The organism is Moheibacter sediminis, assembly GCF_900176425.1.
Lineage (GTDB): Bacteria > Bacteroidota > Bacteroidia > Flavobacteriales > Weeksellaceae > Moheibacter > Moheibacter sediminis.
In genome coordinates this window covers 288,357-338,865 of sequence record NZ_FWXS01000003.1, presented here as the reverse complement: position 1 = coordinate 338,865, position 50,509 = coordinate 288,357, and the positions used below count along the sequence as shown (strand labels likewise).

The following is a 50,509-nucleotide window of genomic DNA, read 5'->3' as shown; positions in this document are numbered from 1 at the left end:
CACGGCAGGATGCCGCTAAGCGATAGGTTGGTTCTCATAATCTTAGTTTTAACGAATTCCAAACTTAATTAATTATGTTAAGGAAAACAAAAAAAATAGCAGATTATTGTATAAAAAATTAATTGATAAAAATACCTAAATACAGGAAATTCGGCTCCTGAGGATAAATTTGCACTTAAAGTTTCTGCGTATAATAATTAAAGTCCTTCATCACGGTATCGATAAATTCCGCATCACCCCCACGCCCTTCTATTTCCATCACGCTTTCCAATTTCACCCGCAATCGTTTCAGCGTTGCATAATCCTGGTTTTTCCTTGCTATGACAAAGGTATCTTTGATGATTCGTGCATCGTTATCCGTCAATTTAATGACCTGGCTGTACATCGGAATATAGGATTCTCTTATATCTTCCAAAATTGTAATGTCCATCGAGTGTTTTTCAACCAGTTTCAAAACAGTTGTTCCCGCAACTATGTCACCGATTCGTTGTGATTTTTTTGTGCGAATGATAGAAAAAAATGCCACAAAACCACTCATAAACAACATTAAGACTCCCAAGATAGAACCCGTTTCCTGTCCAAAAATGGGAATGAAAAACAAAATCATGAACATTCCCGTCCAGAAATCAACCAAACGAAACGCCCATCTGGTAAAATATTCCGGGAATCCGGCATGGTAGCCATTCAGCTTGACCACCCGGATTTTACAAATCATTTTCCCGACTGTTTGTCCATTGAAAACCGACTCTGTCCAAAGTGAATAAAACAAAACAGGAAAAAGTAAAATGACGTAAATTATTTCCAGAAAAGTATTGAAATCGTAGTAATTATCAGGACTTTGGCTCCAAATCTCTCCACTCAAACCCAGCATAGAAAATGATGTGGAAAGTAACCAAATATAGGCTATGATGACACAGACATCTATTGCAAAAGCAAGGAAACGCCAACCAACTCCAGCATGTTGTATGGTGACATTAACATTAAGTGGTGTTTTAATCTGAATATTTTGCATATTTTTGAAATCCAAACTACCAACAAATTGCGAGAGGCAGCATTTATAAAACAAAATAAAGAAAAATGGTTGGAATTTGAAAAATCATTGTACAGTTCTGGTGAAAAAAAACCGGAACGGCTCGCTGATTTATTCATCCAAATCAACAATGACCTCGCTTACGCACAAACTTATTACCCTAAAAGCAATGTCATCAGATACCTGAATGGGCTTGCTACAACGTCTTACCATAAAATTTACGGACAGAGAAAATCTAAAAAAGGACTTGCCGGATTCTGGGCTTATGAAGTTCCGATGATCATGTTCCAGTACCGCAAATATTTTTATTTTTCATTTGCGCTCTTCTTCTTGATGATTATCATCGGTGTTTTTTCATCCATTTATGAACCGCAATTTGTGCGTTCGATTTTAGGAGACGGCTATGTAAACATGACTGAGGACAACATTCAAAATGGCGACCCATTAGCTGTTTACAACAATACTTCCACTTTTGGTGATTTCAACAGCTTTTTCCTAATCGCCATGAATAATCTCAGAGTCGGATTGATGTCATTTTTGTATGGATTGTTTGGAGGTATCGGTTCCATGTATTTTATGTTAGTCAACGGCGTGATGGTAGGTAGTTTTCAATATATGTTTTTCGAAAAAGGACATTTTTTCCTTTCACTCAGGACAATTTGGATGCATGGAGCGATGGAAATATTTGCAATGTGCATAGAAATCGGAGCCGGAATTTTGATGGGAACTAGTTATATTTTCCCTGGAATTTTAACACGCTGGCAGGCATTTTTCCAAAAAGGAAAAGCAGCTTTGAAAATCGTCATCAGTACCATTCCGTTTACTCTGGCTGCTGCGTTGATTGAAGGATATTTAACCCAATATGCAAACGAAATGCCTATTGTTTTGGCAGGATTTATAGTACTCGGAACTTTTGGATTTATTTCTTGGTATTACCTTATTTATCCGCATTTTGTTTTCCGCAAAAGTCAAAAAGACATTTCCTATCTTTTAAAAGAAGTTGCTTATGAAAAAGATTGAGCTTCTTTTTTTGTTAATGTTAGGGATTTTTTGTTTCTCGCAAGATACGATTGTAGAGACTGTAGATTCTGTCAACGAGAATTATTACGGTCAATACCATCCCGAATATGAAGTTCCTATTCAAGAAAACAGAGAGGAAACTGAATTTCACAATCGTAAATTGAACGAAAATTTCAAGGACGATTATAAAAATGAAAAATTCAATTATGACCGAATTGTAAAAGAAAAACCGCCACGACAAATCAATCCGCCTGCGTTTCAGATTCCGGGAGGAATTTTACAGTTTCTCATGTATGCTGTTTTGCTAATAATAATTTTAATTGCTATTTACTTCATATTTAAAAGTGCAGGCGGGATTTATTTTGGGAAAGAAAAAAGAAACATCAAATATGATGCTTCCGATGAAACAGGCGAAGAAGATTTAGAACAAATTCAGAATAATAATTTTGAATTTTTAATTAATAAAGCAAAATCAGAACAAGATTACAGAAAAGCCATCCGGTATTATTACCTCTGGGTTCTACAGAGATTAACAGACCGAAATCTGATAAAATGGCACAAAGACAAAACCGATTTTGAATATTTGCAGGAATTAAAAAATCATACCCTAAAAGAAGATTTCTACAACAACACATATATTTATGATCATACTTGGTATGGAAATTTCAACTTGAATTCAAAAGAGTTTGAATTGGCAGAATCCATTTTTCAACGAACTTTAAATAAAATCAATTGATAAAGAAACTTGGAAAATACCTGCTTGTATTTTTACTCTTGCTTACTGTCGGATGCAATACTGAACGCCCTGTGGACTGGACGCCAACATTTGATTCTGCACACACCATTCCTTATGGAACTTATGTTTTGCACCGTAAATTGAAAGATTTGTTTCCTGACTCTAAAATCATTGACATCAAACAAAACACTTACGAATATTTGGAAGAAATCCAGTACAATTACGAAAGCGACAGCTATATGGCGATTTACCCCAGTAGTGATTTATTTACGGATGCGGTTTGGGAAAAATTACTTGCTTACGTCAACAGCGGACGTGTTGCGTTTGTTTCTTTGGGAAACAGTAATTATACATTTGAGAAATATCTGGAAGTCAAGTACCATTCGTTCGAGCCTCCAAATTTTGGCGGAAATATAAATGTCAGCTTATCGGTTTTAAATGCTGGTAAAGAAAATTCATATAACTTTCAAAAAGGAGTCGGAACGAATTATTTTTCAGGTTTCAATCCGGAAATAACGGAAGTACTGGGTTACGTAAATTACAAAGGTAAAAAAGAACCCAATTTCATAAAGGTTCATCATGGAAACGGTTATTTTCTGCTTCACACTGAACCTTTTGCATTTACAAATTATTACATGCTTCGCGGTGACAATTACAAATATGCAGCTGATGTTTTGTCTTATATTCCCGATGAAAATATTCTTTGGGACAATCACCGCATCAACCAAAGAGAAAAATCAGGCAACAGCGATGGCGGATTTTTTAGTGCATTGTCATTCATTTTGAAACATCAATCTTTGCGATGGGCATTTTTCATTTTGCTCTCTATGGGAATTTTATTTTTAATTTTCAATTCTAAACGCAGACAGAAAGCTATCAAAATCATTCAGCCTTATCCGAATTATTCGCTGAGTTTTGCACAGACACTTTCTGAATTGTATAAAAATAATGCGGATCACACTGCAATCGTAAAGTATAAAATCAATTATTTTCTGGAACAAATCCGTACGCATTACAATATTTCAGCAAAGGACACAGAGAAAGATTTTTCGGAATTATTAAGTGCCAAATCAGGCGTAGATCTGAAATTATGTAAAAAACTCGCATTGCAAATCGACATATTCAGAAGCAAAAATTATCTGGATAAAGAAGATTTTTTTAAATTACAATCATTAATTCATTCATTTAACCAAAAATCAGGACATTATGGAAGGACTACCGGAAGAAAATAATCCACAACAAAATATGCCTCATAATCCGGCACCAAATCCACCCGAAACTGAAATTCAAAACGAATCCGGACTACAGTTCAGCAACCGTATTGATTTGTCAAAAATCAGAAATGGTGTCAATGAAATTCGTCAGCAGCTTGGAAAAGTAATAGTCGGACAGGAAGAATTTATCGAACTGCTGATTGTCAGTATTTTTGCAAACGGGCATTCTTTGATAGAAGGTGTTCCGGGCGTTGCCAAAACTGTCACTGCAAAATTGCTTGCCCGTACGATGGACATTGGTTTCAGCCGGTTACAATTTACACCGGATATGATGCCTTCGGACATTTTAGGAACTTCGGTCTTTGACATGAAAAATAATGAATTTGAATTCAAAAAAGGACCTGTTTTTTCCAATATAATCTTGATAGATGAAATCAACCGTGCTCCCGCAAAAACTCAGGCTGCTTTGTTTGAAGTGATGGCCGAAAGACAAATCACAATGGATGGTGTGATGTATCCGATGGAATTGCCGTTTTTGGTTTTTGCGACTCAAAATCCTGTCGAACAAGAAGGAACCTACCGTTTACCGGAAGCACAGTTAGACCGGTTTTTATTTAAAATTGAAGTTGGATATCCAACTTTGGAAGAAGAAATTTCAATTCTAGAAGGAAATAATTTCAGGAAAAATGAAGATCCGACAACTTTGGTTTCTTCCGTTTTTAATGCTATAGAAATTGCTGAATTTCAAAGAATCGTACAGGAAGTTTTGGTGGAGTCAAAATTAATTCGATACATCGCTTCGATTGTAAATTCAACCCGAAACAATCCGTTTTTATTTTTGGGTGCTTCTCCGCGTGCTTCTATTTCAATTTTAAATGCAGCAAAAGCAGTTGCAGCGATTCGCGGAAGAGATTTTGTAATTCCTGAAGACATCAAGTTTGTAGCTGTGCCTGCGTTGCGACACAGAATCATCGTGTCTCCCGAAAAGGAAATGGAGGGAATTACATCCGGGCAAATCATCCAGCAAATCATTGAATCCATAGAAATTCCTCGTTAATGAAATTTTTGAAAGAAATATTTCTTAATAAATTCTTTTATTATGCAATGTCCATCATCGCCTTTGGATTTTGTGTGGGATTTTTCTTTCCGATTATGTTCCAAATTTCTCAGTTGGCTTTATTTGGTTTGATTATTTTCACGTTGGTTGATTTTATTTTGCTTTTTTCTGTCAAAAAGACAATTTCGGGAGAGAGAGAGGTCAATGATAAATTGTCAAATTCAGACAAAAATATTGTCAAATTAAAAATTACAAATCATTTTCCATTCAGAATTCGGTTCAATATTTTAGATGAAATTCCTGAACAGTTTCAAATTTTTGATTTCAAAATGAAAGGATTTCTTTCTTCAAAAAAGGAAAGAATTTTGGATTATGATTTGACGCCGCATGAAAGAGGAATTTATAAATTCGGCGATACCAATGTCTTTGTTCTGTCCCCTTTACGGATTTTGCAGAGAAAAGTTATTCTCAAAACTGAAAAACAAATCAAAGTTTATCCGTCTTTTTTAAGATTAAATCAATACAGTTTGAAAAATTTCCGTGCTCATGTTGACGAATTAGGTTCTAAAAAAGTCAGACGAATCGGACACAGTATGGAATTTGAACAAATCAAAAATTATGTTCGTGGCGACGATATCAGAACGATTAATTGGAAATCTACTGCGAAACATAAAAAGCTGATGATCAACCAATATGTAGATGAAAAATCGCAGCAAATCTATTGCGCCATCGACAAAGGGCGCGTAATGAAAATGCCGTTCAATGAATTGACTTTGTTGGATTATGCGGTAAATGCAAGTTTGGTTTTGAGCAATGTTGTGTTGCAGAATCAGGACAGAGCCGGAATTTTCACTTTTTCGGGACAATTGGAAAATCTCGTAAAGGCCGAAAGAAGAACGAATCAATTACAGAAAATATTGGAAAGTTTGTATGGCATTCAAACGAATTTCATGGAAAGTGATTTTGGCAAATTGTATAAAACCATAAAACATAAAATTACCCAACGCGGACTGATAGTGCTTTTTACCAATTTTGAAAGTATGGATGCGCTGCACCGACAATTGCCCTATTTATTGGGAATTAATAAAAATCATTTGCTTTTGGTCGTATTTTTCAGGAATACTGAACTGGAAGATTATCTGGACAAACCGACTGAGAAAGAGAATCCGTACGAAACTTCGATTATTGAAAAATTCATTTACGAGAAAGAACAAATTGTACGTGAGTTGAATAAATATGGAATTCAGACGATCTTGACACGACCGGAAGATTTGAATGTAAACACCATCAATAAATATCTCGAAATCAAATCTAAAGGAATGATTTAGAAATAAAAAAACCTTTGAAGTTTATCGCTTCAAAGGTTTATATTTTTGACTGAACTTTTAATTAGAATTGAACCAATTCAGAAATGTGAGTTGCTTTTTTTATTAACTTATTGTCTTTGTCTAAAAGAAACAATGTCGGTGTAGAAGTGATTCCAAACTCTTTTACGCCGCTCGTATCCCAACGCATGAGTTCAGTATAATTAATCCATTCAAAGTCTTTTGTCGCTTCGTCAAAAGCTGCTTTATCAAAGTCTAAAGAAATACTGATGATTTCACCACCTTCAGCTTTGAAATTTCTGTAATATTCTTTCACGAAAGGCATTTCGTCGTTACAAGCCGGACACCAAGAAGCCCAGAAAATAACGATTTTCTTTTCTGCTTTCACATCATACAAAGATTTAAATCCTTTTACCGGTTGTTTGAATTTCAAATCGGGAACTTTATTTCCAACAACCATATTATTATGAGCAGTTAACGAAGTTTTCAATTCATCCGTAATTTCACAAGTCAAAGCATTTGCCTTGCTGTAATATTTTTCTAATAAAGTACCGAATTGTTCTGCCGGCAAAACTAAGAAAACAGAAGATAATACATTCTGTCCGCGAGGTGTTTCTAAGTCAGTTTTTACCAATAGATCATCAATTGTCGTTTCAATTTTTGAATTGATTTCCTCTTGAGTAGTTGCTCCCATAATTGAATAGCGAAGATAATCCAAAACTAGTTTATACATCAATCCACTGCCCTCAAGGTAATTGTTGTCATTGATTAACTTGCTCAAAATTTTATTAGTATGAACTTCTGCTGCCGGTTTTGCATCGACTTGTGCATTGGCTAAATCATTGGCTTGAACATAATATTTTAGCAAAGATAGTTCGGTCGCAGGGCTTAACTTTTCAATTCGCTTTTCCTCTTTTAACACAGCTTGGTAAAATTCATCTTTTTCTGAATAAACGGTTTTAATCATTGGAAAAACATTCAATTTTAAATCATTAAAGTTCTCAAATGATTGATATTCTAAAAATCCCATTGCTGTTTTACCTTTGAAATATTTAATTTCAGAAAATTGATGATCTTTATACTGTGCTGTAAAATCTACATTTTCATTGTCTGATAAAAAATCTAAAATTGCTCCATCAGAAAGTGTTTGAACGCGTACAATTCCACTATACTTTTCTGGTACTTTTACTGTGAAACTTCCGTTTGCATCAGTTAAAACTTTATTGATTAGTAAATCTGATGGACCTTTAAAAATTCTGATGGTAAGGTTTTGATTTATATAATTATCTATTTTTCCTGTGACAGTAAATTGTGCGTGAGAAAAAAAACTGAGTAACAACACCACAATTGGCAATGTCTTTTTCATATTGTATAAAATTTGAATCAAATATAAAAAGCCCATTCTAAATTGAAAGGGCTTTTTGAAAATATTATTTGTTAATTTAAACTTAATTAAAAGCTTTTCTTTTGCTCCAAATAAAATAAACTCCAATTGTCAAAGCTATTCCCATAAGAAAAAAAACATACTGATCAACGGGTAGACTTGAAGGAGCACCTGGACCCGAATTTTCATGATAATCTGGAGGTGGTGGTACTTGGGCAAAAGATGGATAGAAAGACAATAATAATATTGTCATAGTTAATAAAAACTTTTTCATGGTTAATGAATTATAGGTTATTAAGGTTTTTTCAAAATTGATACCAGATTGGTTTATCTGAGTATCTTTTGAGTTACAGTTTCACCAGTATTAGATTGAATTTTAACAACATAAACACTTGTATTTGGTAAATCAAGAGTAAAATCTACATTGGTTTTTACTCCTTCTTTCTTGAAAATAGATCTTCCTGTCATATCATAAACAGCGATGTCTGCTGATGACCAGGTTTCATTGAAACGAATTTTATGTGTTTCACCATCTTTGTAAACTTCAGTTTTTCCAGCAATTTCATCAGAAACACTCATTCTTTCTGAACCAGCTTCTGGGCCTCCATTCCAATAAACAACATATCTTGAACTTTGTGCTTCTTCAGGTCTTTCTATGTAATAGGAAAAATCAGTTGTAATTGGTAATAATACATCTTGTATTTTATCATAAAAAAAGAAAGAATTTCCATCTACGAAGTTTATATCTTCTGGATTTAGTTTGCTAAAAATATTTTTATAAAATAAATCTGCTTTCACATAGTAAGCACTCATATCACCTTCATTTGTTTGGAAAAACAAAGGAATAGGCTTTGATACATATCGAGGATTAATTGCATTAATCTGCATAATACGATTAGGAGAATTAACTTCAGAACCGTTAGCATTTTCTTGAGAAAGGAAAAATCCTTTTTGGAAATCGTCATAATCTGACTCTAAAGGCTGTGCTATTCCTGACTGAGTTTTAGTATCAACTACGACGTACACAGTATTACCAGTTTGAATATCATCTTCAGTATATAAATTTAATCCTAATTGATAAAATGAAGACCTTGAAGAACTAGAAGATAAAACTAGAGTAGATAAATTAGCTAACCTATCCTCTGCTTCTGCTGATTGATCAGAGCTAAAAAAATCTTCATTTTGATCTAAACCTCTATTGCTAGGACCAGCTCCTCCTGGAAATGCGGGTGTATTCGCAAAAGTTTTAAGACCATCGGTAAAACTAAAAGTTCTGTCATTTCGATCTGCAGCATCATTTAATGCTATATAAAATCCTTCAAAAGGTTTTACAATGAGAGCATTTACATTTCCAGCCCAAGTTGTTCCATTCCATGTGGCTCTTACTTTACCCACTCCTGCAACATCTACACCTGTTGTCTGCCCCCAATCCATTGAGGAAATCTTAACTACACCAGCTAAATCTGTAAAGTACATACCATCACCATTCAATTCGTTTTGTCCTAAGCGAGACAAATCTATATTAGATGTATATGGATTTCCAAATTGAAAATAATATCTACCATAATTATCTTCATTTGCCACTAAATCTCTGATATGTTCTTCTATGTATGTAGAATATTTTTCCCTGTGGCTGTTTAAAGTATTTTTCCATGCTGACCAAGCCGAAGTTGGGTAAATTGACGGTCTGAACGTTACGTTGTAAGCTCCATTGGAAGGAGTTCCACTATATTCAAATAGTCTTTGTCCAAAATCCATCTCAGTCATAAGATGGCTATCATTGGTAAGGTTTAGAATCACATAATCAGTAGGTTCAATGGCAATATTTGCAAATTTATGGTCATATTCAGGACGTGTAATGTTATCCCAAACCATAAAAGATGAAACATATCTATTTGCACCACTATATGTGCCTCCGAATAGAGTTGAGTAAGCCTCACCAACATTGGCAAATCTGTAAGGAATCGCAAACTGGCCCCAAGAAAAATCATCTTGATTTATTGATTGCTTTTCCATCGTTAACCTGTTCAGGTTAGCACTGACAACTGTAGGATTTGTAGTAGCTATGATTACTTGGCCGTAGTTTTCAGTAATTTCATCGTACGTACTTACAAAGTTTTTTCCGTCAGCCACTTCGTTAACAAAAGCTCCATTGATTTTGATGTTCCCATCATTTACAATAACCCTATCATCTGAAGCTGCTGCTTTTACATTAAAGCTTCCACCGTGATAAAATAAAGTTCCTGGCTGTACCTTAACTTTAGCATTTCCAGTCACAAAGGTGTTCTGAGAAAGCAACGTGCCGGACAAAAGCCCCACACATAAAAAAGGTAAATAATACTTTTTCATAAATTTTTAATTTTAGGTTGTGGTTTCAAATTGTAGAGTTGGTATTCAACAATATGAGCGACAAAGGTATAAATTATTTGAATAAATAAACATAAAAAAATGCATTAAATTATTTATTAATCAACAAAAAAATGAACAACTATGATTTGCGTTCTTGAATTTCTTCTTTTGACAGTATATATTTTTTTGGAAGTTCATCCATTTTGTACATCAAATCAGTGAAAATTTCTTCTGTAACAGAACGCAATCCTCTAGCACCCAGCCCCAATTCATCAGCTTTTTCAACGATGTAATCCAAAGCATCTTCCTTTATTTCCAATTTAATCCCATCGATTTCAAACAATTTTTCATATTGTTTCATCAATGCATTTTTAGGCTCTGTAAGGATTCGTTTCATCGCAGTTTTATCCAAAGGAGTCAAATTAGCGATGACCGGCAGACGACCAATCAGCTCAGGAATTAAACCAAATGCTTTCAAGTCCATTGCATTCACTTCATTGAGAATGTCCTCCGAATGTTTTCTTACTTCTTCGTTTCTATAACCAATTGAATGCGTGTTCAAACGGTTTGCGATGTGTTTTTCTATTCCGGAAAATGCACCTCCAGCAATGAAAAGAATGTCTTTGGTATTGACTTCCACGAATTTCTGATCCGGATGTTTTCTACCTCCTTTTGGTGGAACATTTACCACAGTTCCTTCCAGAATTTTAAGCATTGCTTGTTGAACACCTTCTCCGGACACATCTCTTGTAATAGAAGGATTGTCACTTTTTCTGGCAATTTTATCAATTTCATCTATGAAGACGATTCCTTTTTCAGCCAAAGCAACATCATAATTGGCATCTTGCAAAAGCCTTGTCAAAATACTTTCTACATCCTCCCCAACATATCCGGCTTCTGTCAAAACCGTTGCATCAACAATTGCAAACGGAACATTTAACATTCTCGCAATCGTTTTTGCAAGCAAAGTTTTCCCGCTCCCTGTTTCTCCTACCAAAACGACATTGGATTTGTCGATTTCAACTTCATTTTCATTTAAAGTCGGATTGAGAATTCTTTTATAATGGTTATAAACCGCAACTGACATGATTTTTTTTGCATAATCTTGTCCTATAATGTAATCATCGAGAAATTTTTTGATTTCTTTTGGCGATTTTGCCGGAAGCGGATTGACTAAATTTTTAGAATTTTTGAAAGAAACTTCTTCCTGTACGATTCCATGTGCCTGCTCTATGCACTGGTCACAGATATGACCGTCAATGCCTGCAACCAATAAATTCACCTCACTTTTGCTTCTCCCGCAAAAGGAACATTTGCTTTCTTCCAATTTATTTTTCATTTAAAAACGGGTGCAAAGTTACTAAGATTTAACGAATTCTTTCTTCAGTTTTTGTGGAATGATTTTCAGCCATTCCTTATCATTTAATAAAAATCCGTACGACAATATAATGATGGTTTCAAATTTCCACAAACCAAATTGGTAAAACATAATTAAATGAACCATGATTCCTAAAAAAATGGTGACGTATCTTGTTTTCTTCCAAATAATCAATGGAATAAATGTCAATTGCTGCGCTATAATTAAGAAGGAAATTATTTTAGAAAAATTTCCATTTGAAATGATGGGATAAAAAACTGAATCTTCAAACCCCGAAAATTGTGAAAAACTATAAAATGGTGCAAATCCATTTTGCCAATCAGCATCCATCGATTTGTAAAATCCATTACTCAGATAAATCAAAAACAAATGCAGAATAACCGACCAAACTGCCAGTTTTGAAATGTAATTCCAAATGCTATTTTTATGAATTTTACTTTTTTGAACGGAATAAAATTTAAAACTATCCGAAAAAATAAAATACAACAACATGAATTTCAGTATTGTATCTCCCCAATTCAAAATATAAGGAGAAATTAAAAGCATGATAAAATGAAAAATGAAAACCAAAAAAGAGGTAATGTTTTTACCAATTCCCAAAATGAATAAAACCAAAACCAATCCGTAACTGATAAAAAACGGAACGTAATGAGTCCTTATAAATGAAATGAAATTTCCAGCTTCGGGATAGTTTGTCAATTCAGAATTGAACAAAAATTTCCCCGATGAAAATGTGAAAATCAAATCCACCAACAAAACCAATCCAATCAATATTCTGAATATCGACGGATAAATCGTTCGTGGTTCATTCCAGAATTCTTTCATCATGGATTTTGTGAATTTGGAAAAGCATAATTCGTTTTATAAAAAACCATATCACCTAAAATATAAGTATAATCACCTTTGTAATTTGGATTAAAAGGCAAAATCATCGGTTTCCGAAAAACAGAAATGAAAACGCTGTCAGCTTCTAAAGACGGATTTTCTTCTTTGTATAATTTTGAAAAAATTCGAATGTTTTGGGTAATGGATTTTAATTTTTCATCCTTATTAATTACATCCTCAAAATTTTCGTTCAAAGAACCATAGACTTTGGCGTATTGATTTTTCTGAAAAACCAAATCGAGCTGATAAATTTGTTCGAAATAATGTCTTGATTTATTGGTCGAAGTTTTATTTTGAAGTAAACCTTTTTCAAATTCTGAATCTAAATATTTCTGAAGAGAAATGGTTTTAACTGAATTGCCATTTTTGAAAAATTCATATGAAACATCAAAATTTGTTTTAGTCATTGGCGTAAACATGCTGTAACCAAATGGCATAAAACAACTTAGAGAAGTCTTTCGGAATTCATTTCGGTATTCCCCAGAAAAAAGGGCTACTCCAAACACCGTCACCCAATAAAGGATAAAAAGTGTGAAAAGTAGCCCTTTCGGTTTCATTTATAAATTATTTTACGCTCTTGGCAACAAAACTTCGTCCACCATTCCGTATTCTTTTGCTTCGCTTGAAGTCATCCAATAGTCACGTTCGGAATCCTTGTAAACTTTATCATAAGATTGCCCTGAATGACTCGAAATGATTTGATACAATTCTTCTTTTAATTTTAAAATTTCTTTTAAATTAATCTCCATATCAGTCGAAACACCTTGGAAACCGCCAGAAGGTTGGTGGATCATCACCCTTGAATGCTTCAAAGCAGAACGTTTGCCCGGAGCACCTGCACACAGCAAAACTGCGCCCATAGAAGCCGCCATTCCTGTACAGATCGTTGCTACTTCAGGTTTTACCAACTGCATTGTATCGTAAATCCCCAATCCGGCATAAACACTACCTCCTGGTGAATTGATGTAAATTTGGATATCTTTTGAAGCGTCAACACTTTCCAAAAACAACAACTGTGCTTGGATGATATTGGCAATTTCGTCATTTACACCTGTCCCCATAAAGATGATTCTGTCCATCATCAATCGAGAAAAAACGTCCATCTGAGCTACATTCAGCTTACGTTCCTCAACGATGTAGGGTGTCATGTTTTGCACATAACTATCAACATTAAGGCTGCTAATGCCTTCATGTTTTACTGCATATTTTTTAAATTCTTCTCCGTGGTTCATAAATTTGATTTAATTAATGTTCATGATCGTGGTCGTGCGAATGGTTGTGTTTTTTCGCTTTTTCTGTAACCACCTCGATGAACTCATCAAATGTAATACCTTTTTCTTTTACTGACACATTGTCCTTAAAAACGTTCAACATTTTGTCAGCAAAAACCTGATCCGCGATGCGCTGGTATTCCTGCTGATTCCCTAATGAACTTTGAACGATGTTATCCAAATCTTCGTCAGGAATGTTGCTTTGACCATACATTGCAAACTGTTCTTTGATGATCTTTTTAGTTGTATCCTGAACGTCTTCGTGTGTAACTTTCAAGTCATAAACCTGTGCGATTTTCGCTTCAATCAACTGGTAACGAAGACTTTCTTCCATCTTTTTAACTTCTTCCGCTGCTTGTTCTACGCTTTCAATTTTTTCATTTGAAAAGTCTAACCAACGCGCCAAAAAGTCATTTGGTAAATCAAACTTAGTGTCTTTGATTAATTCTTCCACTACATCATTCATCAATTGTTTATCCGTTTCGCGAACGTACATTTTTTCAGATTCTTCTTTGATTTTCTGACGGAAATCTTCTTCAGTCGTTACAATTCCTTCACCATAAACTTTATCAAAAAGCTCTTGGTTCATTTCTGCTTTTTCTGTTTTGGTAATTTCTTTAATTGTCAATAAAATCTCTCCATCAAAATCAGCCAATTCCTCAGCAGATTTTTCTAATATTTGTTCCAAGTTTGTATTGTCTTCGTACAAATCTTTAGATTTCGCTTTAATGACATCACCTACTTTTTTACCGATGAATTTTTTCTGGTTTGCCAATTCATCTGAAAAAAGGAAGGTTTCCTTTTCTACATCACCAGCTTTCAATTCAACTTTGATATTTGAACCTTCTTCTACTGTATCCAATGGTCTCAAAGTCCCAAAACGCTGTGAAAAATTGTCCACATATTTCTGAACTTCTTCTTCCGTTACATTGACTTTGTATCCTGTCGTTGCAATTTTTGACAAATCAATATCAAATTCAGGTGCCATTCCCAATTCAAATTCAAAAACCAACTGATCGGCATCCCAATCGATACTGTCTTGCTGTTTTGGAAGTGGATTTCCTAAAATTGAAATTTGTTCTTTTTGGATGTAATCGTTGATTCCGTTTTGCAACAATTGATTCACCTCTTCGAAAATCATGTTCTTTTCAAATTGTTTTCTCACGAAACTCATCGGCACCTGCCCTTTTCTGAATCCTTTTATAGTTGCAGTTTTACGATAATTCTCTAACGCCTTTTCTACTTTTTCTTTGTAGTCTTCTTTTTCTATGCTTATTGTAAGCACTGCATTTAAGTCATCAATGCTGTTGCGGGTAATGTTCATTTTTCTAAAAAATTTTGGTCTGCAAAGGTATGTATTTTTTTGAGTTTGAATAATAAGAATCTATTACTCATTTTATTATTGGATTAGATTTAGGATTTGACATCTATTTATATATTTACAGAATTAACCTTATTGTATGAAATTAGTTTCAATTTTAGCTGTTGTTTTCATCCATCAATTTACTTATTCCCAAGACAAATTAAAATGGGGAATTTTCTCTCAAGATGAATTAGGATTAAAATCTGTTTCATTTGAACCTGATGCAGAAGCTGTCATCCTAAACGAACAAGCTATTCTCACTGTAACAAATAATGGATATGAACTGGAAGAGCATTCACGTATAAAAATTCTTTCTGTTGGTGGATATGATGCAGCTCAAAAAAAATGGACTTACCCAAGTGATAATGCATATAATAAGGTGATTTTTGAAAAAGGACAAACTATTAATATTGTAGATGGTAAAGAAATAATATCAGAAATACAGAAAAAAGACATTTTCATTACAAAAGTTGATAATGAAACAGAAGAATTGTCGGTTGCATTTCCTAACGTATCTGTAGGATCTATAATTGAATATAAAATCAAAATCAAAAAACCTTACAATCTTTACAGCAGCCCATGGAGATTCCAAAATAACTATCCAACTCTATTATCAAAATTGAACCTAAAAAATACGGGCTATGCAGAATACAAAATAATTTTATCCGGAGAAAATCTCGCTAAAAAATACAAAGGTAAAAAAGGCAGGAAGGAATGGGAGTTACAAAATATCCCCAGCATAAACACCTATACAATGATTTATAATGTAGAAGACTATAGGGATAGGATTTCTCTTCAATATACGTCTGCTCGCCTAAATCATGGAACTTATTACTCTGCAAACAATTGGAAAGGATTCAAATCCTTAGTCAATAAAGATGTTCAAAAAAGCACAAAAAGTGTTGACTTTAAAGAAATTGCCGGTAATATTAAAAATGGAAAAAATGAGTTAGAAACTTTATCAAATTGTATTCAGTACATACAAGATAAGTATAAATGGAATGAATATTATTCAGTTATACCGGAAAATCTTAAAGAAAATTTATTTAGAAGTAAATCGGGCACTACAGCAGATTTAAATGTCTTACTAAATGGAATTCTTAATGCAAAAAACATTGAGAATGAACTTGTCATAAACAGCAATAGAAATAATGGAAGATTAATTACAGCCTATCCTTCCTTTTCAAAAATTCAAAATCTTATAAATGTTGTAACCCTAAATGGACAGCAATATCTTATTGATGCCGCAAATTCTGATCCTACCAATGTTAAATTTCTTGACTTAAAACATTTCAATGTTATAACTGCGAAATTAAACACAAGTGCTGATATGTTTATACAGATAAATCCTACTGTCTCAGAGTTTATATCACGTCAGATGTTTGAAATTAAACCTGAAAAAATTGAACTAAAAATTAAAAATCAATACAATGGCTATTTCAATGCCGACTTCATTGATTCCTATTTTATAAATTTAGGAAATTTAAAGTTTGAGGGTAAAATTGATACTTTAGAAGAATGGAAAATAAAAAACAAAGTTTATGAATCTGACAATAATTCAGATTTTTATACATTCGAAAATCCATTCCTAAAACTTATAAAAGAATTAAAAGCTGAAGAAAATAGAATTTATCCCATTGAAATTAATTTCCCTTTTCACAATATCATTCAACTTAAAATTAAAATCCCGGAAAATTATCAGCTTATCGCACAAGACTTTAATTATGAAATAAAAGGACTTGAAGATCAATTCATATATAATCAAAATGTGATTGTTACTGACAAAGAAGCAACGTTAACTTGGCAGTTTTTAATCAATAAAAGCTATTTCAATAAAAATGAAGTTAAAGACTATATAGATTTGTTCAGTAAAATAGATTTACACATTCATAAAACGGCAATTATTAAAAAGAATAAATAATCTATTTTTGTAATTCAAAAAAATCAAAAAATGAGCTTAGAAACGAAAATAATGGACCAAATGAAAGATGCAATGAAAAGCAAAAATACAATTGCTTTGGAAGCGCTTCGTGCCATGAAATCAGAAATACTATTATTGAAAACGTCAGGTGGAGACGGCTCTGTTTCCGAATCGCAGGAAATCGCATTATTGCAGAAGCTTATCAAACAAAGAAAAGAAGCTGCCGAACAATTCACTGCCAACAGCAGAAATGAATTGGCTGAAAAAGAATTGGCGCAAGCCGAAGTCATTCAAGGATTTTTGCCACAGCAACTTTCATCAGAAGAATTAGAAGCTAAAATCAAAGAAATCATCGCCGAAACCGGCGCAACATCTGCCAAGGATATGGGCAAAGTGATGGGCGCTGCTTCTGCTCAATTAGCAGGTAAAGCCGAAGGAAAATTAGTCGCTGAAACTGTAAAAAAATTGTTAGGTTAATATTATTTTGAACATATAGTTTACCTGAAATTTATAAAACACTAAAAACCAAACACTTTCATCCTAAAAAAATGAAGGTGTTTTTTGTTTCAAATACTAATTTTAAATTCAAGTTCTTAAAAAAATTAACATTTTCAATATTTTTAACAAAAAATTAACCGATTCTCGAAACTGTTTTTGACAAAGCGTTTCGGGGTGGTTTTCCTCTCAAAATAGCTCCTTGAATTGATAACGTGAAATTTAAATTTGATTCGACCTTACCTTTGCCTCGCAATCAAAAATAAAAAGAAGATGAAATCAGTATTAACTTTTTTATTGCTTATTGGATTTATCGGTTTAGGAGGAGCAGGTTTATATAACGGTGCAACTTGGTTATCAGGAAGCGGAAAAGCTTCTTTTTACGGCGATAAATTTCATGGTAAAAAAACAGCAAGCGGAGAAACTTATGACATGCACGACATGACTGCCGCACACAAAACACTTCCTTTCGGAACAAAAGTTAAAATAACCAACGCCAATAACGGTAAATCTGTAGTAGTTGAAGTAAATGACAGAGGACCTTTTGTAAAGTCTCGTCAATTCGACTTAAGCAAAGCCGCATTTTCTGAAATAGGAAATATCGACAAAGGGGTAATGCCCATAGATTACGAAGTGGTTAATTAATGATAAAATTATCAAGAATTGTTTAGAGCATCCTCAACGGGATGCTTTTTTTATGGAGTTAATTCACTAATTTTATGACTTTCTAAAAATCGCTTTATCGAACCCTTATTTTACTCAGTCACGGGATTATTAATCCTACTAACCTTTCTTCCACTAATCAAATCTCCAAAATGGTACATCAGAATTTGGGATTACCCAAGATTTCAGATGTTCGGACTTGTTCTATTGGCAATTGTAATTTCATTTATGTTGATTGATTTTGAGAATGTGGTCAATCTCATCTGCCTCATTTTACTTTTCGTATCCTTGATTTATATAGGCTGGATTGTTTTTCCTTACAGTATTTTTTCAAAAAAAATGGTTGAATTGGATCCTTCCAAAAGTCCTTCACACAAAATAAAACTCCTTACCATCAATGTTTACCAACACAATGATCGTTATACACAAACGCTTCAATGTATTTTCAAGTCTAATCCGGATGTAGTTTTTCTCTTAGAAACCAATCAGGATTGGAAAGATTCAGTTCAAAGTGTAAAAGAAAAATATCCTTATTTCATAGAAATTCCCAAAGAAAACACCTACGGATTGCTCTTTTATTCCAAATTTCCAATTGAAAAACAAGAAATCAATTATTTAATCGATGATGAAATCCCATCCATCATTGTAGATATAAATGCAAACGGAAAAATGGTGAGATTGTACGGAATTCATCCAACGCCGCCCGTTCCACAGGAAAATCCGGAAAGCACTGACCGAGATGCGGAAATACTCATCATGGGGAAAAAGTCAAAAGAATATGAAGGACCGTCAATCGTTTTCGGAGATTTGAACGATGTCGCCTGGAGCCATACCACACGCTTGTTTTTGAGAATCAGCGGCATGCTTGATCCTCGAATCGGACGCGGAATGTACAGCACTTTCCATGCGAAATATGCACTTTTTCGCTGGCCGCTTGATCACTTTTTTGTGAGCAGTCATTTCAGATTGTTGGATTTAAGGGTAGAGCAAGGTGTTGGTTCTGACCATTTTCCAATCAGTGTTTCGCTTTCCATAAAAGACGAGGATAAGGAAAAAGAATTAGAAGCAAGTTCTGAAGATCACGAAGAAGTGAAAGAAATCATTGAAGAAGCAAAAAACTAATAATAAAATATTCTTCACTAAGTCGTGATAAGTTCAAAAGGAAATGAAATCCCTTTGTCATTCCGAACGAAATGAGGAATTTTCAAAATTTAATGGATTGATTATTAATTTGATTTAAGCTTTTAATTCAAAAAATGAAAAATTGACATTGCCGTATTTCCTGGTTTGAATGAAATTGGGATGTCCTTCAAATTTATGGCTTTTAGAATGCTCTACAACCATCTGTCCCTCCTGTTTTAACCATTCATTTTCAATCGTTAAATCAATTAATTTCAAATAATCTTCCGTCTCAAACGAAAACGGCGGATCAGCAAAAACCACATCAAAGCTTCCTTGTGTATTTCTTTTTAAGAATTGAAAAACGTCATATTTATGAATTGAAACCCTGTCTTCGATTTTTAATTCTTTGACCGTTTCTGCCAAAAATTTGATACAACCGGTATCTTGATCCACAGAAACCACTCGTTGCGAACCACGTGAAGCAAACTCCAGTGAAATACTTCCGATGCCTGAAAACAAATCCAGTACCGAAATTTCATCTAAGTAAAATTGATTGTTCAACACATTGAACAAAGCTTCCTTTGCAAAATCTGTCGTGGGACGAACCGGTAAATTTGCCGGGGCATTTATTCTTTTTCCTCTGAAACTTCCGGAGATGATGCGCATTTTATTAAATTAAGGAGTGTATAATTTTCAAGAAATTCTTCATTTTTAATTGCCGGAGAAACATAACGGATGTACTTTTTCAAAGTTTGGTAAACAGAAGTGCCTGGCAGCAACTTCCCATAACATTTGAGTTCAATTTTATTGGCATCCAAGTCCAATTGTTCCAATGCAAAAAGAGTATAAAATAAAATATCTTCGTCAGACTGGACTTCAAATAAATTATAAAATAAAATTCCCTTTTCGTTTGTAATTACAACTTCAAGCTGATTCTGATAATGATTTAGATGAAGTTCCGATTGTTTAGAAAACAAAATTGAATTCAGAAAAACCTGGCCTGAATGATGAAAATTAATCTTTCCGTACAATTCATTCAATTTATCCAAAACCAACTGGCTAGTTCCATAAACAAATGCACTTTCATATTTTGTCTGGTTTTTTAAAATGGCATTGTTTTCAAATTCAGCTTCACTCAAATTCAACAAAACTTCACTTGAAATATTAGAATAGGAATCTGGAATCAAATTAAAAAAAGAAGAAACAAAAGCGGTTGAAACATTTTCATAATTCCTTCTCAATCTGAGGTTTATTTCTAATTCTTTGATGACTTCAATTTCCCAACGGTTACTGTGCGTCACTTTGAAATGAGAAACTTTTCCCTGATTTCCATTTTCATCATAAGCACAAAAAGAAAATCCTTCCTTGTGAAAAAGAAGCGATAAAGAATTGATGGTATTTGTAGAACTATGCAAAAGAATCTATTGATTTTGAATGTGTAAAGATAAAAGTTTCTGATTGAATATTAAACCTTAATAATTTTGGCTAAATAATTTGTATTTTATTTTACAAATAACTGAAGTTTAATGAATTATACTATTACAAATAAAATTCAAAGGTTCAACAAAACTTTCAGATTTTATTGGATGAGATTTGAATCCGAACAAATCATTAAAATATTTAGTTATGAAAAAGTCAAGAATCATTTTACCCGTTGCCTTTTTATTTATAATGTTTAGCTGTGAACAAAGAGGTGGTTATGAAGAAAGCGGTTATTCAGGAGGTGAACCAGCCGTCGAAAGTATTTCCATAGACTCAGCCGCAGGCAACTCTGAAATACCGCTCTCCTCTACAGTTGCAACATACCAAGATCCCGAACGTAAATTTATACGAACAGCAGATTTGTCGATGGAAGTTGAAAATGTTTATAAATCAACAACCACAATCGAAAAAAATCTTGCTGAAATCGGCGGTTTTGTCACTCAAAGCAATTTAACGAGTAACATTATTTCGACTGAGACCTTTGCAGTTGATACTGATAGTGCGAAAGAAGTAAAAAAATATTCTGTTCAAAATTCAATGACGGTCCGTGTTCCACAAATGCAATTGGGTAATTTTTTGAATTCATTGAGCAGCGAGATGAAGTTTCTTAATTTCAGAAATATCGCTGCGGAAGATGTCAGTCTAAGTTTCATCATGTCTGGACTGGAAAAAGGAAGACTGGATAAAACTTCAGGGAAACTAGATAAAATCACCGATGAGTCGGGTAGAATTTCTGACAAACAAAACATTGTCAATGACGTAGATGAAAAGCAGTCGCAAATTAATCATCATAAAATTTCAACTATGAAAATGAAAGATAATGTTGCTTACAGTTCGGTAACGTTATTTTTGACTGAAAAAGAAAAAATCGCTGAGACGATGATCATTAATCCTAAAAGTTACGACCAAAAATACAGAACAGGTTTTTGGTACAGAGCCGAAAATTCCATTCAGGACGGATTTTATTTCTCTCAAACACTTTTAGTAGGATTACTCTATCTGTGGCCTTTATGGATTTTCGCTTGTCTTTTATTTGTTGGAATAAAATGGTACAACAAAAAAATGCGCATGTCTTAAACTGCTTTAACTACCTATCATCCAAATCCTTGAGAGTTTTCACCTTTCGGGGATTGTTTTTTGCAGGAAATTTGTAGTTTTGAAAAACAAATGAATTGATTTGAAAACTATCGCAGTCATCCCCGCCCGCTACGCATCAACACGTTTTCCTGCAAAGCTAATGGCAATGTTGGGCGGAAAAACGGTCATACGAACCACTTATGAAAATACAGTAAAAACAAATTTGTTTGATGATGTTTTTGTGGTAACAGATTCTGAAATCATCTTTGATGAAATTTCCAAAAACGGCGGCAAAGCCATCATGAGCAAATCTACTCATGAAACCGGAAGTGACCGCATTGCAGAAGCAATTCAGGATATAGATTGCGATATCGTGATTAATGTGCAAGGTGATGAACCTTTTGTTCGAGGTGAAGCTTTGGGGAAATTAATCAATGTTTACAAAGATGATTTAAATGCAGAAATTTCGTTGGCAACACTTGCGCAGGAAATTTTTGATATTGATGAAATTAATAATCCTAACTGTGTAAAAGCCATTTGGGACAATAATCATTTTGCGCTTTATTTCTCACGAAGCCCGATTCCTTATCCGCGCGAAACTGATTTCAGCGCGCGTTATTTCCGACATATCGGCATCTATGCATTTCGCAGAGAAGCTTTATTGAATTTTTCCAAACTACCGATGCTTCAAAATGAAAAAGCAGAAAAATTGGAACAACTTCGTTATCTCGAATACGGTATGAAAATAAAAGTTTTGGAAACTGGTCCTATGGGAATCGGCATTGATACTGAGGAAGATTTGAGAAAGGCTAATCATTATCTTGATGAAATTTCAAAAAGAAATTAGTTAAAAATGAAAAAAAACCGGTAAACAATGTGATTACCGGCTTAACAATTATTAAACTAGTTTTTATTTAATCTTGAAAATAACTCTTCGCGATAATTGGTAATCTGTATTGTTATCAATCCCCAGACCTTTAGTAGTTAACCTCGATGCTGAAATCCCTTTATCTGTAATAACTTTCTTTACAGCGTCGGCCCTTTTTAGTGACAATTTTGTGTTATAATCTTTCCCACCTACCGGATCAGCATAACCTATAACCTCTATTTGAGCATTTGGATGAGCTTTCATATACTCTACTACAAAATCAATTCCTCCAATTGATGATTTATAAGGTTGAGAAATATTGTAGTCAAAATAAACATTAATAATTCCGCTGTTTACAAGCTGCTCTAAAATCTGGCTATTTGACATCACATCTGAAACTCCGTTACAATTACAATTTGCTTCTATATATCTCTCAATCGCATCTGGAACCCCATTATTATTTGAATCAATGGTAATTCCTTTGGTATCTACGATTGCACCAGGGACTGAATTCGGTTCCTGATCTAAATAATCGGCAACTCCGTCGCCATCAGAATCCATCAACATAGCTTCGATTTTCTGAAAACGGCTTTCATAATCTGGATTTAAATTTTCAGAATACCAGTCTGCGTGCTTCTCTGCACTACCCAGATAATAGGTCAATCCCAGCGACATATTGTACATGGTTCCATCAAAGCCTCTTCGGTTGCCTAAAAAAGTCTGACCATCAAATGTATTTTGCTGTTTATAATTATTGATAATTGTGAAATCTCCAGTCAAAGCAAATTTATCTGACAATCGAACCTGACCAGTCAATCCGGCAATGAAATTTGCCATCTCATCTGTATCATTTATGATGCCGCTGGCATCACCCTCGAAGTTATCGTTGCTCATAATAGAATAACCCACTCCCATGTGTGCCAGCAAACCAAAAGTATTGGTCCATGATTCAAAATTCAAGGCTCTCCCTACATTTATAATCCCCTGTAGGCTAATCTTATAAAAATCCGTTTCAAATTTTTTGCTTTCATCATCATTTTTGAAACGATCATATGCCACATCCATTTTAAGTCCGAATTTGGGGCTAAACATATAGCGTGTTCCAATATCAACATGGAAAAAGCTAAATTGAGGAGAGGAATAACCATCTGTAAATGGATCTGTAGGTTTGCTCATCCCTCCGTTTAGTTCCAAAGACCATTTATTGTAAAAAATTTGATGGGGTTTTTCATGCAGTACTTCAGTAATTTCATCCAGAACTACATCACTCTCTTGCGCAAAAGAAATTGCAGCAGCAAGAGACAAGGCGGCAAATAGCGCTTTTCTCATAAGTTTATTATTGGTTAGGTTAAAATTGATTCAGATTAACTGAACCAGACTCAAATTTATAATATTTCTTTAAAAACAAAAGTTATTTCTTCAATTTTTAGAAAGGATGATTTCTTCTGATGATACATCGAATCAATCTATTCAAAATTTAATTTGTTATTTTAGCCTTAAATTATCTTTTCAATTATTTCTTAGATGAAAAAAATATTCTTTTTATTCAGCCTTTGTATTTCAATTTCAATATCTGCTCAAACTGCTGAAAGCATCATCAATCAGCATTTGGAAAGTTCCGGCGGCATTTCAAAATGGAAAGGTTTAAATTCAATTATTTTAAAAGGTTCCGTGACTTTAGGAATTGAAGAATCTTTTTCTATGGTTATTTACCACAGGAGACCGTACGAGAAAAAAGTTGCATTTATCATCGAAGGAAAAGAAGTTTTAAATGAAGGCTATGATGGAAAAAATGGATGGACTTTCAGTGAAATTTCTAAAAAAAATGAAAAAGTTCCGGGTTATCAGCCTGATTCTTTTGATTCGGACATGATGGAATATTCCAAAAAAGGATTTGAGGCGCAGTACATCGGCAAAGCGAAAGAAGAAGGAAAAGAATGTTACAAAGTTGTACTGACAAAACATACCAATAAAATAACTTATTGCTTTTCTACAAAGGATTATTCATTGCTTTCGGAAGAAACGAATGAGGAAAAAACACTTTATTTTGATTATAAATCTTTTGACGGATTACAATTTGCGACAAAACAAATCGGAAGACCAAAAGATGGAGGAGAATATGTAATTAAATTCAATCAAATTCAAATCAATCCTGCTATTTCGGATAAGGTTTTTAAGTTTTAGAAGTTACATTGTCATTCCAAGCTACGAGGAATCTTAAACTATTAGATTGCTCATTCCACTAAAGTTACATTCGAAATGACAAATTATAATTCAACGCCTCATTCCTATTTCGATTCCTTTTATTCTACGATAAAGTTCGGTTGCATAATTATCGGTCATTCCTGAAACATAATCCAGAACGCCTAAGACTTTTTGGTAATCTGTTCCATCTTCATAAAGAAATTGATTTGGAATCAGTTTGATGGCTTTTTCTTCAGACTTTGATTTCTTTTGTTTCAAAATAGGCGAAACGAAATGTGACAACAATTCATACATGACATTAAATCCTGCGTTTTCAATTTCCACCACAGAATGATGGTTGTAAATATTTTCGACTGAGAATTCTTCAATTTTATCTAAGATTTCATTGGCAGAATTATTTCCTTCCTGAATCAGTTTCAATAAAGATTTGTCTAAATCTCCATTTAAAATCAATTCAAAATTGTTTTCATAGGCCTTGGCTGAATTCTGAATCAATTGTCCGATGGATTTTGCTCTTAAATAAGAAATTTTTTCATTTTTATCCGAAATGGTTTCAAGTCTGTTTTTTACTTTGTCAATTCCTTTTGCATCGAGCGAAGCAATTAAATCAACCAAAAGATTAACGCATTTGTCATGGTCGATAATACCCAATCGATGCGAATCTTCGAGGTCGATAATGTTGTAGCAAATGTCGTCAGCCGCTTCTACCAGCCAAACAAAAGGATGTCTTTTATAAATTAAAGGCTTATCATTTTCCTGAATCATTTGAGTTTCAGAAGCTATTTTTTGGAAATTTTCTTTTTCTGACTGGAAGAACCCAAACTTTTTGCGGTGGAGAATTCCTTTGGTTCGCGCAACGGATTCACAAGGATATTTGGCTATGGAAACCAAAGTTGCATAAGTCAGTCCCATTCCTCCTTCTGATTTACCGGATTGCTGTTGGGTGAGGATTCTTATGGCATTTGCATTTCCTTCGAAATAGATGAAATCTGTCCATTCTTTTTCGGAGAATTTAGATTTGAAATTGGATTCGTTTTTCTCGAAAAAGGAAGCAATGGCATCTTCTCCCGAATGTCCAAATGCGGGATTGCCTATATCGTGGCACAAACAAGCGGAAGAAATCACGTTGTACAAATTGTGTTTGTAGAATTGTCGCGACTCTTTGTTGAGTTTCTCTTTTTCTTTTTTATAGATGAATTCGCCGACTAAACTGCCTAATGAACGTCCTACAGAAGCGACTTCCAGCGAATGAGTCAATCTGTTGTGCACAAAAACACTTCCGGGAAGAGGAAATACTTGTGTTTTGTTTTGGAGACGGCGGAAGCCTGATGAAAATATGATTCGGTCAAAGTCTCGCTGATAGGCGGTACGTGTATCTTGTGTGGCATCGATCCCTAAACGTTTTGGGGAGTAAATTGAGTTCAAATCCATCATGAAACAAATATAGTAATTGGGAGTTGGTTTTGGAGTTTGGTTTTGCAAGAATTTGATTTTGGGATTTTGAGACTATTTAAAATGATTAAACTATACCAACGAGAAGTCATGAAATGTTTAGCGATCAAATGTTTTCGAGAAAAAATGAAACTCTTTTGTTTATTTATGAAATTAAGGAAGCAAATTAGATTTTGTCATAATTTTCATTTAAAAATATAATCCAAACGAGGACTATGATTTAAAAGCTTACGTATGAATTTGAAATTAAAAACTGGAGTCTTCCTGAAGAAATGATTCTAATCACAAAAGGGATAAAACACATCTATTTGGGCACTACCATAAAATTTAAAAAAAATCAGTATAAAAAATATAAAAAAAGAAAACGCAGAAGATAGGAATGAAAAAAATTAAATCATCATTTGAAATGAAACTTTATATTTGAATCATTCTAAAGCTAATTTCTATGAAAAAAAATTTGTTACTTCTCTTACTTTTTATTTCCATCTGCTCTTGTACAGAAAATACTCGTGAAATCAGAGATCCTCAAATGTTGAATCAGGAAGATTCTCTGAGAGCAAGTTTGAATATACAAATAATGAATTTCACCGAAATTGATAGTTCAGGTATATTAATATTTCCTCTTCAGATGGGACAGAATAAGAATCGCAGAAATGAATATGATTACAAAGAAATGTCTTACAGTAATTATTGGAACATTATTTTTTATAATTCTAAAACAAGTGAATATCATCTTCTGACAGAAGAAAAAGTGATTATCAATCAATTTGATTATCAATATGATGAACGTTCAGGCACAGGACTAGATAAGTATATGTTTTATGAGGTAACTAAAAAAGATTTCAATGAGGATAAACTTCTGACAGGCAAGGATCCTGTTTATCTTTTTGTTTCCGATAAAGAAGGTAAGAATTTCAGACAAATATCACCGTCAGATACCAGTCTTGACAAGTGGAAGTACATCAAAAGTTCAGGAAAAATCATCATGAATGTGACCAAGGACAGCAATAAAAATTTATTGTTTGATGATAAAGACGAAGTTTCAACTTTTGAATTGGTGCTTGAATTAAATGAAGTTCCAGTTGAAATTTTCAGCGATAGCCTGAAAGATAAATTGAGGATGCTCTATAACAGAGACTGGAAGCGTATAAAGTAGTTTTATTTAAATAAAATTCATTAAATTATTTTGTTGAATAAATCCTTATCTCTTTATCTATCTTGGCTATCCTGATGGGGAATGAATAAGTAATTCCGGCAAAGTGTGTATTGATTTCCCTGAAGTCCTTATTGGTCAGGTTCCAATTGTAGCCGTAAACCAATTTAAAATTAAACATTCCAAATCCTATTTCTGGTCTCAGTACAAATGCTCCGTCATCGAAATCTGTATAATACATCATATTTAATCCAAATGCAGTTCCGCCCATTCCTCCTGCTGACCATACACCTATTTTGGGTCCAACAATCAATTTATCTCCTAACCTAAATTCACTTGAAAAAAAATAAGCAGATGAAAAAGAATGATGTCCTACTAAAGTATGTCTTAGAAAAGACATTCCAATTTCTCCAAAACTATATCTACCTTGGTTGAAAGATGCTAAGACACCTATATGTTTTTCATTTTGTAATCTAATAATCCTCACAGAATCATTTTCTTCATAAACAGGTAAACCAGATTTTTGAATTTGCAGAGAATCCTGAGCCGAAGCAAATCTTGCAAAACAAATTAATAGGATGAATATTTTATACATAGTAAAAATATTTAATTGACTTGCTTGGACAAAATAAACTGCGGGCCTATGGAACCATCATAAGTTCTGTTAGTATTTTGGTAACCGGTTTTGACGTAAAGCTGGATGGCGTGTTCGTTTCTGGCATTGACCGCTAATGTAATGTGAGTACGATGTGGGAATTGATTTCTCACAAAATCATCCATCAAAATCATGGTGTCCTTACCGATTCCTTTTCCCTGGTATTTTGGATTTAATGAAAGCGAGCGGAGCAAAACAGCATTTTCATCTGCTGTAAAAATTGTTTTTTCATCGGAATCATCGAGAATGAAAAATCCGACCGGAATTTCATCATGCAAAATGGTCACGGGAAACTTTCCGGGAATGGTTTCTATCTTTCTGTTTACAATATTTTCATAAACTGAAGCAGTAAATTTTGATTGGGTTTCGTCTAATTGAAATGAATTCAATTCATCAAAATGGGACGTTTGATAAGGAACTAACTGTACCATGTTACCAGCTTCCGCTTGCGCCACCACCGCCGAAACTTCCTCCACCAAATCCGCCGAATCCTCCACCACCAAATCCCCCGCCTGAGCTTCCTCCTCCGAAACCGCCGCCGCTGCCCCATGAGCTCGCGCCGCCGCTGGTAAGAATCACATCTGTCCAGTTGAAACCTCTTCTGCCACGGTTTCCGCCACTTCCACCTCCACCGCCTTTGGATGCGATGATTATAAAAATGATGATAACGGCAATGAAGAATATAAAAATCAAAAATCCGTAAGGGTCATCGCCTTCCTTTTTTGGTTCGGCTTTGTATTTACCTGCCAATACTTTGGAAATCGCCGTGGTAGCATTGTCTACACCACCATAATAATCTCCTTGTTTAAATGACGGGATCATTTCCTGTTCGATAATGAGTTTTTCTATGGTAGGCGGCATTTTTGCCTGAATTCCATATCCACCACGTATCGTAACTTTTCGGTCGTCATTGCTGAGAACGATGACAATACCGTTGTGTTGGTCTTTCTGTCCGACACCCCATTTTTCGCCGATTTCATTGGCTAGAAGTTCGATGGGGTAACCGTCTAATTTTTTAAATGTAACGACTGCAATCTGTACCGAAGTTGAATCGTCGTAAGCTACTAATTTCCTTTCCAACTGGTCACGTTGCACAGCGTCGAACATATTACCGAAGTCGTGAACAAGTTTTTTTTCAGGTTTAAATTCCCCGCCCGTTACCTCATAAGGAGTCTGTGCAAAAAGATTTGCACTAAATATGAAAATAAATAAAAAAAGAAATTTAACTCCAACTGATCTCATCGGGTAATTCGTTTGTGTCGTCTTTTTGGTAAGGGAAATGTTCCTGAAGTGCTTCGCCAGCCATTTTGATTCCCTGGGTCAATCCTTTTGCGTATTTTCCTTTTTTAAATTTTGAAATGACTGTACGTTTGATTTCATCCCAGAAATCATGAGGTGTAACTTCATTAATTCCGATATCACCGATGATTGTAAAATTGTGGTCTTTGGGACAAAGGTGAAAAAGTACACCGTTTCGGTGTTTTGTTTCATTCATTTTGAGTGAATGAAATACAGCGATAGATGTTTCTACATGGTTTTGTGAAGAATCCGCGTCGATGTGTACACGGATTTCTCCACTTGTATTTCGTTCTGCCTTTTGAATGGCCTCTACAATTTTCTTTTGTTGCTTATCTGTGAGAAAGAATTCTTCCAAAATGAATCTAATGTTTAATGATTAAAGCTTAATGATTAATTCAAAAAACCTTAAAACAATTTGTTATTCAAAATTAACAGGTGGAGCGTTTTCTGCGCCTTCAGCAGCTTTGAAATATCCTTTTTCTGTAAATCCGAACATTCCAGAAATCAAATTATTGGGAGCAGTTTGTATATAGTTATTATAGCCTTGCGCTGCTTCATTGAATTTTCTTTGTTCAAATCTAACTTCATCTGCAATACTTTCAAGGGACGTTTGAAGATTTAAAAAGTTTTGATTTGCTTTTAATTCAGGATATTTTTCTACAACGACCATCAAACGGCTCAATGCACTGGACAAACCATCTTGTGCTTGTTGGAACTGCGCTATGTTTTCAGGTGTTAAATTCGTAGGATCAATCGTTGTCTGAGTCGCTTTTGAACGTGCTTCGATTACTTGTGTCAAAGTTTCCTGCTCAAAATTTGCAGCACCTTTTACTGTGCCAACTAATTGAGGAACCAAATCTGCCCGCTTTTGATAAGCTGTTTCTACATTACCCCATTGGCTTTTCACAGCATTATCTTTAGGAACTATTCCGTTGTAAATCCCTACACCCCAAAATACTACAATCAAAGCAATAACAAGGATAACACCTCCGATTATTCCTCCTACAAGACAACCTTTTTTCATCTGTTTTTAAGTTTAAATTTTATTAGATGTAAATGTAATTATTTTTTTGATATTTATGCGCTGTCGAAAATCGGAATGATTTGGTTAAATATATTAGATTCTTCCTTCGTCCGAATGACAGTTTACATCCACATGAAAGAATTAATTCAACCCTACTTGCAAAAGATGTTTTACCCAGCTTTCATGAAGCGGAGATTCCCAGCTTTCCTCGAAATCAGAAAGTTTTGTTATTCCGTTGTGGAAAACGGAAGCTTCGTCCGGAATCTGGTTAGCTTTTACTTTTTGTTTGAATTCAGACAATGGAATTGTGATAATTTCTTCATCTATTTTATAAGAAACCAACATACGGTTGAGCAGTCCGAAATTGTATTTTTCTTCTAGCAATTTGATTTGCCGCGTCATGCTGTCGATAGAACACCCGGAGGCCATCGCTTTGTTTTCGTCAACAGCTACAACAATAAACCGGTCATAAGGAATGGCATATGTACCTGTCAAAGCAGTTCCGTGAGCGTTCCACTCGCGCATGAAACTGTCTAATTTTTGTTCAATTTCTGTGATTTCCTCTTCGTTGAAATTTCTTGTGGACTGGAAAATCCAGATTTTTGAATCGGGCGGTAAGTTGGGAGATGTATTTGAATATTGTGAGTTCATTTTATAATGTTTAATTTTAATATGCAAATATCGGTAAATTAATGCAACTGAAACATGATTTAGATTTCAGTTTGAGAGTGTGAATAATTTATTTTTTCATTCATTTTTTCTTTGTCAGAAGGCAGAAATCCAAAATGTTCTTTGAATACTTTTGTGAAATACCCGGGTGATTCGAACCCTGTCGAATAGGCAATTCCAGCTATATTATCCGTATCGGCACGGAGCATTTCATAAGCTTTTTGGAGCTTTACATTTCTGATAATTTTTACAGTCGTTTGGTTGGTAATCGCCTTTAATTTTCGATTGAGCTGTGAAGTACTGAGGCTCACTTTTTCTGCCAAATTTTCCACACCAAATTCAGCATTGGTTATATTTTTTTCTACGATGGAAATTATTTTATTGAGAAAATCTGTGTCGCGGGAAGTCAATTCCATTTCTTCTGGTTTTAATACAACGGAAGTGCTGAATTTAGTTCTCAATAATTTCCGCTGCTGAATTAGATTATTGGTTCTGATGATTAACTCCTTTACCGAAAAAGGTTTGATAAGATAATCATCTGCACCTGTTTGAAGTCCTTCGAGCTTATTTTCTTCACCCGATTTTGCAGTCAGTAAAATGACCGGAATGTGACTTGTCACGGTGTTGGATTTCAGATTTTTGGACAAATCAATTCCATTCATCTTTGGCATCATGACATCACTTATAATCAAATCGGGAATTAAAGTTCTTGCCATTTCAAATCCTTGTTCGCCATTTTCTGCAATTTTTATGTTGAATGAATTACCTAGACTTTCTTGGATGAATTTTTGCAAATCAGCATTGTCTTCCACTACCAAAACCATCGGAAATTCCTGAATTTCAAGAATTTCTTTTTCTGCATTTTTTGAATTAGATTTGGAATAAATGAACGAATCCTGTGGTTTATTTTCACGTAAAATTTCATCTGAAACTTCGTTTGAAATATTAAGCTGAACTTTAAATTCAGTTCCTTTTCCTTGTTCACTTTTGACTGATACATCACCCCCGTGTAATATGGCAAGTTCTTTCACCAGAGCTAATCCAATACCAGATCCGCCATGATTTCTTACCGAAGAATCATCTGCCTGGTAAAACCGGTCAAATATTTTGGAAAGGTGTTGAGCTGGTATTCCCAGTCCATTATCGATTACATAAATATTCACAAAATCAGATTCGTGTGAAATTTTCAATTGAATTTTTCCTTTTTCTTGTGTAAATTTCAAAGCATTTGAAAGCAGATTTGCAGTGATGGAAACAACAGCATCACGTGAGTAGGAAATTTTTTCTTTTGCAAAAAATGTTTCAGCCTCACAATCAATTTCAAATTTTAAATCAATATTTTTCTGCTGTGCCAACGAATCAAACATTGCAAATGTATTTTTCAATTCCTGCAATAAATTTCCATTTTGAAAATGAAGCTGAAAGGTTCCTGATTCGAGTTTTGACAAATCGAGTAATTTATTAATCAAATCCAATAGTATCTGGCTGTTTATTTCAATTTCGTTTAACCTTACACTTTCTGTTTCAATCAATTCAGTTTTTTGCTTCATCAATTCTACCTGACCTTTTATCAATGTAAGCGGCGTTCGGAATTCGTGCGTGATATTGGTAAGAAATCTCGATTTGGTTTTGTCGAGTTCCAAAAGTGCATCGGCAACTTTTTGTTTCTCTTCTAATTGTTGTTTGCTTATTTTTTTCCTTTGTTTATTTTGATAAACGAAAAATCCCCCTGCGCCGCACAAACCTATTAACCCGCTTAAATAAAGGTATTTCTGTTTACGTTGAGTTTCTAGTTTTGCATCACGAATGGCAATTTGGTTTTCTTTTTCAACGAATTCTCTATCCATTTCAAGACGTGTAATTTTACGTGTGTTTTCTTCGTTAAAAAGGCTGTCTTTGTAAGCAGTGTATAACTGGTGATTTTCGTAAGCTTCTTTGTAGTTCCCCAATGAATGATTGACTTCCGACAAACTTTTATAGATGTCCTGATTCAATTCATGCGCCCCAATATTTTTCGCCAAGTCAAGTGCTTTTGATATCCATTTTTTAGCTTCGGCCGGATTTCCCTGAAGCATATAAATACCGCCAATGTGTTCCTGAGACGAAGAAACACCAAATAAATCACCAATTTCTTCACTTATTTGTAAGGCTTTTTTGTAATGAATCAATGCTTCGGAAAGATTTCCCATATTCTTATAAACTTCCCCCACACTGTTGTATGTGAGTGTCATTACATATTCACGACCTTCAATTTCATTTAGAATTTTAAGTGAAGAATTGAGCTGTTCCAATGCTTTTGGATAATTTCCCATTTGGTTATAAGCATTGCCAATATTGCCAAATGACATTGCCAAATCTCCCTTTTGATGTCTTTCCTTGTAAATTTTGTGCGCTATGAAATAGTTTTTAAGTGCAGAGGAATAATCTTTCATGGAATAATAAAGCAAACCAATGTTTGCATGACAGGCCGCCACACCCTGTTCATCATTTGCTTCTTCATCAATTTTCAAAGCATCATGAAAATATTTAAGTGCCTCGTGGTAAGCACCTTGCTGTGCATAACCAATCCCTAAATTGCCGTATGTACTTGCCAGTTCACTATTTTCCCCAATCTGTTTTTTTAAGTCTAAGGAAATCAGAAAGTTTTCGATGCCTTTGTTGTAATCTCCGGTTTCTAAACTGATAGTTCCCATCGTGTTGTATGCCTTTGCTTTTCCTTTTTTGTAATCAATTTTATCAGATAATTTTATTGCTTTGTTGATATAATAATAAGCAGAATCATAATCACTCGTTCTGTAAATCAACCAGGCCAATTGATTCCAAGCGTTGATCTTGACTGTGTCGTGCTGGGTTTTGGATAAAACATTCAACAAAGAATCTATTTCAGGCTTTGTGTTTTGTGCAAATGAAAAGCCTGAAAATGAATAAATAAGAAGAATTGTAAAAAGAGGTTTAATAAATTCAAAGGTTAGTGGTTTGAATTTGGTTTTATGCATTATTTAATTTCAGATAATATTTATAAAATTAATCAACTGTTAAAGAAATGCAAAATTAAAAAAACGTTATAAAAGCGTTACATTTCTGTATTTCAGATACATAAATTTTTATTTTACAAAAAATACTTGAAACAAAGCCTTAATAATACTATTTATTGCTTGAAATTTAGAATAAAAGCAAGTGTTTCATATTTAATATTGCAATACAAATTAAAATTTTAATTAACACATCGAGGAAATTCATCATTAACCTTAAAAATGAAAAAAATGAAAAAATTATTACTATTATGTATTTTTTGTGCAAGCTCTATCGCAATAAACGCACAAACACAGCTTACAACTTATGGTTGGGAACAATGGGGAATTTATACTTCTGTTCCTGTAGGTGCAAACATCAATCAAAATACTGAAAATGTCTTTGAAGTTGAAAGTGACCAGTTCTTTATTCGCCTTGAATTATTTGATACCAATGGTGCAGGAATAGATGAATTATCAGAGATTTTACTAGAAGGTGCCACCAATGCAGGAATAGATGCTCCAAGTCAAATTAGCCATTTTAGCCCTAATGGAAATGAAATAGCCTATGTTACAGGCAGAGATTCCGCAAACAATGCAGTTTTATTTGGTTTGGTGTTTGGCGGAACAGAAGATAGTTTTATCAAATACACCGTTGTATGCGATTCTTCAAACTGGAAAACTGCAGTAGATATGATTAAAAGTGTAAAAATGAGATGAGAAATTAATTATCAAAATTTTATAATATTAAAAAATCTATTATGAAAAATTTAATTGCTATTTTTTTACTTACCATTCCACTCATGGTTTTTTCTCAAGTACCGGGAAGTGACCGCGATAAACATGGCTGCATCGGTTCGGCTGGCTACACTTATTCACAAATAAAAAAAGAATGCATCCAGATTTTCAATGAAGAGATCAAACTTTCAAGTACCGGAGAAGAAAGTTATTCTACACAGACTTGCATAATTTTTAACGAAACCAAGAAAAAGGCTGAAGTTTTTTTACCCAACGAAGCAAATAGTTTTGTTTTAAAAAGAAAACAAAAAGACGGAAAAATCTGGTGGGAAAAATCTGGAATAGAGTTGTCTGAAATAAACGGCGGCTACGAATTAAAGAAAGACGGTGTATTGATTTACAAAAGCTAAATAGCTCTAAAAAACTGATATATAATGAAAAACATCCGTCAAATTGGCGGATGTTTTTTTATCAAATTTATTGTTATTTCAAATGGTCGATGAGTAATGAAGCGGTTGCAGGATTGGTTGCCAAAGGTACATTCCACACATCGCACATTCTGAGCAGCATATTGATATCGGGTTCGTGAACGTGTTTGCCCATCGGGTCACGAAAAAAGAAAACCATGTGCGTTTTTCCTTCAGCGACTCTTGCAGCAATCTGCGCATCACCACCTTTGGGACCGGAAAGCATCTTGGTTACTTTGAGTCCGGCTTGTTCTACAAAGCTTCCGGTGGTTCCGGTCGCGATGATTTCTACATTATTTTCTCTCAATTTCTCAATATTTTTCATGAGAAAGTTGACCATTTCTGCTTTTTTTCCGTCGTGTGCGATGATTGCTAGTTCCATTATAAATCCTGTGCTTCAGCGATTAATTCTGCTAAATCTTTTACCAAAACCTCGGTTTCCTTATTTTTATTTTTGATGCCGTCAGTCATCATCGTATTGCAAAAAGGACAACCCGTCGCGATGATTTGCGGAGCGGTTTCCAATGCTTCTTCGGTGCGTTCGATGTTGATGTCTTTTTTTCCCGGCTCGGGTTCTTTAAACATCTGTGCTCCTCCCGCTCCACAACACAATCCGCGAGTTTTGCAGCGTTTCATTTCTACCAATTCGGCATCTAGTTTTTCGATGAGTGAACGTGGCGCTTCGTAAATATTATTTCCTCTTCCCAAATAACACGGGTCGTGGAAAGTAATTCTTTTTCCTTTGAAAGGTTGATTTCCTTCTATAGTCAATTTGTTTTCGTTGATCAATTTCTGAAGAAACTGCGAATGATGTAAAACTTCATAATTTCCACCCAAGGACGGATATTCATTCTTTAAAGTATTGAAACAATGCGGGCAAGTCGTCACAATGGTTTTGATTTCGTAGGCATTGAGGACTTCTATGTTCATCATCGCCTGCATCTGAAATGCAAATTCGTTTCCGGCACGTTTTGCGGGGTCGCCTGTGCAGCCTTCCTCTGTTCCTAAAACTGCAAACTCAGTCCCTACTTTATTCAATATTTTGACAAAAGCTCTTGTAATTTTCTTCGCTCTGTCATCAAAGCTTCCGGCACAGCCTACCCAAAACAAAACCTCGGGTTGCTTGCCTTCTGCCATATATTGTGCCATTGTTTTAACTTCCATTTTCCTTTTGATTTAGAATAAAATCATAATAATAATCCTTTGCCTTTTTGAGAATTGTTGCTGAAACAAACATCGTTCTGTGCGGATTATCTTCTTCATGATTCAAATATTTCCATTTATTGCCTGTCACTTTATCGTTTATGGCAATTGTCATGCTTTGCATTTCTATTTTGATGGTATTATCATTGATGAACTCTACTTTCATCCCCTGCAATTCCATCAAACCCTTCATCATTTTTTTTTCTTCTTCATCTTTGAAAGATTGATCCAGAAAAATCATTTTCATGGAAAGTGGATAAGAAACGAAAGCATATTTTGTTTCCGGAACATCGGTGAAAACGTCTGATGCTGTAAATTTTATCTTTTCGGCATCTATAATTTCTATAGAATATTCATCATTTCCTTCGTAAACGCTTTTAATTAACTCAAGAAATTTTTCTTTGTTGACATATTCGAAAATTGTCGGATACATCAAATCCAAAAAATGATTGTAATCTTTCTTTTCAAGTGCAGTGATGAAAGATTTCGAATCTTTTAAAATCTGTTCCTTATCCTTTTGCTGCGCAGTTACAGCAAATGAAATCAGGAAAATAAATATGAAACAGATTTTATTCATTTTAATATTAATTCTTAATCATTAAAAACCTGAATGGTCACTTCTTTGTCAACCAAATCCGTAAATCTCCCTTTGTAACGCGTCGCTTTTACCAAATGGTTGTCAATCCAGTGGTAATTTCCTCCACGCGGTTTTCCAAAGAGAATTCCGTGGTATTTGAATCCGTGTTTTTTCAACCAGATTTCCGTATATTCTCTGTGCGCTTCTGTTCTTGATGTGAAAAATGTAATGATGTGACCTTCGTCAAACCATTTGTTGAGCGTTTCCAAAGCGTCCGGGTACAATTCAGCCGTAAGCATTCTCTCCGGTTCCTCATTTGGAATATCGTCACAAATAGTTCCATCAATATCTATCAGATAGTTTTTGATGTCTTCCGGCAAAACAGGACTCACGTGCTGTCCCTGCTCTACTTTTTCATGCAACAATTTTTCTACTTCTTCTTTTTTCATACTATTAATTAATTTAAATTTTTAATTAAGGTAGTAATGAATACTTTACACTTTGTTTGTTCTAATCTTTTTCTGCCCAGTTCAGTCTATCCTGTTGGTTAAACTGCCACGGCGCGCTGTTGTTCTCGACATTTGCCATCATGAGATTTAATTCCTGAGGTGCAGCAGACTGCTCCATCACCAAATACCTTCTCAAATCCATGATGATTGAAAGCGGATCGATATTAATCGGACAAGCCTGCGTACAAGCATTACAAGTTGTACAAGCCCATAATTCTTCCGGTTTTATATAATCGTGAACCAATGTTTTTCCGTCATCTTCCCACTTCCCTTTTTCGTCCAAAATTTTGCTTATATCTTCAATTCGGTCACGGGTATCCATCATGATTTTACGAGGAGAAAGCAATTTCCCTGTGATATTTGCCGGACATTCTGCCGTACAACGACCACATTCGGTACACGTATAAGCATTTAATAATTGAACTTGATTCAAATCAAAAATATCTTTTGCACCAAATGTTTCAGGTTCTGCCGGCACAGCATCCGCTGCCGGTACAGCAAACGGATCTGCATTGGGATCCATCATCAATTTTACTTCACGTGTCACTGATTCCAAATTATTGAATTCTCCTTTTGGTTTTAACTTGGAGAAATAAGTATTTGGAAACGCCAATATGATGTGTAAATGTTTAGAATAATATAAATAATTAAGGAAGAACAAAATCCCTATGATGTGAAACCACCATGCAATTCTTTCCACCAAAATTAAACTTGATTCGCTTAAACCACTTAACAATGGAGCTGTCAGCCAGCTGCTGATCGGGAATCCACCCGCTTCGCTGTAATGTGCACTTCCCGTTTGCTGCAAAAGTGAATCGGCACCGTTCATGGTCAGTAAAGCTACCATGAAAGCAATTTCCATGTAAAGGATGTAGTTTGCATCACTTTTGGGCCAACCTTTGATTTCGCGGTTGAGGAAACGTTTTACTTTGATAACATTTCTTCTGATAAGGAAAATGACACATGAAACCAATGTCAGCAATGCGAGGATTTCAAAGAATCCAATCATCCCATTGTAAAAACCTCCCATGAAACTCAAGACACGGTGGCTTCCAAAAATTCCATCAATGAGAATTTCTAAAACTTCGATGTTTATGAGTAAAAATCCTACGTAAACAAATCCGTGTAAGATTGCTGGAATCGGACGAACGCCCATTTTACCTTGTCCCAATGCTACTCTCGCCATGGTTCGCCAACGGTCTGCCGGGCGATCAAAACGGGTATTGGGTTTGCCTAATTTGATGTTGCGAATCAGTTTTCCTACATTTTTGCTGAAAAACCAAATGGCCGCAATCAATAAAATTGTAAAAATAATGTTGTCTATGTACTGCATAAGGTATAATACCTATTTAAATTTTTTGTAATTGACTCTTTATCAAAGGGCTTTTAATTGCAAAAAAATCATTAATACTTTTAAAGCAGTTTACTTTTCTTCTGTGGGTTTCTGCTTTTTCCCAAAGATAGAAAATTGTACATATCTGTTTGGATTTTCCTTGAGATCTAAAAGCAATGCATCAAGCGTTTTTGAAGTCTGAATCAAATTATCGTAAAGCTGCTTATCGTTCATCATCGCGCCCAGCGTGCCTTCGCCACTGTTTACCTTCGCTAAAACTGTGTTTAGATTGACAGATGCTTCTTCGAAATTTTTAATAATTTTTTCTAATTCTAAATTATTAATCTTGTCTGCCATTGTCCCAAACTTAGCGATTGCTTGTTCAGCAGAAGCCAATGTATTTTTCAATTGGGCTTTATTATCAATAATCAATGAATTGGCATTGTCAGAAGTTCTGGTAATTGATTGTGCAGTTCCGTTAAATGTAACCAAAGTTGCATCTAAATTCCTCAATACATTTTTCAAACTTTGTCTGTTTTCTTCGTCCAAAAGCTTATCAACACTCATCATGGTCGAATTAACCGAAACCAATAAGGAATCTATTTTTCTTTTGGTTGGTTCCAATTCTTTCGAAAACATAGAAGTCAAAGATGGCTTTACCAAAGGACGAAGAGTATCTTCATTCCGTGCTTTAGGACCTTTATAATCCAATAAAAGTCTGATTTCCGGACCGGACATAAGTCCTGGTTCGTAGATTTCAGCAACTGTATTTTTAGAGAAATCAATGTCTCTTTCTAATGAAATTTTCACAACGAAATAAATCGGCGACTGTTTGTCCATGATTTTGATTTCGTCCACACGCCCCACTCTCAACCCATTTACAGAAACAGGTTTTGAAGGAGCAAGACCGCTCACATCATCGTATTTTACATAGTAGGTATTGCCGGAAGCAAATAAATTTTTTCCTTTTAGAAAATTAAAAAGAGAATAAAATCCTACCAATGTAAGAATTACTACAACGCCTGTCTTCACTTCTTTGGAAATTCTCATTCTCGAAATTTTGATGCAAAAGTAGGGTAATTTATACAAAACAAATGCCAAAAAAAACCAAAGATTCTTAATGGAAAAGTGTTTCAGTAGAAATTACTCAATTATTTTTTCTCCGTCAAAGGTAACTACGAACGCATTTTTGAATCCTTTGTCCTGAACTTGTTTCAAAGTGTTTTGCGCTGCATCATAGGTTTTCTCGGAACCATGGAAATATTTATACAACTTACCATCTTTGATTCGCAACACATTTTTCAAGCCGGCAAATTTCTGGTCTTTGTCTCTGTATTTCTGATTGGAAGTAAGGAATTGAATGCGGTAATTCTGTTTTCCCTGAAGCTTTTCATTGTTTGTAAATTCTGCAACAAAAGCATCTTTAAAGCCTTTTCTTTTGACCAGCTCAAGCAATTCATCACGCTCAGACGCCATATTCGTATTGCCGTAATAATATTTGTAAGTATCTCCGGTCTGCACAATTTCGACACCCGTCAAACCTTTCAATTGTGCTGCACTTGCAGAATATTTATTTTTCGAAACCAAAAACTGAATCTTGAATGTTTTTCCGGGAACCGGTTTCTCAACTTCTTTTGGTTTTTCTTCGACAACTTCTTCGCCAATTCCGCTTTTGCTGTCGTATTCTTTTTTATAAACATCAAAAGCTTTCAAAATCGCTTCTGACATTTCTTCTTTTCCTTTTGAACTTGCGAGGTAAGTTCCTTCGTCATAATTATTGATAAATCCCAATTCAATCAAAACTGAAGGAGAGGCATTTTCTCTGAGAACGTGAAAAATATTTTGTTTCACACCGCGGCTTGAACGACCATTTTTCACAAATTCATTTTCCACCAATTGGGCAAATCTGATGCTTTGTCCTTGGTATGCAGAGTGCATAATCTCAAATGCTATAACCGCTTCAGGATCGTTTGGATTAAATCTCTGGTAACGTTCCTGGTTATCTTCCAAAAGAATTACGTTGTTTTCACGCTGCGAAACCTCAATATTATCCTGCATTCGACGCATACCCATCACATAGGTTTCCGAACCGTAAGCACTGTTGTTTTTTGCTGAATTACAATGGATGGATATAAATAAATTTGCGTGATTTTTATTGGCAATAGAGGCTCTTTCATATAATTCCAAAAAGACATCGGTAGTTCTGGTATAAACCACTTTTACATCTTTGTATTTTTTTTCGATTAATTTACCGACCTGAAGCGAAACATCTAGTACAATATCTTTTTCGTTTTCCACTACACCCTTGGCTCCGGAGTCTTTCCCACCGTGTCCGGCATCGATTACAATTACGAAATTTTGCTTTTTTTGAGCGAATGAATTCCCTATGAATAAAAGGAAGAAGAGTGTACTAAAAAAAATTTGTTTGTTAATCATTGTTAATCTCATACTACAGCCACATTTTTTGATTACTTTTGACCCAATTTAGCGCAAAAATAAGTTTTATTACTTGTATAAAAGAGTATTTAAATACGTAATTGTATTATTTTTTCTACTGTTTATTAACAGTTGGGTGTTTTCACAAATTGAACCTAATCAAAACGTGAGTGACAGTTCGGTTATTGCTGTTGACTCTATCAAAATTGATACCGTTCAGCGAGAAGAACGCTTAGAAGATGTATTGGCTTATAATTCTGATGACCAGATTCACGAGTGGAGAAAAAAAATGAGTTACCTCATGCGAAATGCCGTAGTGAATTATACCGACATGGAAATCCGTGCAGATTATGTTGAAATCAATTGGGAAACGGGTGATGTTTACGCAGATGGAAAACGTGATTCTACCGGAATGATCATAGAACCTACGATTTTCAAACAGGCCGGAAAAGAATACGAACAGCACAGTTTCAAAGTCAATTTCAAAACAAAAGTGGGCGTTGCTTACAATGTAAGAATCAATGAAGGCGAAGGTGTTCTGGTCGGAAACCGTGTAAAACGTGCCAACGACAGTTTGATGTACATTCGTGGTGCTGATTATACGACAGATACTTATTTTATCGAAAGGAAGACAGAAGAACCGGATTATGTTTTGAGAGCCAGCCGTGCAAAATTTATCGATGGCAAAAAAAATAAAGTCATGATTACCGGTCCAATCAATATGAGGATTTATGATGTTCCTACTCCACTGACTTTACCTTTTGCTTATTTACCAATGGGCGATACAAGAAGTGCGGGAATCATTATCCCTTCATTTGGAGAAAGAACCGATGTAGGTTTCTTTTTGGAGGGAATGGGATTTTATTTACCCATCGGTGATTATCTCGACTTAGCGGTTACAGGAGGATTGTATACCAAAGGAAGCTGGCAGGTAAGAGCTGCATCAGCTTACCGAAAAAAATACCGATTCAATGGTAGTTTTGCGTTTGACTACCAAAACCGAGTTACCGGAATCAAAGGACTGGACAACTACAGCAAGTCAACCACCTATGCTTTGACATGGAACCATTCACAAGACGCAAAAGCAAATCCTAACTTAACATTTAACATTGGTATTAACTATAGAAGTTCAACGTTTTACCGCGATGGTATCAACAACAATAATATCATAAACGGAAATATTTATGACAATAATAGCAGTTCATCTATTTCAATTAATAAAATATTTCCAAATTCTCCTTTTTCGTTAGCAGTCACTGCTAATAACAATTTGAATTTCAACACAGGAGATATGCTATTCACATTACCTCAGCTTACTTTCAACATGAGCAGGATTTATCCTTTTGCACCAAAAGTAGGAAGTAAAAAAGGTTTATTAAACAACCTTGCAGTCGGATATAATTTAAATGTAATCAACAGCATCAACACAACAGAAGAAGAGGCCTTTACAAGCCGTATGTGGGACAATGCAAAAAATGGTGCAAAACATGCCGTAACTTTAAATACAGGTGTAACATTGGGAAGCTATTTTCCGGTGAGCTTCAGTGCGGGCTATGATGAAGTTTGGGCACTAAAGACAATCGACAGAAGATACGATTTTGAAGAAAGGAAAATTGTGGACACCAACATAAATGGCTTTGATGCTTACCGCGAATTTAACATGGGAACCAGCGTCAGTACCAATTTGTACGGAACTTACATTTCCAAAAATGAAAACGCCACCATCAAAGGAATCAGACACGTGATATCTCCAACAGTTGGATTTAGTTACAGACCGGATTTCGGAGCTGAAGAATGGGGATACTACACCACATACAGAGGTGCAGATGGAAAAAGGGTCATCTACTCAAGATTTGACAATGGCGCGTTTGCACCACCAAGCCGGGGTCAAAATGCAGGATTGAATTTCAGCTTGAGAAATAATCTCGAAATGAAAGTTCGTTCAAAATCAGATTCTACAGGGTTTAAAAAAATCAAAATTTTTGAATATCTCGACATCAGTTCTTCTTATAATTTAGCTGCCGAATCATTCAAAATGGGCGATATCAGCGTTTCAGGAATGACCAGATTATTTGACCAATTCAATTTACAGTTCAGAGCAAGTTTCAGCCCCTATAAAATTGTATTTGAAGATGGTTCCACAAGAGGTACGGAAATTGACAAAATAGGCGCATTCCGATTGACAGGATACAATGTAAATTTTGGTTACAACTTCGACAACAAAACTTTTGGTGGAGGAGAAATGGATTCAAAAAAATATAAAAAACGAGGAAGCGTCAGAAACGAAAATTTCTATTTTGACGACTATGATTACGCTCACTTTACAATTCCTTGGAAATTAGGATTATCATTAAATCACAGTTACATAAAAGACAATACCTTAGTGGGGACAAACAATACCGTTTTAGGTATCAATGCAGCGATTTCGCCATCGCCATACTGGAGTTTATCAACCAATACTTCATATGATTTTGTTTCGCAAAGATTTTCTCAGGCTACATTTAATTTCACAAGGGATTTACGAAGTTTCAACTTGACTTTTTCGTGGGTTCCTTTTGGACAATACAAAACATGGAATTTCTTTATCGGAATCAAAGCAAGCATTTTGAGTGATGCGGTTAAGTACGACGACAGATCTTCTCAGTTAATCAATCAATCGAACTTCTAAAAGTTCAATATATTTGCAAAAGAAAAAAACTAAATGAAAAATACAATCAACACTACAAAAGCACCACAAGCCATCGGACCATATAGCCAAGCAGTTTCTATCAATAATTTATTGTTTATTTCAGGTCAAATTCCTGCCGATCCGGAAACGGGAGAAATCGTTACAGGCGGCGTAGGCGAAGAAGCGCATCAGGTAATGAAAAATCTGAAAGCAATTTTGGAAGAAGCAGGGGCAACTTTTTCAAATGCTGTAAAAACAAGTATTTTCTTGAAAAACATGGATGATTTTGCTTTGGTAAATGAAATTTATGCTTCTTATTTCGAAGCAGGAAATTATCCGGCACGTGAAACCGTTCAAGTTTCAAAATTGCCAAAAAATGTAAATGTTGAAATTTCAATGATTGCTCACTTATAAAAGATGATTCACATTTTACGAAATTCTTTTGGGGTCATTCTCGGTCTGGCTGCCGCTCTGGCAATCATCATGCTGGGAATTACCCTTGATAAAAACTGGATCGAATACGATTATATACGCTTCCCTTATGAACACTGGAACCGTGTCATCAAACATGCCGCAAGAAGTGAGGAGGTCAGAAATGAATTCTTTGCAGTATTGCTTTTTTCATGCGGAATCGGTGCGATGGTGGGTGGATTGGTAACAGCAATTATCGTTAAACGCGCCAAAAAAGCATACGCTGCATTTGTTGGATTCATCCTATTCCTGATTGCATTGGGCGATGTGATTTTCACACCGCATCACCCAACCTGGTACGAACTTTCTATCATGCCCGTTTTTTTCTTTTTCTCTTGGCTCGGCGGTTTACTTACCGATGTCGTCACAAAGAAATTGGCTCAGGTGAAGTTATAACGGGATTTTCAGAAAGGAAAATTCCGTCTTCGATCAAATGCGCGACATCTTTTCTTTTTGAAATTAAGGAATGTAAATATTCTTTAATTTCATTTTGAATTAAATATTTATTCAAATAAGAAAGTTCATAAATTTCAACCGGAAGCAGCCATTCTTCTGGATATTCCAATTTTAATTTCTGGAAAATCTCATTGAGCATACTTTCCGAAGCGGAATTGTTTTCTCTTAAAAATCGAACTTTTTGGTACAAATCGCGAAGTGTTTGTTCACTCGAATCTATTTCCGTTTTCTTTTCTTTGGATTCCAAATGATGCGTTTTCATATCAAACGAAGTAAAATCTGCCGGGCCGGCATAAGCCGCCACAATCGTTTTGCCAATCGCCATGTCATAAACGCCCCAATCCGGATGAAATAAGATTTCATCATAATGTTTCACCGTACAATTTTTGAATGAAATCAAAAGTACTTTTCCTTTTCGGTTGCGTGCTCCGGTGATGACTTCGCCTTCCACAGTAATTCCACCTTCAAATTCCAATTTGGTCATATTGCCTTCTTTGATTTTGTAGGCTTCCAAGTCGTTGGGCGACATGTTTTCAATCGCAATATTTATATTTTTCAACTTACCGATTGGCGAGCCAAATCCTTCTGAATGATAAGTGGCTCCGTGACCGATTAATTCTTTTTCGTGGTAAGACAAAGCAGTTTTTCCTTCCGTTTGAACGTAAACCGGATTTCCATGATTGTCCGTAATTACTCTTTTGAAAAATCCTGAAACCTGAATTCCTGTATTGTATTCAATTGTTCCTAAATTTTTAGATTCAATTAATTGTTCGATTCCTTCCGTTCCACCTTTTCTCAATCCCATTTTATTGGCAAATTGTTCCAACACAAAATTCAAATGTGAAAAATCCGGCGTGACAAACAATTGCGGCTGTGGCTGCGTAATATCAAAAGAAACTTCCGCAGCAGAAAGATCATAAGGCATTTTTTTTACTTCAGTTCCCATGCACCATTTACTTTCACCAATCGAAGAAAGCAATCCCGCTCCATAAATTTTTGGATTTTCTAAAGTTCCAATCAAGCCATACTCAACTGTCCACCAATGTAAATTTCTGATTTTTGCCATTTCAGACAATTCCGTCATTGAATTCTGCAAATCCAAAACACGCTGATTGGCAATGTCAATCACTTTCGGGTCGCTATCACGGTCTTCTTTTACGATAGACAAATGGCGAATCGCTTCATACATTTCATAATCGAGTGAAGAGGAAATCGCTTTGCTTCCAATCTCACCGAATCTTCTTAAATACTCCGCATATTCAGGATTGGCTATAATCGGTGCGTGACCTGCAGATTCGTGAATGATGTCGGGAGCTGGTGTATATTCCATGTTTTCAATCTGGCGGATATCTTGTGCGATCACCAAAACATTGTAAGCCTGAAATTCCATAAAAGCTGTCGGCGGGATGAATCCATCCACCGCAACGGCAGCCCATCCAATGTCTTTCAGAATACGGTTCATACCATACATACTCGGAATATTTTCGGTAGAAATTCCGGTTTTTTGCAATCCCTCCACATAACTTCCGTGCGCAACCTGCTTCAAATAATCTACATTTTTACGCATCACATAACGCCAAACCGCTTGATCAACAGGCGTATATGAATTATAATCTTGGTTATTGATAAATTGTTTAAGGTGTTCGGGCAGACGTTTCAGAACTTCATTTTCTTCGTATGACATCACTTTTGTATTGTTTGTTTTGATTGACTAAGGTACGGATTTTTGTTGGATGAGTGATGTTAGAAGCTAGATGTTTTTATTTTACAACTTAATATTACCTTACAAAATCTTCCCATTTTCTACTTTTCACTTTTGACTTTTCACTCATTTTTTAACCTTACCTTTGTTCAAATTTATTTTACACAGAATTAATGACAACTCCAGATAAAAAAATACGTGTAGCAATCTCAGTCGGTGATGCCAACGGAATCGGATATGAAATCATCGTAAAAACTTTGCTTGATAAAAATATCCTCGATTTTTTCACTCCTGTAATTTTTGGCTCGACCAAACATTTGTCGCAATACAAAGATTTGTTGAATGACAATTCACTGCAGTTTTTTGGAATTAATTCTGCTGAACAAGCTGTTGACCGTAAGATCAATGTGGTGAATCTATGGAAAGAGCCTGCAAAATTGGAATTTGGAAACCCCACTGAAACTTCTGGAAAATACGCTTACGAATCTTTAAAAGCCGCTGCAGAATCCGTTCAGAATGGAGTTTGTGATGTTTTGGTAACCGCGCCAATTAATAAGAAAAACATCCAATCAGAAAACTTCAACTTCCCTGGCCACACCGAATATTTAGGAGAAGTTTGGAAAGGAAAACCTCTTATGTTTTTGGTTACGGAAATGCTGAAAGTAAGCTTGGTAACGCAGCACATTCCGCTTAAAGATGTGGCGCAAAAAATCAACAAAGAAAATATTACTGAAAAAGTTGAAGCCTTGCATCAAAGTTTAAAAGTTGATTTTGGCGTCAGAAAACCAAAAATTGCCGTTTTAGGATTAAATCCTCATTCGGGCGACAATGGATTGCTCGGTTCGGAAGAACAAGAAATTATCATGCCTGCCATTCAATCCCTTTATGAAAAAGGAATGTTGGTTTTTGGACCTTATGCGGCTGATAGTTTTTTCACGTCTTCAAACATCGAAACTTTTGATGCAGTTTTGGGCATGTACCACGACCAAGCTTTGATTCCGTTTAAAACTTTGTGTTTTGAAGAAGGTGTGAACTACACGGCTTCGCTTCCGTTCGTACGCACTTCGCCCGATCATGGAACAGCTTATGACATAGCAGGAAAAGGAATCGCAGATGAAACTTCGTTCAAAGAAGCTGTTTTTACGGCAATTGAAATTTTTAAAAACCGAACAGAATATGCAGAACTTACCCAAAATGTTTTGAAAACGAGAGAAATAAAATTAGAAAGAGAGAGCAGATAAAATTATTTTTCATAGTTTAGTAAAACCAACAAGTTTACCCTATTATGAAAATACTTTATTTTATGCTTTTATTGAGTTCAATTTCATTTGCTCAAAAACAAATTTCACTTGAAGAAATTCCACAAAATTTTGACAAAAAAGTTACGATTTGCGATAAAATCTATGGCTCTTACATCATCAAAAGCAACGGAATGACTTTACTGAATGTCGGAAAATCTTATCCCGACAATCCTTTGACATTGGCCATTTTTGAAAAAGATTTGAAAAATTTCAGTTATATTCCGGCTGATTTTTTACCAGAAAAATCATTTTGTGTAACAGGCAAATTGATTCTTTACAAAGACAAACCTGAAATTATTTTGAAATCGGAGAAAGACATTCAGATAATTGAAAATTCTCAGAAATAATATGTGTTAAGAAAACGTAATCTCATCCAGATTTTCATTTGGATTCTTTAACTTGCCATCTAATTTTGAAAAATGAAAAAGACTTTTACAATTTTAGTATCCTTGTTATTGATCAATGCCTGGAGTCAGGAAACTGAAATTAATTTACTCAAAGACATCAATCCTAACGGAGAAAGCAGCATTTCACAACTCAAAGTTTTCAATGATAAATTATATTTTTCCGCAGATGACGGAGTTCACAATGAAGAATTGTGGTTCACTGACGGAACTGAATCAGGAACTTTGCTTATCAAAGATTTAAACCCTGATGGAAATTCCAGCATTTCCAATTTGACTGAAATAAACGGGAAATTGATTTTCTCTGCCAATGATGATTCTCACGGAATTGAATTATGGATTACGGATGGAGCGGAAGCTGGAACCTATATACTGAAGGATATTTTGGTAGGTGGTAACAGTTCAGTTCCTTTGAATTTTTTCAAATTTGGAGAAAAAGTTTTGTTTACTGCCAACGATGGAACTAATGGAGAAGAAGTTTGGATCAGTGACGGAACAGCAGAAGGAACGACCATGCTAAAAAACATCCACCCTTCAGACAGTTCTTATCCTTATGGGTTCACAGAATTCAATGGGAAGGTTTACTTTCAGGCAGCTGATGGCATTCATGGCTCAGAACTTTGGGTTACGGATGGCACGGAAACCGGAACATATATGGTAAAAGATATTGACACTTCGTTTGATTCTTATCCGCGCAATTTTATGGTTTTAAATGACAAAATGTTTTTCCGTGCAGATGACCAATATGGCGATGAATTGTGGATGACCGATGGTACCGAAACTGGAACTGTTAAAATAAAAGACATCAATCCAAACGAAGGTTCAGGTCCGAATGAGTTGACGGTTTTAAATGGAAAAATTTATTTCAGGGCCAATGATGGCGAACACGGAAGGGAACTGTGGGTAACGGACGGAACTGAAGAAGGAACGATGATGGTGAAAGACATCAATCCAGGAATGGAAGACTCTTTTCCGGGCGCTTTGATTGCATTTAACGGTAAAATTTATTTCCAAGCAACAGATGGAACTCATTCTGAAGAATTGTGGGTAACTGATGGAACCGAAGCAGGAACCTTTATGCTTAAAGATATCAACCCCAACGGGTATTCTGCGCCAAATTTCTTTGGAACTTATCAGAACAAACTCTTTTTCGTTGCCATTGACGGAACCAATGGAAGCGAACTTTGGATGACCAATGGAACAGAAGAAGGAACAGTAAAGATTGTTCCTGAAGGAAATACGGCACAGAGTCCATTGTACTTTTTACCATTTTTTACGGTTTTCAATGATGAATTATATTTCAAAGCAGAATTTGATAATCATGGAGTTGAATTGTGGAAGTTGAAGTTTTCTGAAATGGGAACGGTAGAATTGGGTCAAGTGAACAAACTTGAAATCTATCCGAATCCTGTAAATAATGAATTGCACTTGAACCTGCCAGCAGGATCCATCATAAAGGAAACACAGATTTATGACCTTTCTGGAAAATTAATTCTGAAAAAAATGAATTCAAAAATTTCTGTCAACGTATCTGCTTTACCCAGCGGAAATTATATTGTAAAAGTGATGACAGACAAACAAACATTTTCGACGAAGTTTATCAAAAAATAATTTCACAAAACTTCATTGTATTTCAAGTAGATGTATTATCTTTGCCGTCCGTTTGGGTTATGGAAAAGTTTAGATATTATAATGTTTCCTTTTCAGGATTGAATTTGGGAGAGCATGATTTCGAATTTCACATCACTCAGCCGTTCTTTGATTTGTTTGAATTTGAACAGGATTTCCAAAAACCTGATTTGAAATTGAAATTAGTTCTGGATAAGAAAAATAATTTTCTTGAATTGCATTTCAAATTAAAAGGTACAGTCGAACTCAATTGTGATTTGACCAACGAGCCTTATAGTCAGAAAATTAAAGGGAAATCTGATGTCATTGTAAAATTCGGAGAAGAACACGACTATTCTGATGATGAAGTTTGGGTGATTCCGCAAGGAGAACATTCTGTCAATATCGCACAGATGGTATATGAAATGACTTTGCTGGCTTTGCCCATAAAAAGAATTCATCCGGATGTTGAAAGTGGAAAAAGCCATTCTAAAATGTTGGAATTGCTTAACCAATACAGCCTTGACA

Annotated in this window: 50 protein-coding genes (1 of these 50 running past the window's edge); 22 read left to right on the top strand and 28 right to left on the bottom strand. The window is 34.9% G+C overall.

Annotated features, from left to right (window positions below; translation table 11 throughout):
* Positions 1–175 precede the first annotated feature (175 nt).
* Entirely contained in the window at positions 176–1,012 is an 837-nt protein-coding gene (locus tag B8977_RS06715; RefSeq protein WP_084016908.1) for an RDD family protein, read from the bottom strand.
* Between B8977_RS06715 and B8977_RS06710 the strand changes: the two genes are divergently transcribed.
* From B8977_RS06710 to B8977_RS06690, 5 genes are read left to right on the top strand one after another with little or no spacing between them, the layout of a single operon-like run.
* Positions 1,007–2,050, top strand: a complete 1,044-nt coding sequence (locus tag B8977_RS06710; RefSeq protein ID WP_245828474.1) for a stage II sporulation protein M — start codon at positions 1,007–1,009, stop codon at positions 2,048–2,050. The two genes, B8977_RS06715 and B8977_RS06710, sit on opposite strands and share 6 nt — an antisense overlap.
* Positions 2,037–2,786, top strand: coding sequence for a hypothetical protein (locus tag B8977_RS06705; RefSeq protein WP_084016907.1), 750 nt, complete (start codon positions 2,037–2,039; stop codon positions 2,784–2,786). The genes B8977_RS06710 and B8977_RS06705 overlap by 14 nt, the downstream gene beginning before the upstream one ends.
* Complete coding sequence (locus B8977_RS06700) at positions 2,783–4,018, top strand: hypothetical protein (protein WP_084016906.1); 1,236 nt, start codon at positions 2,783–2,785, stop codon at positions 4,016–4,018. The genes B8977_RS06705 and B8977_RS06700 overlap by 4 nt, the downstream gene beginning before the upstream one ends.
* Before the next feature lie 13 nt (positions 4,019–4,031).
* The gene (locus tag B8977_RS06695) at positions 4,032–5,057 is read left to right on the top strand and encodes an AAA family ATPase (RefSeq protein WP_143736363.1); all 1,026 of its coding nucleotides are present in this window, start codon (positions 4,032–4,034) and stop codon (positions 5,055–5,057) included.
* Positions 5,057–6,385, top strand: a complete 1,329-nt coding sequence (locus tag B8977_RS06690) for a DUF58 domain-containing protein (RefSeq protein ID WP_084016904.1) — start codon at positions 5,057–5,059, stop codon at positions 6,383–6,385. The genes B8977_RS06695 and B8977_RS06690 overlap by 1 nt, the downstream gene beginning before the upstream one ends.
* 61 nt (positions 6,386–6,446) lie before the next feature.
* On the opposite strand, the gene B8977_RS06685 is transcribed toward B8977_RS06690, so the two are convergent.
* The 8 genes from B8977_RS06685 to tig all read right to left on the bottom strand — a co-directional run bounded on the left by B8977_RS06685 (position 6,447) and on the right by tig (position 14,973).
* On the bottom strand, positions 6,447–7,748 hold the full coding sequence (locus B8977_RS06685) for a TlpA family protein disulfide reductase (RefSeq protein ID WP_159447463.1): 1,302 nt from the start codon (positions 7,746–7,748) through the stop codon (positions 6,447–6,449).
* Positions 7,749–7,830: 82 nt separating this feature from the next.
* Positions 7,831–8,040, bottom strand: coding sequence for a hypothetical protein (locus B8977_RS06680; RefSeq protein WP_084016902.1), 210 nt, complete (start codon positions 8,038–8,040; stop codon positions 7,831–7,833).
* 53 nt (positions 8,041–8,093) lie between these two features.
* Positions 8,094–10,115, bottom strand: coding sequence for a T9SS type A sorting domain-containing protein (locus B8977_RS06675; RefSeq protein ID WP_084016901.1), 2,022 nt, complete (start codon positions 10,113–10,115; stop codon positions 8,094–8,096).
* 139 nt (positions 10,116–10,254) lie between these two features.
* On the bottom strand, positions 10,255–11,454 hold the full coding sequence (gene clpX, locus B8977_RS06670; protein WP_084016900.1) for an ATP-dependent Clp protease ATP-binding subunit ClpX: 1,200 nt from the start codon (positions 11,452–11,454) through the stop codon (positions 10,255–10,257).
* A gap of 21 nt (positions 11,455–11,475) precedes the next feature.
* Positions 11,476–12,321, bottom strand: a complete 846-nt coding sequence (locus B8977_RS06665) for a hypothetical protein (protein ID WP_084016899.1) — start codon at positions 12,319–12,321, stop codon at positions 11,476–11,478.
* On the bottom strand, positions 12,318–12,935 hold the full coding sequence (locus B8977_RS06660; protein ID WP_084016898.1) for a hypothetical protein: 618 nt from the start codon (positions 12,933–12,935) through the stop codon (positions 12,318–12,320). The genes B8977_RS06665 and B8977_RS06660 overlap by 4 nt, the downstream gene beginning before the upstream one ends.
* A 12-nt stretch (positions 12,936–12,947) precedes the next feature.
* Positions 12,948–13,610, bottom strand: coding sequence for an ATP-dependent Clp protease proteolytic subunit (locus tag B8977_RS06655; RefSeq protein WP_084016897.1), 663 nt, complete (start codon positions 13,608–13,610; stop codon positions 12,948–12,950).
* Between the two features lie 13 nt (positions 13,611–13,623).
* Positions 13,624–14,973 carry a trigger factor gene (tig, locus tag B8977_RS06650; RefSeq protein ID WP_084016896.1) on the bottom strand — a complete coding sequence of 450 codons (1,350 nt, stop codon included), beginning with the start codon at positions 14,971–14,973 and terminating at the stop codon, positions 13,624–13,626.
* A gap of 136 nt (positions 14,974–15,109) precedes the next feature.
* Here tig and B8977_RS06645 point away from each other — a divergent pair, with 136 nt between their 5' ends.
* From B8977_RS06645 to B8977_RS06630, 4 genes are all read left to right on the top strand, one after another.
* Complete coding sequence (locus B8977_RS06645; protein ID WP_084016895.1) at positions 15,110–16,933, top strand: DUF3857 domain-containing protein; 1,824 nt, start codon at positions 15,110–15,112, stop codon at positions 16,931–16,933.
* A 30-nt stretch (positions 16,934–16,963) separates the two neighbouring features.
* The gene (locus B8977_RS06640) at positions 16,964–17,410 is read left to right on the top strand and encodes a GatB/YqeY domain-containing protein (RefSeq protein WP_084016894.1); all 447 of its coding nucleotides are present in this window, start codon (positions 16,964–16,966) and stop codon (positions 17,408–17,410) included.
* Between the two features lie 291 nt (positions 17,411–17,701).
* Positions 17,702–18,073: a septal ring lytic transglycosylase RlpA family protein gene (locus tag B8977_RS06635; protein WP_084016893.1), complete on the top strand. Its 372-nt coding sequence runs from the start codon at positions 17,702–17,704 to the stop codon at positions 18,071–18,073.
* A 207-nt stretch (positions 18,074–18,280) separates the two neighbouring features.
* On the top strand, positions 18,281–19,213 hold the full coding sequence (locus B8977_RS06630; RefSeq protein WP_245828471.1) for an endonuclease/exonuclease/phosphatase family protein: 933 nt from the start codon (positions 18,281–18,283) through the stop codon (positions 19,211–19,213).
* Between the two features lie 114 nt (positions 19,214–19,327).
* Here the strand turns inward: B8977_RS06630 and rsmD are convergent, their stop codons facing one another.
* On the bottom strand, positions 19,328–19,879 hold the full coding sequence (gene rsmD, locus B8977_RS06625; RefSeq protein WP_084016891.1) for a 16S rRNA (guanine(966)-N(2))-methyltransferase RsmD: 552 nt from the start codon (positions 19,877–19,879) through the stop codon (positions 19,328–19,330).
* Complete coding sequence (locus B8977_RS06620; RefSeq protein ID WP_159447462.1) at positions 19,840–20,628, bottom strand: DUF3822 family protein; 789 nt, start codon at positions 20,626–20,628, stop codon at positions 19,840–19,842. The genes rsmD and B8977_RS06620 overlap by 40 nt, the downstream gene beginning before the upstream one ends.
* Positions 20,629–20,839: 211 nt before the next feature.
* On the opposite strand from B8977_RS06620, the gene B8977_RS06615 reads away from it, so the two are divergent.
* A complete protein-coding gene (locus B8977_RS06615; RefSeq protein ID WP_084016889.1) occupies positions 20,840–21,772 on the top strand; it encodes a DUF4349 domain-containing protein in 933 nt (310 codons plus the stop codon).
* 100 nt (positions 21,773–21,872) lie between these two features.
* Entirely contained in the window at positions 21,873–22,619 is a 747-nt protein-coding gene (kdsB, locus tag B8977_RS06610; protein ID WP_084016888.1) for a 3-deoxy-manno-octulosonate cytidylyltransferase, read from the top strand.
* Between the two features lie 63 nt (positions 22,620–22,682).
* Here kdsB and B8977_RS06605 read toward each other — a convergent pair whose 3' ends face one another.
* Positions 22,683–23,969 carry an OmpA family protein gene (locus B8977_RS06605; RefSeq protein WP_084016887.1) on the bottom strand — a complete coding sequence of 429 codons (1,287 nt, stop codon included), beginning with the start codon at positions 23,967–23,969 and terminating at the stop codon, positions 22,683–22,685.
* A 195-nt stretch (positions 23,970–24,164) separates the two neighbouring features.
* Here B8977_RS06605 and B8977_RS06600 point away from each other — a divergent pair, with 195 nt between their 5' ends.
* Positions 24,165–24,824, top strand: coding sequence for a LolA family protein (locus tag B8977_RS06600; protein WP_084016886.1), 660 nt, complete (start codon positions 24,165–24,167; stop codon positions 24,822–24,824).
* Between the two features lie 90 nt (positions 24,825–24,914).
* On the opposite strand, the gene dgt is transcribed toward B8977_RS06600, so the two are convergent.
* On the bottom strand, positions 24,915–26,276 hold the full coding sequence (gene dgt / locus B8977_RS06595) for a dGTP triphosphohydrolase (protein WP_084016927.1): 1,362 nt from the start codon (positions 26,274–26,276) through the stop codon (positions 24,915–24,917).
* Between the two features lie 466 nt (positions 26,277–26,742).
* Here dgt and B8977_RS06590 point away from each other — a divergent pair, with 466 nt between their 5' ends.
* Entirely contained in the window at positions 26,743–27,453 is a 711-nt protein-coding gene (locus B8977_RS06590) for a hypothetical protein (protein WP_084016885.1), read from the top strand.
* 25 nt (positions 27,454–27,478) lie between these two features.
* Here the strand turns inward: B8977_RS06590 and B8977_RS06585 are convergent, their stop codons facing one another.
* The 7 genes from B8977_RS06585 to B8977_RS06555 form a co-directional block, all read right to left on the bottom strand.
* The gene (locus tag B8977_RS06585; protein WP_084016884.1) at positions 27,479–28,045 is read right to left on the bottom strand and encodes a hypothetical protein; all 567 of its coding nucleotides are present in this window, start codon (positions 28,043–28,045) and stop codon (positions 27,479–27,481) included.
* 11 nt (positions 28,046–28,056) lie between these two features.
* On the bottom strand, positions 28,057–28,602 hold the full coding sequence (locus tag B8977_RS06580; RefSeq protein ID WP_143736358.1) for a GNAT family N-acetyltransferase: 546 nt from the start codon (positions 28,600–28,602) through the stop codon (positions 28,057–28,059).
* Positions 28,538–29,347: a TPM domain-containing protein gene (locus B8977_RS15265; protein ID WP_084016882.1), complete on the bottom strand. Its 810-nt coding sequence runs from the start codon at positions 29,345–29,347 to the stop codon at positions 28,538–28,540. The genes B8977_RS06580 and B8977_RS15265 overlap by 65 nt, the downstream gene beginning before the upstream one ends.
* Positions 29,328–29,759 carry a TPM domain-containing protein gene (locus tag B8977_RS06570; protein ID WP_084016881.1) on the bottom strand — a complete coding sequence of 144 codons (432 nt, stop codon included), beginning with the start codon at positions 29,757–29,759 and terminating at the stop codon, positions 29,328–29,330. The genes B8977_RS15265 and B8977_RS06570 overlap by 20 nt, the downstream gene beginning before the upstream one ends.
* 63 nt (positions 29,760–29,822) lie before the next feature.
* The gene (locus B8977_RS06565; RefSeq protein ID WP_084016880.1) at positions 29,823–30,428 is read right to left on the bottom strand and encodes a LemA family protein; all 606 of its coding nucleotides are present in this window, start codon (positions 30,426–30,428) and stop codon (positions 29,823–29,825) included.
* 141 nt (positions 30,429–30,569) lie between these two features.
* Positions 30,570–31,079: a hypothetical protein gene (locus tag B8977_RS06560; RefSeq protein WP_084016879.1), complete on the bottom strand. Its 510-nt coding sequence runs from the start codon at positions 31,077–31,079 to the stop codon at positions 30,570–30,572.
* A 59-nt stretch (positions 31,080–31,138) separates the two neighbouring features.
* Positions 31,139–34,093: a hybrid sensor histidine kinase/response regulator transcription factor gene (locus tag B8977_RS06555; RefSeq protein ID WP_084016878.1), complete on the bottom strand. Its 2,955-nt coding sequence runs from the start codon at positions 34,091–34,093 to the stop codon at positions 31,139–31,141.
* A 267-nt stretch (positions 34,094–34,360) separates the two neighbouring features.
* On the opposite strand from B8977_RS06555, the gene B8977_RS06550 reads away from it, so the two are divergent.
* Together B8977_RS06550 and B8977_RS06545 are read left to right on the top strand one after the other, a co-directional pair.
* Entirely contained in the window at positions 34,361–34,828 is a 468-nt protein-coding gene (locus B8977_RS06550) for an amidohydrolase family protein (RefSeq protein WP_159447461.1), read from the top strand.
* 41 nt (positions 34,829–34,869) lie between these two features.
* On the top strand, positions 34,870–35,256 hold the full coding sequence (locus B8977_RS06545) for a hypothetical protein (protein ID WP_084016876.1): 387 nt from the start codon (positions 34,870–34,872) through the stop codon (positions 35,254–35,256).
* A gap of 73 nt (positions 35,257–35,329) precedes the next feature.
* On the opposite strand, the gene B8977_RS06540 is transcribed toward B8977_RS06545, so the two are convergent.
* The 7 genes from B8977_RS06540 to B8977_RS06510 form a co-directional block, all read right to left on the bottom strand.
* Complete coding sequence (locus B8977_RS06540) at positions 35,330–35,695, bottom strand: methylglyoxal synthase (protein ID WP_084016875.1); 366 nt, start codon at positions 35,693–35,695, stop codon at positions 35,330–35,332.
* Entirely contained in the window at positions 35,695–36,477 is a 783-nt protein-coding gene (locus B8977_RS06535) for a (Fe-S)-binding protein (RefSeq protein ID WP_084016874.1), read from the bottom strand. The genes B8977_RS06540 and B8977_RS06535 overlap by 1 nt, the downstream gene beginning before the upstream one ends.
* A complete protein-coding gene (locus tag B8977_RS06530) occupies positions 36,467–37,093 on the bottom strand; it encodes a hypothetical protein (RefSeq protein ID WP_084016873.1) in 627 nt (208 codons plus the stop codon). The genes B8977_RS06535 and B8977_RS06530 overlap by 11 nt, the downstream gene beginning before the upstream one ends.
* A gap of 14 nt (positions 37,094–37,107) precedes the next feature.
* On the bottom strand, positions 37,108–37,542 hold the full coding sequence (locus B8977_RS06525; RefSeq protein WP_084016872.1) for an LNS2 domain-containing protein: 435 nt from the start codon (positions 37,540–37,542) through the stop codon (positions 37,108–37,110).
* 61 nt (positions 37,543–37,603) lie between these two features.
* Positions 37,604–38,935 (bottom strand): 4Fe-4S dicluster domain-containing protein, encoded by a 1,332-nt coding sequence (locus tag B8977_RS06520; protein WP_084016871.1) that lies wholly within the window; start codon positions 38,933–38,935, stop codon positions 37,604–37,606.
* A 90-nt stretch (positions 38,936–39,025) separates the two neighbouring features.
* On the bottom strand, positions 39,026–39,985 hold the full coding sequence (locus B8977_RS06515; protein WP_084016870.1) for an MlaD family protein: 960 nt from the start codon (positions 39,983–39,985) through the stop codon (positions 39,026–39,028).
* A 93-nt stretch (positions 39,986–40,078) separates the two neighbouring features.
* Positions 40,079–41,371 (bottom strand): N-acetylmuramoyl-L-alanine amidase family protein, encoded by a 1,293-nt coding sequence (locus B8977_RS06510; protein WP_245828469.1) that lies wholly within the window; start codon positions 41,369–41,371, stop codon positions 40,079–40,081.
* A 166-nt stretch (positions 41,372–41,537) separates the two neighbouring features.
* Here B8977_RS06510 and B8977_RS06505 point away from each other — a divergent pair, with 166 nt between their 5' ends.
* Genes B8977_RS06505 through B8977_RS06495 form a run of 3 tightly spaced genes read left to right on the top strand, consistent with a single transcriptional unit; the run spans position 41,538 to position 44,906 of the window.
* Entirely contained in the window at positions 41,538–44,039 is a 2,502-nt protein-coding gene (locus B8977_RS06505) for a putative LPS assembly protein LptD (protein WP_159447460.1), read from the top strand.
* Positions 44,040–44,072: 33 nt separating this feature from the next.
* Entirely contained in the window at positions 44,073–44,453 is a 381-nt protein-coding gene (locus B8977_RS06500; RefSeq protein ID WP_084016867.1) for a RidA family protein, read from the top strand.
* A gap of 3 nt (positions 44,454–44,456) precedes the next feature.
* Entirely contained in the window at positions 44,457–44,906 is a 450-nt protein-coding gene (locus B8977_RS06495) for a hypothetical protein (RefSeq protein ID WP_245828466.1), read from the top strand.
* Here B8977_RS06495 and B8977_RS06490 read toward each other — a convergent pair.
* Positions 44,875–46,650: an aromatic amino acid hydroxylase gene (locus tag B8977_RS06490; RefSeq protein WP_084016866.1), complete on the bottom strand. Its 1,776-nt coding sequence runs from the start codon at positions 46,648–46,650 to the stop codon at positions 44,875–44,877. The genes B8977_RS06495 and B8977_RS06490 overlap by 32 nt on opposite strands.
* A gap of 191 nt (positions 46,651–46,841) precedes the next feature.
* On the opposite strand from B8977_RS06490, the gene pdxA reads away from it, so the two are divergent.
* The 4 genes from pdxA to B8977_RS06470 form a co-directional block, all read left to right on the top strand.
* Complete coding sequence (gene pdxA, locus B8977_RS06485) at positions 46,842–47,909, top strand: 4-hydroxythreonine-4-phosphate dehydrogenase PdxA (RefSeq protein ID WP_084016865.1); 1,068 nt, start codon at positions 46,842–46,844, stop codon at positions 47,907–47,909.
* Between the two features lie 44 nt (positions 47,910–47,953).
* A complete protein-coding gene (locus B8977_RS06480; RefSeq protein ID WP_084016864.1) occupies positions 47,954–48,316 on the top strand; it encodes a hypothetical protein in 363 nt (120 codons plus the stop codon).
* A 72-nt stretch (positions 48,317–48,388) separates the two neighbouring features.
* Positions 48,389–49,984 (top strand): ELWxxDGT repeat protein, encoded by a 1,596-nt coding sequence (locus tag B8977_RS06475; protein ID WP_084016863.1) that lies wholly within the window; start codon positions 48,389–48,391, stop codon positions 49,982–49,984.
* A gap of 59 nt (positions 49,985–50,043) precedes the next feature.
* Positions 50,044–50,509, top strand: the 5' portion of a protein-coding gene (locus B8977_RS06470; protein ID WP_084016862.1) for a YceD family protein. The gene runs 92 nt beyond the window's last position; only the first 466 of its 558 coding nucleotides appear in the window; its start codon is at positions 50,044–50,046; its stop codon lies beyond the right edge, outside the window.

Coding starts and splice junctions, on each gene's coding strand:
- B8977_RS06715 (WP_084016908.1), bottom strand. CDS start 1,012: ATGCAAAATATTCAGATTAAAACACCACTTAATGTTAATGTCACCATA.
- B8977_RS06705 (WP_084016907.1), top strand. CDS start 2,037: ATGAAAAAGATTGAGCTTCTTTTTTTGTTAATGTTAGGGATTTTTTGT.
- B8977_RS06695 (WP_143736363.1), top strand. CDS start 4,032: ATGCCTCATAATCCGGCACCAAATCCACCCGAAACTGAAATTCAAAAC.
- B8977_RS06690 (WP_084016904.1), top strand. CDS start 5,057: ATGAAATTTTTGAAAGAAATATTTCTTAATAAATTCTTTTATTATGCA.
- B8977_RS06685 (WP_159447463.1), bottom strand. CDS start 7,748: ATGAAAAAGACATTGCCAATTGTGGTGTTGTTACTCAGTTTTTTTTCT.
- B8977_RS06680 (WP_084016902.1), bottom strand. CDS start 8,040: ATGAAAAAGTTTTTATTAACTATGACAATATTATTATTGTCTTTCTAT.
- B8977_RS06675 (WP_084016901.1), bottom strand. CDS start 10,115: ATGAAAAAGTATTATTTACCTTTTTTATGTGTGGGGCTTTTGTCCGGC.
- clpX (WP_084016900.1), bottom strand. CDS start 11,454: ATGAAAAATAAATTGGAAGAAAGCAAATGTTCCTTTTGCGGGAGAAGC.
- B8977_RS06665 (WP_084016899.1), bottom strand. CDS start 12,321: ATGATGAAAGAATTCTGGAATGAACCACGAACGATTTATCCGTCGATA.
- B8977_RS06660 (WP_084016898.1), bottom strand. CDS start 12,935: ATGAAACCGAAAGGGCTACTTTTCACACTTTTTATCCTTTATTGGGTG.
- B8977_RS06655 (WP_084016897.1), bottom strand. CDS start 13,610: ATGAACCACGGAGAAGAATTTAAAAAATATGCAGTAAAACATGAAGGC.
- tig (WP_084016896.1), bottom strand. CDS start 14,973: ATGAACATTACCCGCAACAGCATTGATGACTTAAATGCAGTGCTTACA.
- B8977_RS06645 (WP_084016895.1), top strand. CDS start 15,110: ATGAAATTAGTTTCAATTTTAGCTGTTGTTTTCATCCATCAATTTACT.
- B8977_RS06640 (WP_084016894.1), top strand. CDS start 16,964: ATGAGCTTAGAAACGAAAATAATGGACCAAATGAAAGATGCAATGAAA.
- B8977_RS06635 (WP_084016893.1), top strand. CDS start 17,702: ATGAAATCAGTATTAACTTTTTTATTGCTTATTGGATTTATCGGTTTA.
- B8977_RS06630 (WP_245828471.1), top strand. CDS start 18,281: ATGTTCGGACTTGTTCTATTGGCAATTGTAATTTCATTTATGTTGATT.
- rsmD (WP_084016891.1), bottom strand. CDS start 19,879: ATGCGCATCATCTCCGGAAGTTTCAGAGGAAAAAGAATAAATGCCCCG.
- B8977_RS06615 (WP_084016889.1), top strand. CDS start 20,840: ATGAAAAAGTCAAGAATCATTTTACCCGTTGCCTTTTTATTTATAATG.
- B8977_RS06605 (WP_084016887.1), bottom strand. CDS start 23,969: ATGAGAAAAGCGCTATTTGCCGCCTTGTCTCTTGCTGCTGCAATTTCT.
- B8977_RS06600 (WP_084016886.1), top strand. CDS start 24,165: ATGAAAAAAATATTCTTTTTATTCAGCCTTTGTATTTCAATTTCAATA.
- dgt (WP_084016927.1), bottom strand. CDS start 26,276: ATGGATTTGAACTCAATTTACTCCCCAAAACGTTTAGGGATCGATGCC.
- B8977_RS06590 (WP_084016885.1), top strand. CDS start 26,743: ATGAAAAAAAATTTGTTACTTCTCTTACTTTTTATTTCCATCTGCTCT.
- B8977_RS06585 (WP_084016884.1), bottom strand. CDS start 28,045: ATGTATAAAATATTCATCCTATTAATTTGTTTTGCAAGATTTGCTTCG.
- B8977_RS15265 (WP_084016882.1), bottom strand. CDS start 29,347: ATGAGATCAGTTGGAGTTAAATTTCTTTTTTTATTTATTTTCATATTT.
- B8977_RS06565 (WP_084016880.1), bottom strand. CDS start 30,428: ATGAAAAAAGGTTGTCTTGTAGGAGGAATAATCGGAGGTGTTATCCTT.
- B8977_RS06560 (WP_084016879.1), bottom strand. CDS start 31,079: ATGAACTCACAATATTCAAATACATCTCCCAACTTACCGCCCGATTCA.
- B8977_RS06555 (WP_084016878.1), bottom strand. CDS start 34,093: ATGCATAAAACCAAATTCAAACCACTAACCTTTGAATTTATTAAACCT.
- B8977_RS06550 (WP_159447461.1), top strand. CDS start 34,361: ATGAAAAAATTATTACTATTATGTATTTTTTGTGCAAGCTCTATCGCA.
- B8977_RS06545 (WP_084016876.1), top strand. CDS start 34,870: ATGAAAAATTTAATTGCTATTTTTTTACTTACCATTCCACTCATGGTT.
- B8977_RS06540 (WP_084016875.1), bottom strand. CDS start 35,695: ATGGAACTAGCAATCATCGCACACGACGGAAAAAAAGCAGAAATGGTC.
- B8977_RS06535 (WP_084016874.1), bottom strand. CDS start 36,477: ATGGAAGTTAAAACAATGGCACAATATATGGCAGAAGGCAAGCAACCC.
- B8977_RS06530 (WP_084016873.1), bottom strand. CDS start 37,093: ATGAATAAAATCTGTTTCATATTTATTTTCCTGATTTCATTTGCTGTA.
- B8977_RS06525 (WP_084016872.1), bottom strand. CDS start 37,542: ATGAAAAAAGAAGAAGTAGAAAAATTGTTGCATGAAAAAGTAGAGCAG.
- B8977_RS06520 (WP_084016871.1), bottom strand. CDS start 38,935: ATGCAGTACATAGACAACATTATTTTTACAATTTTATTGATTGCGGCC.
- B8977_RS06515 (WP_084016870.1), bottom strand. CDS start 39,985: ATGAGAATTTCCAAAGAAGTGAAGACAGGCGTTGTAGTAATTCTTACA.
- B8977_RS06510 (WP_245828469.1), bottom strand. CDS start 41,371: ATGATTAACAAACAAATTTTTTTTAGTACACTCTTCTTCCTTTTATTC.
- B8977_RS06500 (WP_084016867.1), top strand. CDS start 44,073: ATGAAAAATACAATCAACACTACAAAAGCACCACAAGCCATCGGACCA.
- B8977_RS06495 (WP_245828466.1), top strand. CDS start 44,457: ATGATTCACATTTTACGAAATTCTTTTGGGGTCATTCTCGGTCTGGCT.
- B8977_RS06490 (WP_084016866.1), bottom strand. CDS start 46,650: ATGTCATACGAAGAAAATGAAGTTCTGAAACGTCTGCCCGAACACCTT.
- pdxA (WP_084016865.1), top strand. CDS start 46,842: ATGACAACTCCAGATAAAAAAATACGTGTAGCAATCTCAGTCGGTGAT.
- B8977_RS06480 (WP_084016864.1), top strand. CDS start 47,954: ATGAAAATACTTTATTTTATGCTTTTATTGAGTTCAATTTCATTTGCT.
- B8977_RS06475 (WP_084016863.1), top strand. CDS start 48,389: ATGAAAAAGACTTTTACAATTTTAGTATCCTTGTTATTGATCAATGCC.